Genomic DNA, 55,309 nt, shown 5'->3' on the forward strand with positions numbered 1-55,309 from the left:
ACCATCGGCGCCAACCGGGCCGGCCGCGCGGCCGTCCGGGACATCAGGCGCCTGCTGGCTCGGGAGCCGGCCGCGGCGTGACGACGGGGGTGGGGGGCCTCGGCCGGCGTCCGCGGGCCGTCCCTAGCCGGGCGCGCTCACGCGCGAAGCCGCGTACCGTCACAGCCCCGCGCCCCTACGTGGCGGCGCCCGCTTTCTTCCGCAGCGCGTTGAACTCCGCGACATTGCGCTGGTGTTCGGCCTGGTCCGCGGTGAAGCGGGTGTCGCCCGGCCGCACGGTGACGAAGTACAGCCAGTCGCCGGGGGGCGGGTTGATCGCGGCACGCACGGCCTCCTCGCCCGGGTTGGCGATGGGTGTCGGCGGCAGGCCCATACGCTGGTACGTGTTGTAGGGGCTGTCGATCCGGGTGTCGCTCTCCGTGGTGCGGCGGGTGGAGCGGCCGAGGGCGTAATTGACGGTGGAGTCCATCTGGAGCGGCATGCCGCGTTCGAGGCGGTTGAAGACGACCCGGGCGACCTTGCCCATGTCGGCCCTGGTGGCCGCCTCCGCCTGGACGATGCTCGCGATGGTGACGGCCTGGTAGACGTTCATGGCGTTGCGCTGGGCCCCCGCGGCGACGGGAGCGCCGTTGAACTTCTCGGTCGCGGTGTCGACCATCAGCGCCAGCAGCTTCTCCGGCGTGGTCTTCTCCGGAATCGGATAGGTCGCCGGGAAGAGGTAACCCTCCGGGTTGCCCTTGGCGTCGCCCGGCAGCTTCAGTGCCGCCTTCGCGAGCGACTTCTTCGTGCTGCCGGCGGGCAGCGCGAGGGCCTTGTCGACGGCGGCGTAGACCTGGCTCGCACGTCGGCCCTCCGGGATGACCAGGGTCGCGGGACGGCCGTCCCCCTTCTCGCGCCCCAGGATCAGCAGCGGCACCGCCACGGCGGTGCCGACGACGACGGCTGCGGTCACGACCAGGGCGATACGGCCCCGACGAGTCAGTCGGATCGTGCTCCGTGGCGGAGTGTTCTTCTGCATGCGGGCACGGTAGCGCCCATATCGTCATAAACCTGGCATATTTTCATCTTGTCGGTTCCAGTTGGGCGTCCCGGCGTACGAGTGCCGCGTACCGGCCGTCCCGCTCCAGCAGTTCCTCGTGCGTACCGAGTTCGACCGCGCGCCCGGAGTCGAGGACCACGATCTGATCGGCGCCCCGGACGGTGGAGAGCCGGTGGGCGATGGTGAGGGTGGTGCGGTCGGCCGACAGGGCGTCGATCGCCTCCTGGACGGCGGCCTCGGTCCGGGTGTCCAGGGCGCTGGTGGCCTCGTCGAGGATGAGGACCGGCGGGTCGCGCAGAATGGTGCGGGCGATGGCCAGGCGCTGCTTCTCACCGCCGGAGAAGCGGTGGCCCCGCTCACCGACGACGGTGTCGTAGCCGTCCGGCAGGGACACGATGTGGTCGTGGATCTGCGCCGCCCTGGCCGCCTGGTACAGCTCCTCGTCCGTGGCGTCGGGCTTGGCGAAGCGCAGGTTGTCGGCGACCGAGGCGTGGAAGAGGTACGTCTCCTGCGAGACGACGCCGACCGCTCGCGCCAGGGTGCCGAAGTCGAGGTCGCGGACGTCCACCCCGTCGAGCGTGACACGGCCGCCGGTCACGTCGTAGAGGCGGGGCACCAGGTAGCCGAGCGTGGACTTGCCGGCGCCGGTGGGTCCGACGACGGCGAGGCTGCCGCCGGCCGGGACGGTGAGGTCGATGCCGTCCAGGACGGGACCGCCCTGGTCGTCGTAGCCGAAGGAGACCTGCTCGAAGCGGACCTCGCCCCGGACGCGGTCGAGGCGGACCGGGTCCGGGGGTTCGGTGATGTCGACGGGCAGGTCGAGGTATTCGAAGATGCGCTGGAAGAGGGCGAGCGAGGTCTGGATCTGCACACCGGTCGACAGCAGACTCACGGCCGGGCGGAACAGGCCCTGCTGGAGCGAGACGAAGGCGACGATCGTGCCGATGGAGACCTCGGGGCCGCCCAGCTGGAGGGCCATGCCGGCGGTCCAGTAGATGACGGCGGGCAGGGCGGCCATCACGATGGTGATGACGGCCATGCGCCACCGGCCGGCCATGTTCGAGCGCACCTCGAGCCCGACGAGTTCCTCGGACTCCTCGGCGAAGGACTTCGTCAGCGAGTCGGAGCGGCCCATGGTGCGGCCGAGCAGGATGCCGCTGACGGAGAGGGACTCGGTGACCGTGGCGGCCATGGCGGCCATCTGCTTCTGGCGCTGGGTGGTGATCTTCCGGCGTTCATTGCCGACGCGGCGGCTGATCCACACGAACACCGGCAGCAACAGCAGCGAGACGACCGTCAGGCGCCAGTCGAGGGCGATCATCGCGACGATCGTGGCGACCACGCTGGTGAGGTTGGAGACCAGGGAGGTCGCGGTGGAGGTGACGGTGGCCTGCATACCGCCGATGTCGTTGGCGATGCGGGACTGCACCTCGCCCGTGCGAGTGCGCGTGAAGAACGCGAGGGACATCCGCTGGAGCCGGCCGTAGACGGCGGTGCGCAGGTCGTGCATGACGCGCTGGCCGACGGTCGTGGAGATCAGGGTCTGCAGCACACCGAAGACGCTGGTGAGGACGGCGCTGAGGATCATGCCGAGGGCGAGCAGACTGAGCAGGCCGGTACGCCCCTGGGGAATCGCGACGTCGAGGATCTCCTTCAGCAGGAAGGGCGTGGCGACGGAGACCAGCGACGAGGCGCCGACGAGCAGGCCGACGATCGCGAGGCGGCCCCGGTAGGGGCGGAAGAGCCGGAGGATGCGGCGGACCTGCCGTGGCTGTTCCTTGGTGTCGGCGGGTGCCGTCCAGGCGGCTTCGTGATCGGGATGCATGGGCTCCTTCGAGAGCGGGTACGGCGCCGCGGGTGCCGGCGCGGATCGGATCGTAGCTCATTGTTACCTATATTCACAATGAACAACATCCTGATATTGTTCCCGCATGACCACCCCCGACCCCGACGGCCTGCTCGCCGAGCAGTTGCTGCGGCTCACCCGCCGGGTGCACCGCATCCAGAAGCGCCACCTGGAGCATCGCGACCTCGGCATCACGCCGGCCCAGTCCCGGCTGCTGCGCACCCTCGCGCACTGGGGCTCACCGCCGCGCATGGCCGATCTGGCCGAGCGCCTGGAGGTGGTGCCGCGGGCCGTCACGACGCTGGTCGACGGGCTGGAGGCGAGCGGCAAGGTGCGGCGGGTCCCGGACCCGGCGAACCGGCGGGTGATCCGCATCGAGCTCACGGACGACGGCCGGGGCGCGCTGCGGGAGCTGCGTGCGGCGCGCAGGTCGGCCGCGGAGGAGATCCTGGCGCCGCTGACGGAGGATCAGCGTGCGGCGCTCGGGGGGCTGCTCGACACTCTGATCGACGGGGCACCGGTGCGGGGCTGCTGAGGGCCGGACGGCCGCCGACGACCCCGGCGCACGAAACGGGCCGCGCCACCGCTGGTCCTGCTGAAGCGGTGGCGCGGCCCGTCCGGCCTTCGGTCAACCCACCTCGGGGGCGGGCTCCTTGGCCTTCTGCGCGGGGATGCCCGGTGCCGGGCTCGCGGTCGCGGTCGGCGCGACCGCGCGGGTGTCGGCGTCACCACCGTCCTCGCCGTCGTCCGGCGGAGCCGTGTCCTGCCCGTCGAGCGTCTTCTTCGCCCGCTCCGTGTCCAGGGCGCCCTCCCAGCGCGACACCGCGAAGACCGCGACGCAGTTGCCGAGGAGGTTCGTGACGACACGCATCGAGTCCATGATGCGGTCCACGCCGAGCAGCAGGGCGACGGCTCCCGCCGGAATGGCGCCCAGGGACGAGGCGGTCGCGGCCAGGGCGAGGAACGCCGAACCGGGGATGCCCGCCATGCCCTTGCTGGTCAGCATCAGGACCAGGACCACGGTGACCTGCTGCCCCAGGCTCAGGTCCACGCCGACGGCCTGGGCGATGAACAGCGTGCCGATGGACAGGTAGAGCGAGGCACCATCGAGGTTGAAGGAGTAGCCGGTGGGCAGCACCAGGCCCACGGCGTCGTCGCGGGCACCGGCCCGGCGCAGCTTCTGCATCACACGCGGCATGACGGACTCGGTGGACGCGGTGCCGAGCGCGAGCAGCATCTCCTCGCGGATGTAGCGCAGGAACTTCCACAGGCTGAGCCCGGTGACCAACCGCAGGGCGACGGCGAGCAGCACGATGAACAACGCGGCGGCCACGTAGCAGAGCACGATGAGTTTGGCGTACGTCTTCATCACGCCGAGGCCGTAGTTGCCCACCAGGTGGGCCATCGCGCCGAACACGGCGAGCGGAGCCAGCCGCATGATGAACCCGACGACCGCGAAGATCACTTCCTGGGCCTGGTCGATGGCGGGCAGGATCTTCGGCACCCTGGTGTGTCCGAGGTGCAGCAGGGCGGCGCCCACCAGGCAGGCCAGGACGAGAACCTGGAGCAGCTCGTTCTCCGCGAAGGCGCCGACGAAACTCTCGGGCAGCGCGTTGAGGACGAACTCCGTCGTGGAGGGCAGTGTGCCGCCGCCCGTCGTCTGGTCCACCGCGGCGGCGTCCAGCGACGAGGGGTCGACGTTCATGCCCCGGCCGGGCCCGACGACGTTGGCGGCGACGAGACCGATGACCAGGGCGGCGGTCGAGGCGACCTCGAACCAGATGAGGGCCTTCACCCCGATCCGGCCGAAGGCCTTCAGATCACCGGCCTTGGCGATGCCGACGACGACCACGCAGAACACCAGGGGCGAGATCACCGTCTTGATGAGCCGGGTGAAACCGTCGCCGAGCGGCTGGAGAGCCGTGGCCGTGTCCGGCCACAGCTTCCCGACGACGATGCCGAGGACCAGCGCGCAGAGGACCTGCGCGAAGAGAGAGGTACGCAGGGTGCGTGCGACGCGCCGCGGCGGGGACGGTACGGACGGTGGCACGGGGCCTCCTAGGGGGACGGAGCGCACAGAAGCCGGAGGGGACTTCTGCGATACGGAAAGAAGCTTCCGTAGCCGTACACCATGGAGGCTGTCCTGATCGCGCACAACACCGCGACGTTTCGGCCAGGTAAAAGCGGCCTAAGTGACGCATGTCACACCAACCACACTGCTCACCTCAGCAACGGTCGCGAACCCGAGTGAGCACGCCCTGCTCGGTCGTCACCGTGCGGTCATGACAGCCCTGGGTGCCGTACACCCGGTAGCGCTCACTCGCAATGCCGACCGCGTGCCGCTGGTCCCGGGGGACGTTCGCCGTGTACGTCGCGTCGCCCGTGTAGGTGTCGTCGAGCCGGGACCACGCGAGGCGCCGCGCGCCACGCCGTTCGACGGTCGTGGCGCGGTCGCCGAGAGTCAGTACGGTACGCAGCCGGTCGCCCGCCCCGAGGGTGGTCGTGCCGTCCATCGTGTAGGTCCGCCGCGTGCGGGTGGTGAGGCCGTCGACGGTCACCGACTCGTCGTCGCTCCAGGCCGCTTCCAGCTCGTCGCTCGTCTCACCGTCGGTCCAGCGGTGCGCCGAGGCGTGGGTGAGCGAGCGGCTGACGGTGGTCGTGACCCGGCCGTGCGAGGTGTCCACATATCCGGCGACCGTGAGCCGGTTGGCGCCCTCGGTGTCCACTCGATGGCTCGAACCAGGCGTATACGACGAGGAGTTGACCAGGTCGCCCGCTCTGTGCGCCGTGAGCTTCCCGGTGACCCGCTCACGCCGCTCGTCCTGCCAGACAAGGACGTTCACGGGCGTGCTCCAGCCGGTCTGCCCTTCGGGGACGCCGACGACCGAGACCTCGACGCGGTGCGGCCGGCCGTCGTTGAGGACCCCCGCGAAGGGCGTGAGGTCGTAGGTGATCGGCTTGATGTCGAAGGCGCGCGGGCCCGGTATCACGTACCAGAGGAACGGGTTGGACCAGCCGCCCGTCCACACGGTCGGGAACGGCGTGGCGATGCCCGCGAGGCGGCCGTCCACGCTGATCCGCACCTCACGGTAGGGCCCCTGGCCCGCCTTGCAGGAGTACGGCACCGGATCGGGCACCGTCAGGTACCAGTACTCCTCGCAGCCGCCGCCGGAGCCCGTGGCGTACACCTCGGCCAGGACGCGCTCGCTGTTGCGCGGGGTGGTGAGGTTCGAGCCGCCGTCGAGGGTGAGGACCCGGTCGGGGGCCTCGCCGTCGGGCCGTCCCCGGTAGAACGTCAACGTCACTGTGACGTCGAGGACGCCCGTGTAGGTGTCGTCGACGACGTTCCCGATGAGCATCTCGACGTCCTGGCGGCCGCGGAAGGTGTCGCTGTAGCGCGTGACGTCCTTCTCCACGGACCACTCGATGCCGTCGGGCGAGGGCTGCGGCGTCGAGGTGCGGAAGACCTCGACGCCGCCGACGTGGAGGTAGCCGAGCCGGTCGTACTGCCGGCCCTTGACTGTGCCGTCGAGCCGCAGCACGACCTTGCTCCAGCGCTCGCCGCAGCCCTCGGGCGGGGCGTACGTACCGCGGTACGGGGTGAAGTCGCGGAACCGGGCCCGGGCGACGGTGACTTCGCAGGACTTTCCGGACGGCCTCTCGACGGGCGGGGCGGCCGTGACCGGGTCGTGCCAGTCGGTGCCGAACTCGGCGGGGACGTCGGCCGCACGGGCCGGACCGGTTCCGAGGAGGGAGCTCGCCAGGAGCGTCGCTCCGACAAGCATGGACATGACGATCCGTCTGTTCATGGGCGGTGTTCTACGGGGTCCCGGCCACCTCCGCAATGAGCACCAGCCCGTCGAGGCAGCCCTGTTCCCGCCCCCGTCGGCCGGTTCCGGTCGGTGAACGGAAAACCGGTTGCCTCAGACCACGCGCCGACGCGAACCTTTCACGGTTTGCTGCTACGGCCGCACCTCCGTCTGCCATCGGCCGAACCTCCATCCCCCTGACACGAGCCACTTGGGACGTCATGCAGATTCAAGACCTTCCCTACCCCGACCCGGGCGTGCCGGACGCGCGTTCGGGGCCCCGACTCCTGTGGTGGCTCTTCCGGAACCAGTTGAGCGGGCAGCTCAAGTCGCTGGCCTGGGGGCTGCTGCACTTCGCCTCCGTCGCCGCGCTGCCGTTCTGCGTCGGTGTCGCCGTACAGGCCGTCGTCGACCGGTCCGGCTCCCGGCTCGCCCTGGCGGGCGGACTGCTGGCGCTGGCCTGCGCCGGCAACGCGGTCGGCGACACCTTCCTGCACCGCACCGCCATCACCAACTGGATCACGGCGGCCGCCCGGGTCCAGCAGCTCCTCGCCCGTAAGGCCGCCCAGTTGGGCTCGGCGCTGACCCGGCGCGTCGCGGCCGGGGAGGTCGTCTCCGTCTCCACGGGCGACGTCGAGAAGATCGGCTGGTTCGTGGAGGCCTTCTCGCGGTTCACCGCGGCCCTGGTCACCCTCGTGCTGGTCTGTGTCGGCCTGCTCGTCTACCAGCCGGCGCTCGGCGTGGTCGTCGCCGCGGGCCTGCCCGTGCTGGCGCTCGCCGTGCTGCCCCTGCTCCCCCGCGCTACCCGGCGCGCCGACATCCAGCGCGAGAAGGCCGGACGCGCCACCGAACTCGCCTCGGACACCGTCGCGGGGCTGCGCGTGCTGCGCGGCATCGGCGGTGAGGAACTGTTCCTGGAGCGCTACCGCCATGCCTCCCAGGAGGTCCGCCACGCCGCCGTGCGCAGCGCCCGGATGTGGTCCCTGATCTCCGCGATCCAGGTCCTGCTGCCGGGACTGCTCCTCATCGCCGTCGTCTGGTACGGCGTGCACCTGGCACGCCAGGGCCGGGTCACCGTCGGCGAACTGGTCACCGTCTACAGCTCGGTGATGGTCCTGACCTATCCGCTGCGGCACTTCGAGGAGATCGCGATGGCGTACTCCTTCTCCCGGCCCTCGGCGAAGCGCGCCGCGCGGGTGCTGTCGCTGGACCGGGCGACGGACACCGCCGGGTCCCGCCCGGCCCGCGTCCCCTCCGGAGACCTGTACGACCCGGACACCGGACTGCTCGCGAGCGCCGGCCGGCTGACCGCGGTGGTGTGCGGCGACCCGGACGCGGCCGGACGGCTGGCGGAGCGGCTGGGCGGCCACCCGCCGCAGCAGGGCACCTCGGTGCTGCTGGGCGGCGTGCCGCTCGACGAGCTCCCGCTGGACAGCGCCCGCACGGCCGTCCTGGTCCAGGACAAGGACCCGGTGCTGCTCTCCGGGACGCTGCGCGAGCTGCTGGACGTGCCCGCGTCGGGCGCTGTCGAGCCGCGGTCGGCGCTGGCCGCCGCACAGTGCGACGACGTGCTGGCGGCACTGGTGCAGGGCTCGCTGGACGCCGTCGACCCCATGGACGCCCGGATCACCGAACGCGGCCGGTCCCTGTCCGGCGGTCAGCGTCAGCGGCTGGCGCTGGCCCGGTCGCTGATCACGGACCCCGAGGTGCTCGTCCTGGACGAGCCGACCTCGGCCGTCGACTCGCACACCGAGGCACGGATCGCCCAGGGCGTGCGGGAACTGCGCGCGGGGCGCACGACCGTGGTGTTCACGTCCTCCCCACTGCTGCTGGACCGAGCCGACCGGGTCGTGTTCCTGCACGACGGCGAGGTCACGGCGGCCGGCACGCACCGCGAGCTGGTGCACACCGAACCGCGCTACCGGGCGGTGGTCACACGCGAGACGGACGACGAGGCCGCACTGAACGGCTCGGTCGCCCTGAACGACGTACTGCAGGAACTGGAAGAGATCGAGGAGAAGGCATGATCGGCGTCGCTCCCCCGGCCTACGACCCGGCGGCCCCGACGGCCGCGAACACCCTGCCGGTCGGCGCCCCTTCGACCGTCCGTGCCTACGTGGCCGAACTGCTGCGCCGGCACCGCCGGGCGTTCCTGCTGCTCGTCGGCGTCAACACGGTCGCGGTCGTCGCCTCGATGGCCGGTCCGTGGCTGCTGGGCGGACTCGTGGAGCGGGTGTCCGACGGGGCGCGGGACCTGCGTCTGGAACTCACCGCGGGGCTCTTCGTGGCGGCGCTGGCCGTCCAGGCGGTGTTCGTGCGTCAGGTGCGGCTGCGCGGCGCGATGCTGGGCGAGCGGATGCTGGCCGACCTGCGCGAGGACTTCCTCGTCCGGTCGGTCGGACTGCCTCCCGGCGTGCTGGAGCGGGCCGGGACCGGCGACCTGCTGTCGCGGATCACGACGGACGTCGACCGGCTGGCCAACGCCATGCGTGAGGCCGTGCCGCAGCTGTCGATCGGTGTGGTGTGGGTGGCACTTCTGATGGGCGGTCTCGTCGTCACGGCACCGCCACTGGCGCTCGCCGTCCTGGTCGCCCTGCCGCTGCTGATCGTCGGCTGCCGCTGGTACTTCCGGCGGGCGCCGGCCGCCTACCGCTCGGAGGCCGCCGGGTACGCCGCCGTGGCCGCGGCGCTCGCCGAGACGGTGGACGCCGGGCGCACCGTCGAGGCCCACCGTCTCGGCGACCGCCGGGTGGCACTGTCCGAACGCCGGATCAGGGAATGGACGGCCTGGGAGCGCTACACGCTGTGGCTGCGGTCGGTGCTGTTCCCGGTCATCAACGTGACCCACGTGACCGTGCTGGCCTCGGTCCTGCTGATCGGCGGGGTGTTCGCCCTCCGAGGGTGGATCGACGTCGGCCAGCTCACCACGGGCGCGCTGATCGCCCAGATGCTCGTCGACCCGGTGGGCATGATCCTGCGCTGGTACGACGAACTGCAGGTCGCCCAGGTGTCACTGGGCCGGCTGGTCGGTGTCCGGGACATCGAGCCTGACGCCGGTGACTCCTCGGTGGCCCCCGACGGGCGCCGTGTCCACGCCGACCGGGTGCGCTTCGGCTACCTGGAGGGGGTGGACGTCCTGCGCGAGGTGTCCCTGGAGGTCGCCCCCGGCACCCGGCTGGCCCTGGTCGGCCCCTCGGGTGCGGGCAAGTCGACGCTGGGCCGGCTGCTCGCCGGGATCTACGCGCCCCGGGAGGGCCGGATCACCCTGGGCAGCGCCGAGCTGTCCCGGATGCCGGCGGAGCGGGTCCGTGAGCACGTGGCCCTGGTCAACCAGGAACACCATGTCTTCGTCGGCTCTCTGCGCGACAACCTCCGGCTCGCCCGGACCAGCGCGGTCGACGCCGAGCTGTGGGCGGCGCTGGGCGCGGTCGACGCGGACGGCTGGGCCCGTGCCCTCGACGACGGCCTGGACACGGAGGTCGGCTCGGGCGGCCTGGCGCTCACGCCCGCGCAGGCCCAGCAGATCGCGCTCGCCCGCCTGGTGCTGGCCGACCCGCACACACTGGTCCTGGACGAGGCGACGTCCCTGCTCGACCCGCGCGCCGCCCGCCACCTGGAACGCTCCCTCGCCAAGGTCCTCGACGGCCGCACCGTCGTCGCCATCGCCCACCGGCTGCACACCGCCCACGACGCGGACGTCATCGCCGTCGTCGAGAGCGGCAGGATCAGTGAGCTGGGCAGCCACGAGGAGCTGGTCGCGGCGGACGGGGCGTACGCGGCGTTGTGGCGGTCCTGGCACGGGTGAGAGGTGCCGGGCCGGACCTGAGGGGTGTTGCGGAAGGCTTGGCGTTGCGCGGTGCCGAGGCTCGGTGGAAGTCTGGAATCAGGCACCGGCTCGGGGAACGCCGGGGAACCGCGGCGGCGGCGCCAGTGCTCCGCGCGGCGGCGGCCCGGCGGCGGGCCCGGTGAGAACGGGTCCGTCCCCACCCCCTGGAGGTACCCGTGAACAGCTCCGACGGCTGGGGAGACGAGGTCTACCAGCCGGACCAGGACGAGCAGCGAGAGGACACGGGGCTGCTCGACGCCGAGGACACCCTGGAGTACGACGGCGTCGACGATCCCCTGGACCGCGGCTGGTCCCCTCCGGAGCGGCCCTGGGCCGTCGAGCACCTCGGTGTGACGGCGGCCGAGCGGCAGCGGGGCGAGACGCTGGACCAGCGGCTCGCCGAGGAGCTGCCGGAGGCGCCCGCCCAGGACGGTGACGGCCTCGGGGACTGCGACGGCACCGACGGGGAACTGCTCGACAACGAGGTCGGCGCCGCCCGCTCCGGCCGGCTCGTGGCACCCGACGAGGGCGCGCACGAGGACGAGGAGAGCGCACTGGTCGCCACCGACGTGGGCATCGACGGCGCGGCCGCTTCCGCCGAGGAGGCGGCCGTGCACGTCGTCGACGAGGAGCCCCTGTCCGGTTGACCGCGGAACCGGCCCGAGCCGCCCGAGGAGCATCCATGCAGCAGGACCAGCACCCCGACTACCACCCCGTCGTTTTCCGTGACCGCGCCGCCGGGTACGCGTTCCTGACCCGGTCCACCGCGAACAGCGACCAGACCATCGAGTGGGACGACGGCGAGACCTACCCGGTCGTGGACGTGGAGATCTCCTCGGAGAGCCATCCCTTCTACACGGGCAAGGCCCGCACGGTGGACTCGGAGGGCCGGGTCGCCGCGTTCGAGCGCCGGTACGGCAGCGGCTGACCCGTGTTCGGGGCCGCGCTCAGATGACGTTGAGCGCCGCCGCGCAGCCCACCCCGCCGAGCAGCATGAACACCGGCATCAGCACCCTCACCTCGACCCAGCTGCCCGCCCGGAACCGCATCGGCTTCGGCGGACCGACCGGATACCAGCGCTTTCGGCCCACCGGGATGGGCCACAGGATCGGGCAGCCCGAGACGGTCAGCGCGTCCCCGATGTCGTGCACGATCGCGCCCAGCACGACCGGCAGCCCCAGCCACAGGTACTCCTGGCCCGGTGCCGTGAACAGCCAGTCGGCGCCGTTGCCCGGCTTGTCCAGGATCCCGGCGAGGATCCACGAGGTGGTCGCGGCCAGCAGCCACACCAGCACCTCGCTGCTGGAGCCGCGCGTCGCCCGCCACAGCAGGCCCTCGATGGCCAGCACCAGGTGGACGAAGAGGATCGCCAGCACGCCCCACCGGTCACCGCCGATCGCCACGGCGGAAGTGCCCGCACCGATCAGGACCGCCCACAGCCAGGTGTGCGTGAGGGTGCGGTGTCCGCCGGAGCGGCGCGGGTCGCCCTGCTTCTTGGTGGCCTTGTAGACGGCGTACGACAGCTTGTCGACGATCTCGCACAGCCAGCGCGACAGCGGTCCGAAGGACCGGGAGATGGTGGCGGCCTTGTGGTCGAGGTCCGGGGCGAGCGCGGCGCCGGCGCATATCAGGGCGCCGACGAGGAGGACCGGCCAGGGCATCGGGTGCCCGGCGGCGGCCGCGGCCGCACCGACGCCGAGCCAGGCGGCGGCGCCCGACAGTGAGTGTGCTGGTCCCATCATCGCGGTTGCCCGCCCCATTCCTCGTGTGCCGCTGTCCAGTTGACCGGGTGCGTTGACGCTCCGTCGGCGCCCCAGGGTAGCGTTCGTGATCTTCGGGTCCGCAGCCGATTCCCGCATCGGGTACCGGGCCAGGCAAGATGGGGGCGTGACCCTCATCGATCAGCTGCCACGGACCGCCGACCCCGACGCCCTGTACGAAGCCTTCGAGTCGTGGGCCGGTGAGCGGGGTCTCACGCTCTACCCCCATCAGGAGGAGGCGCTGATCGAGGTGGTCTCCGGCGCCAACGTGATCGTGTCGACGCCCACCGGGTCCGGCAAGAGCATGATCGCGGCGGGTGCGCACTTCGCGGCGCTGGCCCGGGACGAGGTCACCTTCTACACGGCGCCGATCAAGGCGCTGGTGTCGGAGAAGTTCTTCGAGCTGTGCAAGATCTTCGGCACCGAGAACGTCGGCATGCTCACCGGTGACGCCTCGGTCAACGCCGACGCCCCCGTGATCTGCTGCACCGCCGAGGTCCTCGCGTCGATCGCGCTGCGCGACGGCAAGGACGCGGACGTCGGCCAGGTCGTGATGGACGAGTTCCACTTCTACGCGGAGGGTGACCGCGGCTGGGCCTGGCAGATCCCGATCCTGGAGCTTCCGCAGGCGCAGTTCGTGCTGATGTCGGCGACGCTCGGCGACGTCTCCTTCTTCGAGAAGGACCTCACCCGCCGCACCGGCCGCCCGACGGCCGTGGTCCGCTCGGCTACCCGCCCGGTGCCGCTGTCCTACGAGTACCGCTACACACCGCTCACGGAGACGCTGACCGACCTGCTCCAGGCCCGGCAGGCGCCCGTCTACATCGTGCACTTCACTCAGGCGCAGGCCGTGGAGCGGGCGCAGGCGCTGATGAGCATCAACATGTGCTCGAAGGAGGAGAAGGAGCAGATCGCCGAGCTGATCGGCAACTTCCGCTTCACCACGAAGTTCGGCCGCAACCTCTCCCGCTACGTCCGGCACGGCATCGGCGTCCACCACGCGGGCATGCTGCCCAAGTACCGGCGCCTCGTGGAGAAGCTGGCGCAGGCCGGCCTGCTGAAGGTCATCTGCGGCACGGACACGCTCGGCGTGGGGGTCAACGTCCCCATCCGCACGGTGCTGTTCACGGCCCTCACCAAGTACGACGGCAATCGCGTCCGCACCCTGCGCGCCCGGGAGTTCCACCAGATCGCGGGCCGCGCCGGGCGGGCCGGGTTCGACACGGAGGGCTTCGTCGTCGCGCAGGCGCCCGAGCACGTCGTGGAGAACGAGAAGGCGCTCGCCAAGGCCGGCGACGACCCGAAGAAGCGCCGGAAGGTCGTCCGCAAGAAGGCGCCCGAGGGCTTCGTCGCATGGTCCGAGCAGACCTTCGAGAAGCTGATCGCATCCGAACCGGAGCCGCTGACCTCCCGGTTCCGGGTGACGCACACCATGCTGCTGTCGGTGATCGCCCGCCCCGGCAACGCCTTCGAGGCGATGCGGCGGCTGCTGGAGGACAACCACGAACCGCGCAAGCAGCAGTTGCGGCACATCCGCCGGGCCATCGCCATCTACCGTTCGCTGCTCGACGGCGGCATCGTCGAGAAGCTCGACGAGCCGGACGCCACCGGCCGTGTCGTCCGCCTCACGGTCGACCTCCAGCAGGACTTCGCGCTCAACCAGCCGCTGTCCACCTTCGCGCTGGCCGCGTTCGAGCTGCTGGACCCCGAGTCGCCGTCGTACGCCCTCGACATGGTGTCGGTCGTGGAGTCGACGCTGGACGACCCACGGCAGATCCTCGCCGCCCAGCAGAACAAGGCGCGCGGCGAGGCCGTCGCCGCGATGAAGGCCGACGGCGTCGAGTACGAGGAGCGCATGGAGCGGCTCCAGGACATCACGTACCCGAAGCCGCTGGAGGAGTTGCTCTTCCAGGCGTACAACACGTACCGCAAGAGTCACCCCTGGGTCGGCGACCATCCGCTGTCACCGAAGTCGGTCATCCGGGACATGTACGAACGGGCGCTGTCCTTCACGGAGTTGGTGTCCCACTACGAGCTGGCCCGCACCGAGGGCATCGTGCTGCGCTACCTCGCCAGTGCCTACAAGGCCCTCGACCACACCGTCCCGGACGACCTCAAGTCGGAGGATCTGGAGGATCTGATCGCCTGGCTGGGCGAGATGGTGCGCCAGGTCGACTCCAGCCTGCTGGACGAGTGGGAGCAGCTGGCCAACCCGGCGGAGATGACCGCGGAGGAGGCCCAGGAGAAGGCCGACGAGGTCAAGCCCGTCACCGCCAACGCGCGGGCCTTCCGCGTCCTGGTCCGCAACGCCATGTTCCGCCGGGTCGAGCTGGCCGCCCTCGATCAGGTCGAGGAACTGGGCGAGATGGACGCGGAGTCCGGCTGGGACGCGGACGCCTGGGGCGAGGCGATGGACAAGTACTGGGACGAGTACGAGGACCTCGGCACCGGTCCGGACGCCCGCGGCCCCAAGCTGCTGCTCATCGAGGAGGAGCCGGAGAACGCCCTGTGGCGGGTCCGGCAGATCTTCCACGACCCGAACGGCGACCACGACTGGGGTATCAGCGCGGAGGTCGACCTCACCGCCTCCGACGCGGAGGGCCGCGCGGTCGTCCGCGTCACCGACGTCGGCCAGCTCTGAGCACAGGAGAATCGCACGTATGACCACGAACCCGGCCGAAAGGCTCGTCGACCTGCTGGACCTGGAGCAGATCGAGGTCAACATCTTCCGCGGCCGCAGCCCGCAGGAGTCCCTCCAGCGGGTCTTCGGCGGGCAGGTGGCGGGCCAGGCCCTGGTCGCCGCCGGCCGCACCACGGAGGGCGACCGTCCCGTGCACTCGCTGCACGCGTACTTCCTGCGCCCGGGCATCCCCGGTGTGCCGATCGTCTACCAGGTGGAGCGGGTGCGCGACGGGCGGTCGTTCACCACCCGCCGGGTCACGGCCGTGCAGCAGGGTCGCACGATCTTCAATCTCACCGCCTCCTTCCACAAGCCGGAGGAGGGCGGCTTCGAGCACCAGCTGCCGCCGGCCCGCGAGGTTCCGGACCCGGAGTCGCTCCCGACGGTCACGGACGAGATCCGGGCCCATCTGGGCGCGCTGCCCGAGCAGTTGGAGCGGATGGCGCGCCGCCAGCCCTTCGACATCCGCTACGTGGACCGGCTGCGCTGGAATGCGAAGGAGGTCGAGAACGCCGAGCCGCGCAGCGCCGTGTGGATGCGCGCGGTCGGGCCGCTCGGCGACGACCCGCTCGTCCACACCTGCGCCCTTACGTACGCGAGCGACATGACCCTCCTGGACGCCGTCCGCATCCCGGTCGAGCCGCTGTGGGGCCCGCGGGGCTTCGACATGGCGTCACTGGACCACGCCATGTGGTTCCACCGGCCGTTCCGTGCGGACGACTGGCTGCTGTACGACCAGGAGTCGCCGATCGCGGTGGGCGGCAGGGGCCTGGCGCGTGGGCGGATCTACGACCGCGACGGGCAACTGGTGGTTTCCGTCGTTCAGGAGGGGCTCTTCCGCAGGCTGAGCTGACCTGATTTCGGCGATTCCGCACCCTGGCGCCCCGGAGGGGTTGGATTCGCCGGCCTGCGCGGCCCTGTCTCGGAGGCGGCGTGTGCTCGGCGGTGCCCCGAGCACCGTGGCCCGGTACTCCGGGAAGCGCTCCACTCACCCTTCAACCTCTGCGGACCGCGCCGAGCTGGGCTCGGTGCAGGCCGGGGGCGGCGAACCGCTGTGCCACCGTGCGCAGGACGCGAGCCATGGCCTGCGCGGGTGGGGTGGCGGGGCGGGCTTGGGCGCGGCTGAGGAGGATACGGCGGGTGGGGGCGGGCACGTCGGAGGCGAAAGGCAGCAGGCGGACGTCGCTGCGACGGCTGGTGAGGGCGAGGCGGGGCGCGAGGGCGATGCCGAGTCCGGCGGCGACCATGGCCTGTGCCTCCTGGTAGTCGTGCGAGGAGTAGGCGATGCGCGGCTCGAATCCCGCCTGGCGGCAGCTGCGGCGCAGGACGTCGGCGACGGGGTGGTTGTCGGCACGAATGATCCACTCCTGGTCGGCGAGGTCGCCGAGGCGCACGGAGGGGTGTGCGCGCAACGGTGAGTCGGCGGGGACGACCAGCACCGTGGGGTCGTCGAGGAGGTGGGTCAGGGTGAGCGCCGGATCGTCGAGGCGGTTCCATTCGTAGTCCCACAGCAGGGCCTGATCCACCTCGCCGGTGTGCAGCATCTCGCGGAGCTGCGCGAGGACCCCGGCGCGCACCTCGATACGGATCCCGGCGTGGCGGCGGCGGAAGCGGGTGAGCGCGAGCGGCAGCAGGGAGGCGCTCGCCGTGGGGAAGGAACCGAGCCGCAGCGTGCCCTGGTCGAGGGCGGTGAAGGAGTCCAGATCGGCCTGAGCCGCCCGCAGTTCGCGGCGGATCGCCTGCCCGCGCTCTGCCAGCGCGGCGCCTGCCGGCGTGGGGCGGATACCGCGCGGCAGCCGCTCGATCAGCGGCTGCCCGGCCTCCTGCTCCAGCAGGGACATCTGCTGGGAGGCGGCGGAGGTGGTCATGCCCAGTGCCTCCGCCGCGGCGGTGAGCGAGCCGCGTTCGGCGGCCTCGGTGAGCAGCAGCAGACGGCGCACGTTCAGCATGACGCCGACTTTAGCTCAGCTAAACCCTGGTGAAGCGAACTGCGATTGTTCGCAAGTCATGGCTCTGCGAAGGTCTTCGCCATCGCCGGAGCGGTTCACCGGACCGAAACCCGCCCGTGACCGCCTTCCGGCCCTCACCACCGTTGATCAAGGAAGAGCCTCAGACGTGCACACTCCCGCGACCCTGGTGCGTGGCGGCACCAGCAAGTGCTGGCTGTTCAACCAGGTCCATGTCCCCGCCGACCGCGACGAGTTGGAGCGAATGCTGGTCGCCGCGTATGGAGCCGGCGACCCCGTGGAGCTGGACGGGGTGGGCGGCGCCACCCCCACCACCTCCAAGGCGGCGATCGTCAGCGCCTCGCCCGAGCCCGGGGTGGACGTCGACTACCTCTTCGCCCAGGTCGGCATCGGCACGGGCTCGGTGGAGTGGACGAGCAACTGCGGCAACTGCGCCACCGGCGTCGCGCTGTACGCGGTGGCGAAGGGCATGGTGCCGATCACCGGCGACCGGACACGTGTGGTCATGCGCAACACCAACACCGGAGCCGTCCTCGAAGGGAACGTGGACACCATCGGAGGCGTGGTGCACCACTTCGGCCGGCAGACCGTACCCGGCACCCGGGCCGGCGGTGTCGCCGTCGGACTCACCTTCCGCGAACCGGCGGGCGGTACCACCGGTTTACTGCTTCCGACCGGTCAGGCCGCACAGGAACTGCGGGCCGGCACCGCCGGGCCGGTGCGGGTGACCATGGTGGACGCCGGGGCCCCGGTCGTCCTCGTCGACGCCGGGAGCGCCGATCGCACCGGTGCCGAGACGCTGGAGCGGATGCAGACGGAGGTCCCGTGGCTGCGCGCGGTGCGGCATGCCGCCGCGCCGCTGATGGGTCTGCTCGAACCGGGGCTCCGTCCGGGTGAGGAACCCGGCGACGCCGTACCCAAGGTGGGTCTGGTCGGTCCTCCGGTTCCGTACACCACCACCCTGGGCGAACGCGTCGCGGCCGACGACTACGACATCTCGGTGCGCATGCTCAGCATGAACGCCCCCCATCCGGCGGTCGGCCTGACCTCCGCCGTCGCCGTCGCGGCGGCGGGGTTGCTCGAGGGCTCGGTGGTCTCCCGCGCCGCGGGCGGCCCCACCGCCGAGTGGCTGCGCCTGGGCACCCCCGCCGGCGTGGTCGCGGTCCGCTGCACGGACGTGGTGGACGGCCTGCCGCGCCGCGTCACCGTGCAGCGGGCGGCGCGACTGCTCGCCGACGCCCGCATCTACGTACCGGAGACAGGCAGCCCGCAAGCCGCCTGAACCGGGACGAACATCACCTCGGGCAGCCGGTCCCCCAGCCGTCCGCACCGGGATACCCTCGCGCCCCCGGGGCGCGCCACCCCGTCCCCACCGCCCCAAGGACAATGATGTCTGCTGAAGTGATATCCATAGGCGCCCTGCTGGTGATGTTCGTGGTCGGCACCGTACTGCCGATCAACCTGGGCATCCTCGCCTTCGTCGCCACGTTCGCGGTCGGCACCGCTTCGCTCGGCCTCACCGAGGACGAGATCTTCGAGGGATTCCCGGCGAAGCTCTTCGTCACCATCGTCGGGGTCACCTACCTGTTCTCCGTCGCCCGCCGCAACGGCACCATCGACTGGCTCGTCGCGGCCGGGGTACGGCTGGTGCGCGGCAAGACCGCGCTGATCCCCTGGGTGCTGTTCCTGGTCGCCGCGCTCCTGACGGCGTTCGGAACCTTCACGCCGGCGGCGGTCGCGATCCTCGCCCCGATCGGCATGAACTTCGCCTACCGCTACAAGCTCAACCCGCTGGTGGTCGGCATGATGGTGATCAGCGGCGGACACGCGGGCGCGTTCTCCCCGCTCGCCGTCTCCGGTGCGCTGGTGCTGGGCCTGGTCGACAAGACCGAGCTGCACGTCTCCGCGGTGGCGCTGTTCAGCGCCAGCTTCCTGATCAACCTGGTGCTGTCGATCCTCACGTACGCGCTGCTCGCCAAGCGCCCCGTCCCAGTGGCCGAGGGAGTCGCGGAGACAGCCGACGACGATCTCACCGTCTCCGGCAGGCCGGACTGGCACCAGTGGCTCACCCTCGCCTGTCTGGTGGCCCTGGTGGTCGGCGCGCTCGGCTTCCACCTGGAGATCGGCTTCCTGGCCCTGGCAGCCGGCGCTCTGCTTGCCCTGGTGGACATGAAGCGGCAGGAGCGGGCCGTGGACGGCGTCAGCTGGTCCACCCTGCTGCTGGTCGCGGGCATGATGACGTACATCACGATGCTCGAGAAGGCCGGTGTCATCGAGGAGATCTCCGAACACGCCGCCGGCCTGGGCGCCCCACTCATCGTCGCCCTCCTGCTGTGCTTCACCGTGGCCATCACCTCCGCCTTCGCCTCCTCCACCGCGATCCTCACGGCGATCATCCCCATCGCCGTGCCGCTGCTGCTCTCCAGCCACCTCAGCGCCGCCGGACTGATCGCCGCTCTCGCCGTCTCCACGACGATCGTCGACACCTCCCCCTTCTCCACCAACGGCGCACTCGTCCTGAGCAATGCCCGCGGGGTCGACGCCCGCCGCTTCTACCGCCAGATCATCGGCTACACCGGCGGCATCGTCGCTCTCGGACCCGTCGTCGCCTGGGGTGCTCTGGTTCTGCCCTGGTCGTAGGGCACGGGGCGCGACGAGACGGTCGTCGCGATCGGAGCCGCTGTTCGGGGCCCCGATCGCGCTCGTGTCCGGTTCCGGTGACCATGGCAGGAGCAGGCACAGCCGATGTCACAGGCCGGCGGATCCGGGAGGTGGCCACGCTGCACACCGTGCTCCCCGTCGTCTTCGCGGTCTGCGCGGCCCTCAGCAACGCCGTCGCGACGGTGCTGCAGCGCAAGGCGGCGCTGACCGTGCCGCGCTCCCAGGGGTTCCGGGCCGGGCTGATGCTCGACCTGCTGCGCCGGCCCATCTGGCTGGCCGGCATCCTCGCGGTGATCGGCGCCGCCGTCTGTCAGGCGCTGGCACTGGCGACCGGGCCGCTGACGATCGTGCAGCCCCTGTTCGTGCTGGAACTGCCGCTCACCCTCATCGTCGCGTCGCTGCTGATGCACCGGCGTCTGCCGGGCACGGGCTGGCTGGCCGTGACCATGGTGGTGGCGGGGCTGGCGGTGGCGCTGGCCGCAGCGTCCCCCACCGGCAATCGCACGCATGTGGAGCTGGACCGCTGGATCCCCGCGCTCGCCGTGTGCGCGGGGGCGGTCGCCGGCCTCGCCGTCGCGGCCCTGCGACGTCCGGAGGGCCGCGCCCGGGCGGCCTGCCTGGGTGCCGCGACGGCGATCAGTTACGCGGTGACGGCGGCGCTGATGAAGGCGGCCATGCACATCCTCGACGAGCAGGGTCTCGTGGGGTTCTTCACCGCCTGGCAGACGTACGCGTTCGCCCTGACGGGCGTGTGCGCGCTGTTCCTGCTGGAGAACGCGATGCAGGCCGGTCCGCTGGTGGCCTCACAGCCCGCGCTCACGCTCGGCGACGCGCTGGTCAGCCTCGCCCTCGGCATCCTCCTGTACGAGGAGACGATCCGCTCCGGGTGGTGGCTGCTGCCCCAGCTGTTCGGTGTCGCGCTGATCGCCGCGGGAGTTTTCGCCCTGGCGCGCATTCCGCTCACCCGGTCGCTCGTGGCGCCGGACGAGGAACCACAGACGGCCCGAGCGCCCTGAGCGAAGGAGGCCGTGACCTCTCCGACTACCGCTCAAGGAAGTCGAGGGCTTCCGCCACGAACCGCTCGTGGAACTGGAAGATGCCTCCGTGACCGGCGTCGGGATAGACGACCAGGTCGGCGTTCGGCAGCCGCCGGGCCAGGTCGTACGAGTTCTTCGTCGGCACCATCCTGTCGCTCTCGCCGTTGGCGACGAGCACGGGCTGATGGATGACCGAGAGGTCCTGGGGCTGCGCGAGCCCCCAGCGGTGGATGGCCTTGAGCTGGGCGAAGTACGACGTGAGGGAGATCGCCTTGTCGCGGTCGTGGGTGCGCTCCTTGAGACGGGCCAGGAACTGCTTTCCGGCTCGGCGCCCGCCCGCGGTGCGGGTGAAGAAGAGGAACTGCTTCGGGTCCTGAAGGGTGAACAGGGCCCGGACGGTGTCCAGATGGGACACTCGGCTCACGTTCCTGATGCCCTCGCCACCCGCGGGGCCGGTGCCCGTGAGGATCAGCTTGCGGACGAGCCGCGGTTCCTCCTGCGCGATCACCTGGGCGATCATGCCGCCCATCGAGAAGCCGTGGATGTCGACCTGCTCGAGCCCGAGTGCCCGGATGAAGGTGACGGCATCCTTCGCCATCTCCTCGATGGTCTTCGGCGTCGAGCCGCTGGAAGCGCCGACACCCCTGTTGTCGAAGGTGATGACACGATGCCTGGCGGCGATGCCGTCGACGACCCGGGGGTCCCAGTTGTCGAGGACCGCGGCGAGGTGGGTGATGAAGACCACCGGGACGCCGCCGGTCTTCGGGCCGAGGTCACGGTAGGCGAAGGTCACTCCCCCCGCGGTGAGGGTGCGGGTGGGCGCCTTCTTGTACGACGTCACCGCGTCGCCTCGTACTCCTTGTGCGTCGTTCATGGCCGTGCCCTTCTGCATGGAGTTTCCGGACTGCGACTGGCAGTCGGTTCGGCCGACGACAGAAGGCTCGTAGGAGTCGGAACCCTGCTCGGTTTGAGCCCTTCAGCATCACGCCTACCTTTGAAGTATGACCATACTTCAAAGGCTTCCGCAAGGGATACGACGGTCGCTCCCCGTCGACACCATGAGCCCCGCACCCTCCCGGATCCACCTCGAAGACAGGACGTGACCACTTGCCATCGATTGACGCTCGGCATATGGTCGTACGAACGTAAGGCATACGATCGTAATTCTTTACACCACGGGAGTTCGTGATGGCGACAACTCGGCCGGTGGCGCTCGTGACAGGTGCCTCATCGGGAATCGGCAAGGAAACGGCCCGCGCCTTCGTCGCGGCGGGCTTCGAGGTGATCGGAACCGGCCGCAAGACCTCCGGACTCACCCCGCCCACCGGTGCGAGGTACCTCGATCTCGACGTGGCCAGTGACGACTCGGCCACCGCCGCGGTCACAGAGGTGATCAACCGGTTCGGACGCATCGACGTCCTGGTCAACAACGCGGGCATCGGCACGGCGGGCGCCGTCGAGGAGAACTCCGTCACCCAGGCTCAGAACGTCCTGAACGTCAACGTCCTCGGTGTCATCCGTATGACGAAGGCCGTCCTGCCGCACATGCGCGCCCAGGGTGGCGGACGCGTCATCAACATCTCGTCCGTCCTCGGGGTCGCCCCTCAGCCCTTCATGGCCCTCTACGTCGCGTCGAAGCACGCCATCGAGGGCTACTCCGAGTCGCTGGACCACGAGGTCCGCGAGCACGGCGTCCGGGTCCTCCTCGTCCAGCCCGCCTACACCAAGACCAGCTTCGACACCAACGCCGCGCGGCCCGACACCCCGCTGCCTCTGTACGCGGAGCGACGGCGCGTCTTCGACGAGGTGATCGCGGATGCGATGAAGGCCGGCGACGCCCCTGCCGTCGTCGCCAAGGTCATCGTCACCGCGGCCACCGACAAGAAGCCGAAGCTGCGCTACACCGCCGGCCCACTGGCCTCACGCGTCACCACGGCGCGCCGCCTCATCCCCGCCGGAGTGTTCGACAGGCAGATCCGAAAGAACAACCGCATGCCCAGCTGACAGCGCGGCCTGGCTTCAAGGGCGCTGCTTCCACCACAGATGCCGTATGTCTCGGTCGCCAGGATCCCTTCCTCCACCAGCATCCGGAGCCGCGTCGCCAGAAGGCGCAATGGCCGTGTCCCGGTCGAGTCAGGGGTCCATGCCGGTGTTCTGAGCGCCATCGATGCCAGGATCGGTCACTCGCCCCGGCCACGGGCGAGAAGGCCGGCCGCTGAGTAGCCGCGTCAGACGCGCTGCCCGGCCTCCAGCAGCGCGAGGGCGTTGGCCACCCCCTGTTCGAGGAGTTCGTCGGCGAGTTGACGGTCCGTCAACGCGCGGGAAAGCTGCAGTGTCCCGGCCAACAGGCCGAGGAGGCTGAGCGCCTTCACGCGCGCGGAGGACGGGGCCTCGGGCGCCATGCGGGAGGCGATGCCGTCGATGAGGACCAGCACGCCGTCGGTGTACGCCTGCCTGGTCGTGTCGGTGCAGCGCCCGATCTCGTCGAGGAGAGCGGCGTTGGGGCAGCCGTCGCCGAAACTGTCGCGGTGCTGGGGCGACAGGTACCCCCGCACGATCTGCTCGATTCCGGCACGGCCAGGCGCCGCCCGCGCGACGACGCTCTCGGCCTGCGCCGTCAACTGGTCGGCGATGGCCGTGGCGACGAGGGCATCCTTGGACTCGAAGTGAGCGTAGAAGGCCCCATTGGTCAGCCCCGCGTCCTTCATGAGCGTCGAGACCCCGGAGCCGTCGATACCGTCCTGCTTGAAACGGCGGCCCGCCGTCTCGATGATCCGACGCCTCGTCTCCGCCTTGTGCTCTTTTCCGTACCGCACCACAGCACACGCTCCTTCGCCGGCCGGAAGGACCGGTCGCCCTTCACCGACTTCACGAGTCTATGATATTGCGAACGTAATCCAAAAAGTAGGCGGCGGCGACAGTGAGCGTCGGACTTTCGTCGGCCGGCGCCGTGCCCGCGGGGTCACGCCCGGGGGGCCGGCACCGGGAAGAGCATGCAGCTGCTGGTGGCGTGGGCTAGGAGACGGTCCTCCCTGTCGACCAACTGAGCCTGGGCGAGGGCGGTTTGGCGGCCCTTGTTCACGACCGTACCGATGGCGCGTACCGGGCCCGTGTCCACGGTGATCGGCCGCAGGAACTTCACGGTCAGGTCGAGCGAGGTGTACGCCATGCCCTGCGGAAGCAGGGACTGGACGGCGCAGCCCGCCGCCGAGTCGAGCAGAGTGGCGAAGACGCCGCCGTGGACGCTGCCGATCGGGTTGTAGTGCTCCTCCCCCGGTGCCAGAGAGAAGACCGCCCGGCCGGGCTCCACCTCGTCGAGGGCGAAGTCCACGGTGCGGCCGATCGGCGCCGCCGGCAACCGCCCCGCCTGCACCTCGCGCAGGAAGTCGATGCCGGCCATGCGTCCGGCGGCCTCCGCCGAGATCGCGGGATCGTCCCAGTGATACGTACGCGTTCGCCCCACGCCCCAGCGCCCTTCCCTCTGACTTCCCGCTGACTTTTCCAAGTGAAGCTAGACTCTTGTTCACCTGACTGTCAATGGTGAAGCCAGCTCCCTTACGATGGCGGGATGGAGTGGCTTGAGGCGAGCACGGAGAACTGCCCCGTCCAGCGCACGCTCGATGTGATCGGGGAGAAGTGGACGCTGCTGATCCTGCGTGATGCCGTCAACGGCGTCCGCCGCTTCGACGATTTCCACCGCCACATCGGCCTGTCGGAGGCCGTCCTCAGCGACCGCCTCCGCAAGCTGACCTCGGCCGGCATTCTGAAAACCGTCCCCTATCGGGAGCCCGGCAGCCGCTCCCGCAACGAATACCGCCTGACCAGCAAGGGCTGGGACCTGTGGCCCGTTCTGATGGCGCTGAGCCAGTGGGGCGAGGCGTACACCCTCGGCTCCGATGGTCCTGTACTGGACGTACGCCACACCGAGTGCGACGCCCCGGTCCGCGTCGTCGTCGAGTGCTCTGCGGAACACTCGGCCCTCACTCCCCGTGACGTCACCGCCCGGCTGGGAACAGGCGCCCGCCTCCGGTCGTGAGCCGTCGGCCTCACGGTCAGGTGTTCGTCTTCTCCCGGAGCCACGCGCCGATCTGCGCGATGGCGGCGTCGACCTCCGGAACCCGGCCGGCACCGTAGACGTACGAATGCTGGCTCCCGGGGACCACGACGGCCGTCGTGTCGATTCCGCTTCTACAAGCAGTTCCCCTGGACGGCGAACGGGCTGCAGAAGTACCCGGGCCCACCGTGGGTGACCGCGATGTCCTGGTCAGAGTGGGCGCCGCGACGCTCGAGGCGATGGCGCACGTCGAGGAGGGCCGTACCAAGGCCGGCAAGATCGTGGTCTCGTCGATCCCGGACAACGACTGAGGCCCCTCAGGAGACCGAGTCGGCCGCGCTGATCCGGGCGGCTGACCCGCCGCTGCGCCCGGATCATCCCTCCGGCTGGCACCGCGGGCACCACACGGTGCCGCGGCCCGCCATCCGGGTCCGGCGCAGGCCGGTGCCGCACCGTGGGCACCTCGGCTCGGGGTCGTCGCGATGGCCGGTGAGCCAGGAGTCGCGCGGCGGCACGCAACCCGCGGGCACGGCGGATCTGAGCGTGCCGCGCATCCGGCTGTACAGGCGGCGGAGGTCTGCCTCGGTGAGGTCACGTGCCCGGCGGTCGGGGCGCAGCCGGGCACGCCAGAGGATCTCGTCCGCGAGCAGGTTGCCGAGACCGGCGAGCACCGACTGGTCGGTGAGCGCGGTCTTGAGGTGCCCGCGGCGCGCGGAGAGCAGGGCCGCGAACTCCGCGCGGTCCACCGTCAGCGCGTCGGGGCCCTGGCGCTCCAGCAGCCGGTCGATGTCGGAGTCGTCGTGGGCCAGCCAGAGTCCCTGGAGTTTGCGCTGGTCACGGAAGCGCAGCTGACGGCCGCCGCTCAGGGTGAACAGCACGCGGTCGTGCGCCTCGACGGCATCGTCGGGACGGCCGCAGACCAGCCGGCCGGTCATGCCGAAGTGCAGCACGAGGGTGGGCCCGCCGGTCCGGGCGAGCAGCCACTTGCCGTGCCGCTCCGGCGCACCGAACCGGCGCCCCTCCAGCGCGTCGCGCAGGCCCCGCACGCCGCCCCCGTGCAGGACACCCGCGTCCCGCACGTCGACCCGCCGGATCACCCGGCCTTCGGCGCAGGACGCGAGCACCTCCCGGAACCCCTCGACATCGGGCAGCTCGGGCATGACCGGTGCCTCAGATCTCCGTGGCCGGTTTCGGGTCGGGCCGGCGTGCGTCCACGTCCAGGTGCTCGCCGACCCGGTTGACCAGAAGTGTCATCTCGTACGCGATCTGGCCGATGTCCGCCTCCGCGCCGCTGAGGACGCACAGACAACTGCCCGTGCCGGCCGCGGTGACGAACAGCACCGCGTCGTCGAACTCGATCATCGTCTGGCGTACGCTGCCCGCGCCGAAGTGCCGTCCCGAGCCCTTGGCCAGGCTGTGCAGTCCGGACGACACGGCCGCGAGGTGCTCGGCGTCCTCGCGACGCAGTCCCGTGCTCGCCCCTGTCACCAGGCCGTCGTTGGACAGGACCAGTGCGTGCCGCACCTGATGGACGCGCTCGGTCAGGTCGTCCAGCAGCCAGTCCAGTCCCTGGTTCTGCGCCATGTTCCGATCTCCCCGTTTTCTCCCCGTGCGATTCTCCTCCTGGCCGGAGGATCTCCACGCCAGCCTTCCCCACGACCGCTGCCGGGGCAAGGAGGATGGAAGCCATGGCAGCGAAGATGACCGACGCGCAATGGCGGGAGTTCGTCTCGTACGGCACCCGCACCGGAAAGCTCTCGACGGTCCGGGCAGACGGGAGCCCGCATGTGGTCCCGATCTGGTTCCTGCTGGACGGCGACGAGGTGGTGTTCAATACCGGAAAGGACAGCGTGAAGGGGCGCAATCTCGCCCGTGACGGCCGGGTCGCCCTGTGCGTGGACGACGACCGGCCGCCGTACTCGTTCGTGGTGGTACGGGGACGCGCCCGCCTCGTGGAGGACCTCGCCGAGGTCCGGCACTGGGCCACCCGCATCGCCGCCCGGTACATGGGCGAGGAGCGCGCCGAGGAGTTCGGCGCCCGTAACGGTGTGCCGGGCGAACTCCTCGTCCGGGTCCCGGTCGACAGGGTTCTGGCGGAGCTGGGCGTCGCGGACTGACCACGCGGCAGGGCGGTCATCCGACCGAGTCGAGGAGCCGGGCGGTGTGCATCCGCCCGGCGTACTCGACCAGCCTGATGAGCACCTCCTTCCCGGAGTCGCGGTCACGGGCGTCGCACAGCACCACGGGCGTGCCCCGGTCGAGGTCGAGGGCGCGCGCGACATCGGGGGCGCCGTGGTGCCGGGCACCCGGGAAGCAGTTGACGGCCACCACGAACGGGATGCGCCGGTGCTCGAAGTAGTCGACCGCGGGGAAGCAGTCCTCCAGCCGGCGCGTGTCCGCGAGGACCACCGCACCGAGCGCCCCTTGGGCCAGCTCGTCCCAGAGGAACCAGAACCTGTCCTGGCCGGGCGTACCGAACAGGTACAGGGAGAGGCCGGACCGGATGTCGATGCGTCCGAAGTCCATGGCGACGGTCGTGGTGGTCTTCTGGTCCACGCCGTCGGTGTCGTCCACCCACTGGCCGGCTTCGCTGAGCAGTTCCTCGGTGCGGAGCGGCCGGATCTCGCTGACGGCGCCCACCAGGGTGGTCTTGCCCACGCCGAACCCGCCGGCGACCAGTATCTTCAACGCCAGTGCGGCGCTCTCGCCGTCGGCGGCGTCGGGGTGCTCGGAGACCATTGATCACTTCTCTCGGGAGTACCGGCTCCGGGTGGTGTGAGCAGGTGAGTGGGTGGGTGGGGTGTGTCGGCCTACGGCGTGCTCGGTTCTGCGGCTACAGCGCTCTCAGTCCGGCGATCACCTCGCGCAGAATGCGTTCGTCGGGCAGCTGCGCCGGCGGTACGGGGCGGCTGACGGTGACGAAGCCGAGTTCCAGGAGGTCGCCGAGGAGGACCCGGACCACGCCCACGGGCAGGTCCGCGCCGGCGGCGAGTTCGGCGACCGACTGCGTCTCCGTGCGGCACAGGTCGAGGAGGTTGCGGTGTTCCGGGCCCAGCGGGGCGTCGTCCACGCCGGGTGCGCCCGGGTCCAGTGTGACCAGGGCGATCAGGTCGAACCGCACGCCGGTGGGTCCGGGCCGGGTGCGTCCGCCCGTCATGGCGTAGGGGCGGACGAGGGGGCCGGCCTCGTTGTCGTACCACTGGCTGTCCCTCTCGTGCGGGACGCCCGTCATGTCCTCGGTCATCTGCGCCGACCGCCCTCCCGGTTCATCCGGCGGCCGGCGGCCGCGCGGCGACGCGCGGTGCGGTGCCGAGGTGCTCGCCGACGCGCTTGACCATGCGCGCCATCTCGTAGGCCACCAGGCCGATGTCGGCGGTCACGGCCGTCAGGAGGGCGATGCAGGAGCCGTCGCCCGCGGCGGCCACGAACAGGAAGCCCTCGTCCATCTCCACCATGGTCTGGCGGACACCGCCGGCCCCGAAGTGCCGTCCCGCTCCCTTGGCGAGGCTGTGGAAGCCCGAGGCGACGGCGGCGAGGTGTTCGGCGTCCTCGCGGCGCAGGTCGGACGAGGCCCCCACGGCCAGGCCGTCGTTGGACAGCACCACGGCGTGCCGTATCTCGCTCACGCGGAGCACCAGATCGTCCAGCAGCCAGTCGAGTTCGCCGGAGCGCCGGGCGGAGTGGGTGCGCGGGTCCTGGATCATGCGGGGTCTCCTTCGCTGCTGTCGCCGCCCGTCACGGGGCCGGTGCCACGGCCGGGCTGCCTGCCGCCGCCGCGTGCCCAGCCCGCGCGGTACGCCGCCATGCGGTCGCGGACGAGCTCGGGGGTGCGTTCGTCGTCCCGGGGCGAGGGTGACGGCTCCTCGGGGCGGGCGTCGCGCAACTGGGGGGCGATACTGGCCTGCCGTACGCGACGTGGGAGGTCGTCGGAGCCTTCGGGCCGCTCCTGGGGCCGGTGCAGTCGCAAGGTGGCGACTCCTGGGGGTGGGGTGTGGCTCGTGGTTTCCGCGACGGCCGGTACGGGAGCCACGAGGGCCCGCCGGCCGGACGTCACGGAAACGGCGTCGGCGGCGGATTCCTGGCGCAAAGCGGCGTCGGGCACGCGGGTGTGGACCTGGTCCTCGGGCTGCCGGGGCCGTGCCGCCGTACCAGGGGGGCCTTCCGCCGTCCCGGTGTCCAGCAGGGCGGTGGGCAGCAGGACGACCGCGGTGGTGCCGCCGTACGGCGAGGTCCTCAGGTGGACCTTGACGTCATGCCGGGCGGCGAGCCTGCTCACCACGAACAGGCCGAGCCGGTCGCTGTCGAACAGGTCGAGCGCCTCGGACTGCGCGATGCGGCGGTTGGCCTCGTCGAGGGTTTCCTTGCCCATGCCGAGGCCGCGGTCCTCGACCTCGACGGCGTAGCCGTTGCCGACGGGTTCGCCGGTGACGCGCACGCGCGTGTGGGGCGGCGAGAACTGGGCGGCGTTCTCGATGATCTCGGCCAGGAGGTGCGTCAGGTCGGCGACGGCCGCGCCGGCGACGGCCGCCTCGGGGAGTTGCCGCACCTCCACGCGCGCGTAGTCCTCGACTTCGGATACGGCCGCGCGGACCACGTCGGTCAGGGAGACCGGCATGCGCCAGGCCCGGCCCGGGGCGGCTCCGGAGAGGATGATCAGGCTCTCCGCGTGGCGCCGCATGCGGGTGGTGAGGTGGTCGAGGCGGAAGAGGTCGCTGAGCTCGTTCGGGTCGTCGGAGCGGCGTTCCATGCTGTCCAGGAGGCTGAGCTGCCGGTGGACGAGGATCTGGCTGCGGCGGGCGAGGTTGACGAAGACGCCGGAGATGCCGCTGGCGAGCTCGGCGCGTTCCACGGCGGCCCGCAGCGCGGCGCGGTGGACGATGCCGAGGGCCTCGGCGACCTGCCCGGTCTCGTCCTCCACGCGCGGCCCCGGCGGGGCCTCGGCCCGGATGTCGATCTCCTCGCCCGCGCGCAGTTTCCGCATGGCCTCGGGGAGTTTGCGCCGGGCGATCTCCAGGGCACTGTTGCGCAGGCTCACCAGCTCCACCACGAGACCGCGTCCGATGCGTACGGAGATGACGAGCGAGGCGGCGACGGCGGCGAGGCCCAGCAGGACGGCCGCGCCGGCCGGGGTGAGCAGCCCTCGCGTGAAGGGGTCGGCCCGCTCCGCGACACCGTGTGCCGCGTCGCCCTCGATGGTGCGCATGCCGTCCAGCACCCGCGCGTGGGCCGTGTCCCAGGTGTCCTCGGGAACCGCGTCCACCGCGCGGGCACCCGGGCCGGCGGTGAGCACCTTGTCCTCGACGGCGCCCAGGGTGTCGTGGGCACCGCTGTCGGTGAGACTGTCCCAGGCCGCGCGTTCGGTTCCCCGCAGGTCCGCCACGGAGGACTCGGTGAGCGTGCGGCGCAGGTCGACCGCGCCGGTGAACAGCCGGAGCCGCTCACCGGTGAGAGCTCCGGTCAGGCGGGCGCTCGCCAGGACCGCGTCCTCCTGGGCCAGCGCCTCTCCCGCGCGGGAGAACTCGAGCAGCACCCGCGCATCGGAGCCGAGGGCGGCGTCCTGGATGCCGGTGAGGGAGCCGACCGCGTGGAAGGCCGTCGCGATGGTGCTCGTGTACCGCTCGTACGTCTCGTCCCAGCCCACACGACGGTCGAGCACCGCCGAACGCAGCGGACGCAGTCGCTCGGCACCGGCGACGAACGCCTCCAGCCTGCGGGCGACCCCGTGGGGCAACTCCTCGCCGTCGGCGACGGTGTTGTCCTGGCCGAGCCGCAGTCTCGCGACGGCCCGGTCGGTGCGCCGCGCGAGGTCGTCCAGTTCACCGGCCCGTACGGCGGAGGGGTCGGTGGCGTGGCGTACGGCGGCGGCGCGTTCGGCCTGGAGGGCCGCGACCGCGGCGGAGACGGGGGCGCGGACCGTCGCGTCCACGCGCTGGACCTGCCGCAGCCTTGAGACGTCCTGCGCGGTGGTGACGGTGGCGTACGCCCACAGGGCCAGGAGGGAGACGACCGGCACCATCAGCAGGCAGACGATCTTGGCGCGCACGGTGCGGGGGCGTATGTGCCAGCGCTCGGTGCGTGCGGCCGCTTCCTCGGGTACGGCACCGGGGGCCGCTTCGGGACCCTCGTCGGCCGGTGGTCCGGCATGCGCGCGGCGACCGCGCACGGGCGGGGGCGGCACCTCGGCGTCCGCTGTGGGGGTCCTACGGGGTGTACGCATGGACTCCTCGCTCGGGAGAGGTTCGGGGGCGGGTCACTCCGGCTTCTAGGGGGCGACACTCTCGACCGGGCGCTGCGCCGAGGCCGACGCCTCGCGCTCCCCCGCCGTCGGGGACAGCGCGACGAAGGCCGAGGTCAGGAAGAGGTAGGACCCGAGGCCGACGGCGAGGGGGAAGATGAACTGCATCGCCGTGGCCCCGGGCAGCGCCTCCCCGGAAGGCGTCACGCGCACGCTCACCGCGAACATCCCGGTGTAGTGCATGCTGCTGACGGCCGCGCCCATGATCAGGGAGGCGATCGTGACCGCGACGGGCGACCTGATGTTGAGCGCCGCCCACAGGGCCGCTGTCGCGGCGACGACGGCGATCAGGACGGAGAGCCCCACCAGCACCGGGTCGAAGGTCACGTCGCCGTGCAGGCGGACGGCCGCCATGCCCAGGTAGTGCATGCTCGCGACGCCGAGGCCGGTGGTGAGTCCGCCGAGGAACAGGGCCCGGCCGCGGTCACGGCCGTAGCCGACGGCGAAGACTCCCGCACAGACGACGACCATGGCGACGAGCAGGCTCAGGAGCGTGAGCGGCACGTCGTAGCGGATGTCGGTGCCGGCGACGCTGAAACCGAGCATGGCCACGAAGTGCATGGTCCAGATGCCGGTGCCGATCGCCGAGGCGGCGGTGATCAGCCAGTTGCGGCGCGAGCGCCCGGTGGCGGCGAGCGCCCGGACGGTGCAGCGCAGTCCGAGGGCGGCGCCTATGCAGGCCATCACGTAGGAGAGCGCGGGGGTCAGCCACCCCAGGGCGGCGTGGTCCAGGTGTCCCATGGCCCCGGGACGCTAGACCCGGCAGGGGAGGGCGAAGAGGGCGTGTTTCGAAAGGTGTTGGAATATGACGCGAGAATGCACCGGAACGATCGGGTCACGCTCGAACGTGTGCGCTGCGGCGTCCCCCGTGCCGGTGAGGCGTCATCCGTGCGGGTGAGGAATCATGCCGTACATGAGCGACGACCCGACGCGCGTCCAGGAGTTCTTCACAGCCCGCGCCGCCGACTGGGACAGCCGGTTCCCTGACGACGGTCCGGCGTACGCGGCCGCGGTCGCGGACCTCGGACTGCGCGCGGGCGACCGGGTGCTCGACGCGGGATGCGGCACCGGACGCGCCTTGCCACCGCTGCGAGCCGCCGTGGGGCCCTCGGGAGTGGTCATCGGGGCCGACCTGACCCCGGCCATGCTGCGGCAGGCCGTGCGGGCCGGGCGGGACCGTGACGGGGCCCTGCTGCTCACGGACGTCGCCGCGCTGCCCCTGCGCCCGGGCTCGCTGGACGCCGTGTTCGGGGCGGGCCTCATCTCGCACCTGCCGAGTCCGGCCGAGAACCTGCGGGAGCTGGCGCGGGTGGTGCGTCCCGGTGGTCTGCTGGCACTGTTCCACCCGATCGGCAGGGCTGCCCTGGCCGCGCGCCACGGCCGTCCGCTCACCCCGGAGGACCTGCGGGCCGAGCCCAACCTCCGCCCGCTGCTGGCCGGTTCCGGGTGGCGCATGACGTCGTACGCCGACGAGGACACCCGCTTCCTGGCGCTGGCCGTCCGCGAGGGCAGGCCCTAGATGTGCCGCACCGGGCAGCCCCGGACGCCCGGGACCGGGCGCGTGCCCAGGTCGGCGATCCGGTAGCCGTACGGGTAGCCCTTGATCTCCCGGTTCTGGCGCGCGAAGTGCGGGTTCCGCCGGGGTGGCAGCAGACGGACCGCGCGTCCCCGGAGCCGGACCGCACGACGCACCCAGGCGCGTGTGGCCGCGCTCGGCGGGGTGTAACGGAAGGCCCGCAGCAACGAGTCGTCGAGCAACGCGAGGATCGAGGTGCGCAGGACGGGCGCGAGCGGGCGCGGGTACCAGGAGGTCATCAGGTCGAGCGTGGCGTCCGAGACCCGCCGGGCGTCCTCGTCCCAGGCGAAGTGGGCCGCCTCGTAGGCGTCGAGGCAGGTCTCGAACTCCTCGTAGGTCTCGGGGATGTCCTTGATGCCCATGTGCCTGCCGAGCGTGCGGTAGTGGACGACGCTCGCGACGATCTCGTGGCGCGACATCCTGCGCCACCCGTAGGCGTCGATCCATCGCTTGGGCGTCACGACGAACGTGCACAGCACGTAGCGCATGTCCTCGTCGCTGATGTCGTAGGCGCGGTGCATCTGGTTGATGCGGCGGATCGCGGTCTTCGCCTCGTCGCTGCCGAAGCCGTGCTCGACGACGGCGTCGAGGAGCAGCGCGGTGTCGTCATAGCGCTTCTGCGTGCGTTCCGTGAGCTCCGCCGTCTCGGCGAGCAGCCGGCCGATGGAGGGGACGGCGTAGGTGCGGTACAGGGCGAGCTCCAGGGCCCGGGTGTAGTCCCAGGGGAACTCGTACGCCGCGCTCAGACGGTAGATCTCGGTGGCGTCCCGGTGCGGGTCCATCCGCCGTAGCAGTTCCAGCCGCGCGAAGCGCTTCACAGTGCCCCTCCCCCTTCTTTCACCGGAACATCAACTCTACGTTGGTGACGGGAAGGTGACCGGTAGGCGGGACATCCGTACAGGGGGAAGGTGGTCAACATGTGGGGCAGGGTCCGGAAGGCCGGGGTCAGGGTCGCTCATGCCATGCGCACGGAGACGAGGACCGACGGGGACAAGCGTCCGCACAATCTCTTCGAGGCTGCCGCGACCTATGTCGCGGCGGGTGCCGAGAACGACCAGGAGCGGGCCGACGAGGCGGCCGCGTGGGTGTCGCCGGAGGCACTGTCGTTCGGGGTGAACGAGCTGGCCTGCCGGGCTGTCATCGCGCTCGCGCGGGAGCGTGGTGAGTCGCCGCGGGCCGTGGCCCGGGAGCTGCTGGGGCTGCCGGCGGCGTGAGGTGCTGCGGCGCGGACGGCCGATTCGCCCCGTCCGCCGGAAAACTGCAGCTCCGAGTGCGCTTGCGGGGCAGTGACAAGCGGCTTCCGCGCGCACTAGGGTGCACGCGCCGTCGGATGAAAATGGGGAGGCTGCAATGGCCGGGACGGACGAGGACGCCGTCGCCGCCGCGGACGACGCGCTCTATGTGCTCACGGCGGCGCTGCTGACGCCGGCGAAGTTTCCGAGCGTGCTCGGGGACGACTACCCGGAGGCGTGCGCCGCGCTCGGTCTGGCGCCGCTCGCCGACGGGTACGGGCTGGTGCTCGGCCAGGACGGCGAGGGCGCCCGGTGGACCGTGGTCATCGACGACGTCTCCCTGGTGGCCGTCGCGATCGCGTCCTGGGACTGCGGCATGGAGTACGAGCTGTCGCCCGACGAGCGCACGGTGGTGGCGGCCCTGCCCGGCTGGCCCCTCGCGGTGGCCGTCGCGGCACCCGGGGTGCCCGCCCCGCACGATCCCCACCCGGACGCTGACGACCGGCCCCCGCTGACTCCGCCCGACACCTCCGTCTGGGGGCCGGCTCAGCGGCGCCTGGGTGCGGACGAGATCGCCCTGCAGTGGGGGATGTGGCGGGAACAGGTCGACGACTCGGCGTTCGTGGCACCGGCAGCACCGGAGACCGGGTCGCCGGAAACCCGCGGGGACGGATCCTCTGCGCCTTCCGGCGAGGGATCGTCGGAGATCCCCGGTGACGGGGGCGAGGCGGTCGGCGGGCCGGGCGGACGCGGAGGGGCGGGACAGCCGAGGCACAGCGGTATCCGGCGGGTCCTCGCGGAGGCCCGCACCTACATCGACTCGCCGCCACCGCTGGGGCGGGTGCGGTCGTCGTTCGCGCCGGGTGACGCGCGGACCCTGCGGGCCGACGGCCCCGGCTGGTCGCTCGTGGCCAGGACCGACGACATCGCTTTCGTGCTGCTCGACGACGAACCCGGCGAGGTACTGCCGGTGGGCCGGGGGCCGGAGCTGCCGGGTCTTCTCGCGGCCCTCGACAAGATGGCCGTGCGGCCGAACTGACCGCTACGGCCGGTCAGCGTCGGAGCTGCTTGCGGGAGGTACGGTGCAGCCTGCGCCGCTGCGAGGGATCCAGCATGAGGTACGCGGCGGCCGGGACTCCCAGGATGATCAGGAGTGATGCCCACCAGGGCAGCCAGATCAGCAGGATGAGCCCAACCGCCACACCCCCTGCGGCGATCTTGGCGTTCTTGGACATGTCTGTCGCCTCCTTCGCGGCCAGTGCCGCTCTCTGTCTCGAGAACGGGTCCGCGCCTACGGTGGTTCCGGACCGCGACCCTGAGACATCCCTGAGGCGCGCCCCTAGGCACCCCTGAGACTCCATAGTGACTCAGCTCACAGTCAACTCATACCCGCTTCACCCCGGAGGTGTTGTACCCTCGGCGACTCCGACTCCACTAGTCAAATTTGAGGAATCAGTCATAGCCGAGCATCCGACTCCCCCGGCATCCTCTCGCTCCGAGCTCTCCGCACTCTCCGCGCTCTCCGCATCCTCAGAACTGGCCCACTGCTGCGCCGTGTTCCTGCCCGGCGACCCGGCCCGCACCGGCAGCGTCGCCTTCTGGCGACCCGACGGCGCACCCCTGCCCGCCGTGCCCTCGGCGACCATCGCGGACCTGACCGTCGTGGTCCCCGGCGATGACGGGGTCGAGCCGCGGAGCGTGCCGGCCGTCCTGCTTCCGGTGCGGGCGGCCCTGCCGGTCCTCACACACGCGCGCACCGGCGGGCAGGGGCATCGGAGCACCCGGTTCTGGGGAGCGGCCGCCGTGCACGCCCTGCGCCTCGTGGCGCGCGGCCTGCTGCTGCCCGGCCTCTCCCCGGGCGACCACGACGCGTGGCGCACCGGCCCGCTGCGCGCCGAGGACATCGAGGACGTACGCCGCCTCGCCGCCGCGATGCCGCCCGAGGCGCACGCCGTCCCGCTGCCGGGCACGGGGCCGCTGCGGCTGCCCGGCCCGGAGCAGCTCCTGCGGGCCTTCCTCGACGCGGTCGCCGACATCCTGCCCCGCTCCCCCGCCGCCGCGCTGGTGACGGGCGGTGCCGCCTACGCCTCGCCCGAACCGGTGCACCTGCCGGAGCAGCGCGCGTGGGTCGCCGACGTCGCCGCGGGCCACGACGCGGGCGTGCGCCTGTCGCTGCGGATCGAGGCGGACGGTCTGACGGACGCGGCGCACGGCCCCATGGACGCGGCGGCCGGCGACGCGGGTGTGACGTTCCGGGCCGTGCTCCAGGTGCACAGCGTCAGCGACGCCGCGCTCGTCGCGGACGCGGCGGACGTCTGGGCCGGCGCCGGCGGTGAGGCGTTCGGCTCGCGCGCGACGATGGACGTCCTGCTCGCGCTGCGGCGCGCGGCCCGGGCATGGGCCCCGCTCACGCCCCTGCTGTCGGCGACCGTGCCGGACGCTGTCGGACTGGCCGACGAGGAGGTCACCGACTTGCTCGGCCCGGGCATGCGGGCGCTGGCGGCGGCCGGAGTCGACGTGCACTGGCCGAAAGGACTGATCCGCGGGCTGACCACACGTGCGGAGGTGGGGCCGCCCGACGCGGAGCCGGAGCCCGGCAAGGGCTCCGCCGCAGTGCCGTCGTTCCTGTCCGCCGACGCGCTGCTGGCCTTCAACTGGTCGTTCGCGCTGGGCGACCGGCGGCTCAGCCGCGAGGAGCTGGACCGGCTCGCCGAGGCGAACCGGCCGGTGGTGCGGCTGCGCGACCAGTGGGTCCTGATCGACCCTGACGAAGTGTGTCTGGCCCGCTCCCGGCAGGACAGCAAGGTCACGCCGGTGGACGCGCTGGGCGCGGCCCTGACCGGCTGGGCCGAGGTGGACGGCCGCCGGGTCGAGGTGCGGCCCACCGGGTGGCTGGCGGCCCTGCGGGAGCGGCTCGCGGACCCCGAGACGCAGCGGCCGGTCGAGCAGCCGTCCGCCCTCGCCGCCACGCTCCGGGACTACCAGCGGCGGGGCTTGAACTGGCTGGCGGGCATGAGCTCACTGGGTCTCGGCTGCTGCCTCGCCGACGACATGGGACTCGGCAAGACGATCACGCTGATCGCCCTGCACCTGCACCGGCAGGCCGACGCGGAGTCGGCCGGACCCACCCTGGTGGTCTGCCCGACGTCCCTGATGGGCAACTGGCAGCGGGAGATCGAGCGGTTCGCGCCCGGCACCCCCGTGCGGCGCTTCCACGGCGCACGGCGCAGCCTCGAGGGCCTGACCGACGGGGAGTTCGTGCTCACCACGTACGGCACGATGCGCCTGGACGCGCCCCGGCTCGCCGAGGTGCCGTGGGGCTTGCTCGTGGCGGACGAGGCCCAGCACGTGAAGAACCCGCACTCCTCGACCGCGCGGGAGCTGCGGTCCATCGGCGCCCGTGCGCGGGTGGCGCTCACCGGCACACCGGTGGAGAACAACCTGTCGGAGCTGTGGGCGATTCTCGACTGGGCCACGCCGGGCCTGCTGGGCGGGCTCGGCACCTTCCGGAGGCGGTACGCGGACGCCGTCGAGGACGGTCAGGACCCGGGCGCCGCGGACCGGCTGGCCCGGCTCGTACGGCCGTTCCTGCTGCGCCGCCGCAAGTCGGACCCGGGGATCGCGCCCGAGCTGCCGCCGAAGACGGAGACCGATCACACCGTCTCCCTCACGCCGGAACAGGCGGGCCTGTACGAGGCCGTGGTGCGGGAGGCGCTGGCGGAGATCTCCGGCGCCGGCAGCATGGCGCGGCGCGGGCTGATCGTGAAACTGCTGACCGGCCTCAAGCAGATCTGCAACCATCCGGCCCAGTACCTCAAGGAGGAGCGGCCGGTGATCGCCGGACGGTCCGGGAAACTGGAGCTGCTGGACGAACTGCTGGACACCATGCTCGCCGAGCGGGCGGGCGTACTGGTCTTCACGCAGTACGTGCGGATGGCCCGCCTCCTCGAACGGCACCTGGCCGCCCGCGGCACGCCCTCGCAGTTCCTGCACGGCGGGACGCCCGTCGCCGAGCGCGAGGCCATGGTGCGGCGCTTCCAGGACGGTGAAGTGCCCGTGTTCCTGCTGTCGCTGAAGGCGGCGGGCACCGGCCTGAACCTCACCCGGGCCGAGCACGTCGTGCACTACGACCGCTGGTGGAACCCGGCCGTCGAGGCCCAGGCGACGGACCGCGCGTACCGCATCGGCCAGACCCGTCCGGTGCAGGTGCACCGGATCGTCGCCGAGGGGACCATCGAGGACCGCATCGCCGAGCTGCTCACTCGCAAGCGGGCACTGGCGGACGCGGTCCTGGGCTCCGGTGAGGCCGCCCTCACGGAGCTGACCGACGCTGAACTGGCGGATCTGGTCGAACTGCGAGGGGGCCTGTGATGACTCGGTACGACGGTGACACGGAGCGCACGTTCGCCGCACTGCCGCCCGCGCACGGGCGGGGCTTCGCGCAGACCTGGTGGGGCTTGGCCTGGTTGCGGGCGCTGGAGGACACGGCGCTGGACTCGGCGCAGCTCAAGGCGGGCCGCCGGCTCGCACGCGCCGGAGCGGTCGGCGCGGTGTCGGTGCGCCCGGGCCGGCTCACGGCCGTCGTCCAGGACCGTGACGGCACGGCGCACCGGGCCGACGTCCTGCTGGAGACACTCTCGCCCGGACAGTGGGACCGTCTCCTGGACATGACGGTGGAGCGGGCCGGCCATGTGGCGGCGCTGCTGGACCGGGAGATGCCACCGCACCTGGTGGAGGACGCGGCGGCCGCGGGCGTCGAACTGCTGCCGGGCCTGGGTGATCTGGAACCGGAGTGCGACTGCGGAACCTGGGACCACTGCGGGCACACGGCGGCGCTCTGCTATCAGGTGGCCCGGCTGCTGGACCAGGACCCGTTCGTCCTGCTGCTGATGCGCGGACGCGACGAGGCCGCCGTGCTGGAAGGTCTCCAGACGCGCGGCGGGGCATCCGCCGCGGAGCGCTCCGGGCCGGAGGGAGTGGACGCCGTCGAGGCGTACACGGCCGGTGACATCCTGCCCCCGCTGCCGGGCCTGCCCGGACTCCCCGACGAGCCCGGGGCACCACCGTCCCTGGACACCGGGACGCCGCCCGCCCCCGGCATCGACCCGGCCGCGCTGGAGTTCCTGGCCGCCCGGACCGCCGTACAGGCCCATCGCCTGCTCGCGGAGGCACTCGGCGAGCAACGACCCGACTCAGCACCGGAGTTGACGGTCGCACAGGACGTGGTGCGGCTGGCCGCCGGCGAACCCGCGCGAGAGGTCGCGGACCGCCTCGCCGACGGGTCGGGGCGCGGCCGGGAAGGGCTGGCGGCGGCGGTACTCGCGTGGCGCCACGGCGGCAGGGCCGGGCTGTCCGTCCTCGACGAGGAGTGGCGGGTGGCAGGCGAAGCTCTCGCACGCGCGCGTGCCGCCCTTGACTCGGCCTGGGACCCGGACGAGCGACCCGAACTGCGGGCCCGGAGCAACCGGTGGACGGTCGTCGGGGCACCGATCCAGCTGCGCCTGGGCCGGGACGGCCGCTGGTGGCCGTACCGCAAGGAACGCGGCCGCTGGCTGCCCGCGGGACGCGCCGCACAGGATCCGGCGACGGCCCTGACGTCGGCGCGGCTCGCCGCCGGTGACGGAGCCGTTCCGGGCTCAGGGCACTAGTGCCGGATCAGGCAACGTTCGCCATGGAGTTCCCTGTCCCTGGCCCGGTTCTGCGAGCCGGTAGGCTCGCCGCCGTTTCCCGGAGCTGGCGGACCCATTTCCGGTGGGATCCAGCTTCCGCTCGCTGAGCGACCTCTGGCTTGGCTTGGGTGACTCGTGTGCAGCCAACGCCCGCATGGGAAAGGGTGGGAGTATTCGACGTGAGCTCTCTACATTTGGTAGAACTCGGAGTGCTGCTCCGGCGGACGGAGTATGTGGAACATTGAATCGCTCGCGATTATCTCCGGCGACCGATCGGTCAAAACAATCCTATTGACTTCATACCCTTTGGACTCCAGGAAGCGCTGCACAGTCTTCTCGGGGTCGACCTCGAGCTGCTGACGCGTTTCGTCGTCGAGTTCGATGTTCAACTTGACGATTTCGAAGTCCCCTTCGCCGGCCTTTTTGACAGTGCCATGCAATCGCGCATCGGACATGAGAACCTCCGGTTGACCAGCCTCCCCTTTTTCCAGCTTCACCAGTGGCCGTCAAGAGTGCAAGCTGGAACGGTGGGCTCGCACGTTGAGGTGTCGCGTAGTCAGGGCGTGATACTCGGTCTCTTTGAGGAGGTGGCTGGTGGTCTCGTGTGATACCCGAGAGCGACCCCGACGACGGGGCGACAGCTCCAGGAACTGCTGTCCGAGCACGAGTGTTGCTTGATGCCGGTTCGGGACTGTATCCAGGCCATGCCCGAAGCCGTCGCCGCCCACAGCGGACACGCCCCCAGCAGCCGCGCCTTCGACACCTACCGCAAGAAGAGAATCCCACGGGACCAGGGTTGTCGCCGACCAACTGGTGATCACGGACTCACCATTCGTGAGGGAAGTCATCAAGCGTGCGAAGCGTTCCTTTCAGTACGGTTTGAGTGCCCCATTGAAAGGGTCCCACGTACGTAATGTCCCGGGCGACGATGGCGTTGCCGCTTTTCGCCACCACTCGCTCTCGCTGCGGTAGCAGCAGGTTGAGCGCGCCCATCGAGAGAAACTCCATGGCGCCGATGCTCCACAGGACGAGGATCCCGTCCCAGCCGGAAGGCGTCGTGACAGCAAGTCCGATCTGGGTGGCCAGTAGACCAGCGATGCAGAGCGACAGCAGGGGTATCAGGGTGGTCAACCCGATAATGATGGTCCAGCATGCGACGAAAAGGGCCAGGATGCGTACGAGCCTCCCTGCCCACCCGCACCAACCGCCCTGAAACCACCAGCGCACCATTTGCTTGGGGTTCCCCCAGATCGCCTTGGTCACCGCCACAGACAGAGTCATGAGTGGAGCCGCTAGCGCCTTGGTTCCAAAGGTGACCACAGCGGCGCACACCAATAGCGCCAATCCTCGCTGACCACCTGATCGCGGCAGCACGAAGCTGTCCGACCACAGGGACGCAGTCCACAGCCCGAACGCCGTCACTGCTGTGACGGCCAACCACCTAAGCAGATGGGCCTGACCACGCATGATGCGCGCGTGCAGCGACTTGTGGCGTTCGAGTTCCCGCTCCAGTTCGCGTGCCCGAAGTGCCGCCTGGGCGAACTGAGCTTCTTCCTCCGGAGACGGCCCTTGGCTTGTCCCTCGGTTCAACGCCAGCTCGTCAGCGCGGGGGTTCTTGGCCACCAGGATTTGACCCACGGCTGTGGTCACGCTGAGGGTAGGGGTCTGGTCCGGGACCTCTTCGGGTATGCGACGGGTGATATATGCGAACAGGTCGTCCACGGTGACGTACCCGTCCCTGTCCAGGTCCGCCTCGCCACTCCGCAGTCCCGCCACGATCGCCGACGTAAACACCGATGGCTGGTTCCTGAGCCGGCTCGACCTCTCCGTCTCGTAGCTGTATTGCAAGGCGGTCGAGGAGGTGATCACAATCCGGCCCTTGCCCTGGAACTCCGCGCTCAGGTCTACCTGGGCCTCGCCGCGCGCCCGCATGTCGCGGGCGAAGGCGCCGCTGTAGCAGCAGTCGAGCAGCAGGACGATGCGCTGGCTCCTACTACCCTCCATGCAGTCGGCGAGGAAGTCGGCGCTGACTGAGGTGGCCTCCAGGGCGTCGAACTCCGTATCCCGGGCGATGAAGTGCAGACGGTTGCCGGTGTCCTTTCGCCCGTGACAGGACAGGTGAACCAGCAGCACGTCGGCCATGTCCGCATCCCGGAAGAACCGCTGGAGCTCCTTGCGCCAGGTGCGGGCTGTCTCGTCGACCACCACGGTCACTTCGAACCCGCCGATGGCCGGGTCCTTCAAGGTGTCTGTGAGATGTCGCGCGTCAGCGGCGGCACCGGGGAGCTTGCTGAAGCGCTCATCGGCGTGCTTCTGGTTCGCCAGGACCAGTGCCCGCCTAGCCATCGGCGGAGTCTCGCATAGCGTGCGAGATAAAGGCTTCGATGGCCGCCTTCTGATCCGCGCGGCCGGTATGCGTCAAGCGGAGCACGTGTTCACCGTGCTTGATCTCGATGGTTCCGCTGTTCCTGCGCGCCAACCAGTCCTGAGACAGTGCGATCAGCGCTCGGAGCACGGGCGCACCAGCCAGACCCAGCAGCAACGAGGTGTACAAGACGGGCTCACCGGCCCGCGTGCCCTGCGGTGCCTGCCCGGCAGGCGGATGCTCCAGGGACAGGACGTCGAGATCCCGGATCTCCTCGATCAGATACGTCATGTCCCGGTCGGCAACCTCGGGACCCTCAAGATCGTTCAACGCCAACCGCACGTTCATGGGCGAATGGTTCATACTCTCCCCCGGAAGACACCACAAAAGGCTGAGCATGCCACAAATGCCGTCACGAGGAATGTAGTTGGGAAAACTGACGATGTGGAGCCCAGCGCCGTCTCGAGGGCCGCGGCGATGGTGGGGGCCAGATGCCGTCGCAGGGTGCATGATGCGGAGGGAAGTCGACTTTCCGTCGTCCAAGCCCAGGGCCTTGCGGTAGGCGATGAAGCAGGAGTTGAGCCGCCCGGGCGGACCCCGGTGAACCACTCGTCCAGGACGTCCGGAGTCCAGTGCCACATGGTCAGCACCCCGCGGCGCTTGGGCGGCGAGCCTTTCTTGGCCTTGCCGAAGCGGAACCATGCAGCGGCCGTTCTCTCCGAACTCGGCGCCGTACGGATCGCGGCCGAAGTTGTCGGCGTCCAGCATCCATGTCTCGTCGCGCCGCAGCCCGTAGGTGTAGGCGGTATTGAACAGGGTCGCGTCGCGGAACGCGGGCAGCCGTCCCTTGCGGCTGAGGCGCAGATGCGGACGACCTCGTCGTCGCAGTGCGCGAGAAAGCCGTGCAGCTCGACCATGGTGAACGCCCACGGGTCCGCCGGGCGTGGTCGACCATGGCTGGGGGAGGTCCAGCCCGAAGGCATCAGCCCCAGGTCGTGCAGCGTGGCTGTCAGATGCCCGGGCGCCCTGGGCCACGGCGGCCTCCGCCATAGCGCTCATCATGGCGCGGCCCAGGCCGCGTCGCCGGTGCACCGAGTCCGTCGTGATGCGATCCGCGATCGCATCTGCGCCGACCACGGCGATGGTGCCATGCGCCGCCACGTCTCCGGAGGGGTCACGGAGGGAGACGACCGTGACTGGTCCCTCCGTGCGGACCTCGCGTTCGTACGGCGCGTGCCTGCCGCGGCACTGGCTCGCCGGCGTCCAGGGACGGGAGCAGCGATTCGAGGTCGCTCGGCAGACCACTCGGCAACCGGCTCGGAAAGCCCGACGGCAACCAGGTCGGCAGCTCGCTGGGAAGCCGGGTGGGCAGCTTCGTGGGGATGCCGTAGGACGGAGCGGAGGTGCCGCTCGTGCTCTCGGCGGGCGGCTTCCGGTCCAGCGGGGCATCGCTTCCCCGGGCCATCAGCACCACGGCGGACACGGCCGCGGCGGCCACGAGCACGGTGAGCAGGACGAGCAACGGATTCCGCCGGTGAGGCGGTGCGGGCGGCTTGGCCATACCGACGAGGGTCACCGTGCACCGCTCAGGAGGCGAGCGGTGCACGGGAGTTGATACGGACTCATGGCGTGGATCGCATGATTCCGGAGCATTCCGTCCGGTATGGCCGACGCACGCGTGCGGGGCGTCAGCCGCGCGCCCCCAGCAGGTGGTCCATCGCCAGCTGGTCCAGGCGCTCGAACGCCATGCCGCGGGCGGCGGCCGCCTCGACGTCGAACGCCTCGAAGGCCGACCGGTCGGCGAGCAGGGCCTGGAGGCCGTCCTCGGCGGTCGGCAGGGCCAGCTCGTCCAGGCGGGCCGCGCGCAGGGCCTCCTGGACGTCCGGGTCGGCGCGGAAGGCGGCGGCGCGCTCCTTGAGGATGAGGTAGTTGCGCATGCAGCCGGCCGCCGAGGCCCACACCCCGTCGAGGTCCTCGGTCCGCGGCGGCTTGAAGTCGAAGTGCCGGGGGCCGCTGTAGCCGGCCGACTCCAGCAGGTCGACCAGCCAGAACGCGGCACGCAGGTCACCGGCGCCGAAGCGCAGGTCCTGGTCGTACTTGATGCCGGACTGGCCGTTGAGGTCGATGTGGAACAGCTTGCCCGCCCACAGCGCCTGCGCGATGCCGTGCGGGAAGTTCAGCCCGGCCATCTGCTCGTGGCCGACCTCCGGGTTCACGCCGTACAGCTCCGGGCGCTCCAGACGCTCGATGAACGCCAGGGCGTGGCCGACGGTCGGCAGCAGGATGTCGCCGCGCGGCTCGTTGGGCTTGGGCTCGATCGCGAACCTCAGGTCGTAGCCCTGGGAGGTGACGTACTCGCCGAGCAGGTCGAAGGCCTCCTTCATGCGGTCCAGGGCGGCGCGGACGTCCTTGGCGGCGCCGGACTCGGCACCCTCGCGGCCACCCCAGGCCACGTACACCTGGGCGCCGAGTTCGACGGCGAGGTCGATGTTGCGGATGGTCTTGCGCAGCGCGTAACGGCGTACGTCACGGTCGTTGGCGGTGAACGCGCCGTCCTTGAAGACCGGGTGCGTGAAGAGGTTGGTGGTGGCCATCGGGACCTTCATGCCCGTGGCGTCCAGGGCCTGCCGGAAGCGCTTGATGTGGGCCTCGCGCTCGGTGTCGCTCGAGCCGAACGGGATCAGGTCGTCGTCGTGGAAGGTGACGCCGTGGGCGCCGAGCTCGGCCAGGCGCTGGACCGTCTCGACCGGGTCGAGGGCGCGGCGCGTGGCGTCGCCGAAGGGATCCCGTCCCTGCCAGCCGACGGTCCACAGGCCGAACGTGAACCTGTCCTCGGGGGTGGGCTGGAAGCTCATGCGGCGGCTCCTTGCTCGCTGAGGCCATTTCGTCATGCCGGTTTACAAATTAGTATGCGGGCACCTCTCTGGGAAGGGACACGATGTCCCGGGACGAGAGAAGCGGGGCGCGAGAAGCGATCTGAAGAGGGAGAAAGCCCGATGTCAGCAGCCGAGGGTCCGCTCGTCGTCGGCGTGGACTCGTCCACCCAGTCCACCAAGGCACTGGTCGTCGACGCGGCCACCGGCCGGGTCGTCGCCAGCGGCCAGGCCCCGCACACCGTCTCCTCGGGGGCGGGGCGGGAGAGCGATCCGCGCCAGTGGTGGGACGCGCTGTGCGAGGCGCTGAGCCAGTGCGGTGACGCGGCGCACGAGGCCGCCGCGGTGTCGGTCGGCGGGCAGCAGCACGGCCTGGTCACCCTGGACGAGCGGGGCGAGCCGGTGCGCCCGGCCCTGCTGTGGAACGACGTGCGCTCGGCGCCGCAGGCCCGCCGTCTCACGGAGGAGCTGGGTGGCGCGAAGTTCTGGGCCGAGCGCACCGGGTCGGTCCCCGCCGCCTCCTTCACCGTCACCAAGTGGGCCTGGCTGGCCGAGCACGAGCCGGAGGCGGCCCGTGCCACCCAGGCCGTGCGCCTCCCCCACGACTACCTCACCGAGCGGCTCACCGGGCAGGGCACGACCGACCGCGGCGACGCCTCCGGGACGGGCTGGTGGGCGTCCGGGGCGGAGTCGTACGACGAGGAGATCCTGGCGCACGTGGGGCTCGACCCCGCCCTGCTGCCCCGGGTGGTCCGTCCCGGCGAAGTGGCGGGCACGGTCCGCGACAGCCACGACCTGCCGTTCTCCAGGGGCACGCTGGTCGCGCCCGGCACCGGCGACAACGCCGCCGCGGCGCTCGGCCTGGGGCTGCGCCCGGGCGTGCCGGTGATGAGCCTCGGCACCTCGGGCACGGTGTACGCGGTGTCGCGGCACAGGCCCGCCGACCCGAGCGGCACGGTCGCGGGGTTCGCCGACGCCCGCGGCGACTGGCTGCCGCTGGCCTGCACCCTGAACTGCACGCTCGCCGTGGACCGGGTCGCGACCCTGCTGGGCCTGGACCGGGAGGCCGTCGAGCCCGGCACGGCCGTGACGCTGCTGCCCTACCTGGACGGCGAGCGCACCCCGAACCTGCCGAACGCCTCCGGCGTGCTGCACGGCCTGCGCCACGACACGACCGCCGGCCAGCTGCTCCAGGCCGCCTACGACGGCGCCGTGCACTCCCTGCTGGGCGCGCTCGACCTGGTCCTGGACCAGGACGCCGACCCTGCCGCGCCCCTGCTGCTGATCGGCGGCGGCGCCCGGGGCGCGGCCTGGCAGCAGACCGTGCGGCGACTGTCGGGACGTCCCGTGCAGGTGCCCGAGGCCAAGGAGCTGGTGGCGCTGGGCGCCGCCGCGCAGGCGGCCGGGCTGCTGACCGGGGAGGACCCGGCGGCGGTCGCACGACGCTGGAACACGGCGGCCGGCCCGGTCCTCGACGCCGTCGAGCGGGACGAGGAGACGCTCACCAGGATCGCCGGGGTACTCTCCGACGCGGCCGGGCTGCTGCAGCGGCCCACGGACACCCACTGAGGACTGGCGTCAGGCATGACCGCACCACCGCACGAGGCGCACCCGGCCGGGCCGGGACGCGCGCTGCCGGACACCCAGCAGGGGATGCGCCGCCGCAACCTCGCCCGGGTGATGCACGCCGTCAGCGCCGAGGGGCCGCTGTCCCGGGCCGCCGTCGCCTCGCGGATCGGTCTGACCCGGGCGGCGGTGTCGACGCTCGTCGACGAACTCATCCGCTCGGGGCTGCTGGAGGAACTGGGTCCACAGCGGCCCGGGCGGGTCGGCCGCCCCGGGTCGGCGCTCGCCGTCAGCGGGCGCGGACCAGCCGGGATCGGCGCGGAGATCGGCGTCGACCACCTCGCGGTCTGCGCGGTCGACCTGCGCGGACGGACGCGGTCGCGGGCCGTGCGGCACAGTCTGAACCGGGGCCGCTCCCCCAGGACGGTCATCGAGGAACTCAACGAGCTCATACGCCTGGTCGTCGCCGAGGCGGAGGGCGAGGGGCTGTGGCCGGCGGGGCTCGCCGTGGCCGTACCGGGTCTGGTGGCGCGCGATGCCCGGACCGTCGTGCGCGCCCCGAACCTCGACTGGCGGGACACCGACCTCGGCGGCCTGCTGCCGTCCGGCTTCCCGCTGACCGTGGACAACGAGGCCAACTTCGGCGCGCTCGCCGAACTCTGGCTCGGCGAGGGCACACCGCGCGACTTCCTGCACGTGTCGGCGGAGATCGGCATCGGCGCGGCGGTCGTCGTGGACGGCGGACTGCTGCGCGGAACCCGCGGTTTCGCGGGCGAGCTGGGGCACGTGCCGGTCCGGCCGGACGGTCCGGAGTGCGCGTGCGGCGGACGTGGGTGCCTGGAGCAGTACGCCGGCGAGGAGGCGGTCCTGCGTGCGGCCGGGCTGGTGCCGGACGAGGACCGGGTCGGGCTGCTCGCGGGGCACGCCGCGGAGGGCGACGAGGACGTACGCCGCGCGCTGCGCGACGCCGGCACCGCGCTCGGAGTCGCCCTGACCGGGGCGGTCAACCTGCTCGACCCGGAAAGCGTCGTGCTGGGCGGGGAACTGTCCGCACTGGCGCCCTGGCTGCTGCCCTCGCTGCGGGACGAGCTGGCGCGGCGTACGGCGGGTCCGCCCTGTCCCGTGTCGGTGTCCCGGCTGGGTCCGCAGGGGCCGCTGCTCGGGGCCGCGCACTCGGTGGTGCGGGCGGTGCTGGACGATCCCGCCGCCGTCGCGGAGCGGGCTTGAGTCCGGTCGGCAACTACGCCTGGAAGCGCCCGGATCGGGGCTCCGCCCCTCACAGCCCGGTTACAAATCGCTCAACCCCTGGTTGCGGAACGGTAATCACGCGACGATAGGCCCATGAGTCTGGCCCAGCGCGCCCTGGAGCGCCTGCAGGCCTGGCCCGACCTGATGGCGGGCCCGGCGAGTTGCGGTACCGGACGGGCGCTCCGTTCCGTCCGTGACGAGATCGTTCACTTCCACTCCGCGCGGGACGTGGACCTGCATCTCACCAGCCGGGCCATCCAGCGCTTCCACTACGACCTCGCCGGTTCGAGCGCGATCCACCTGGTCCCCGGCTCCTGCTGGGTGACGGTCCACCTCGACTGCGAGGCGGATGTCGAACTGCTGCTGAGCCTGGTCAGCATCGCCCTCAAGGCCCAGCAGTCCCGTCCCCCGGGCGGCGAGCCGCAGGCCGCCGGCTGCAACTTCCGCCGGGTCAGGGTGCTTCCGCGCGACGCGGCGGCGGGCGGCTGAGTCTTGGCGGCGCTACCGGAGGAGGTCAACGCCGAGGCCTGGCGCAGCTACGGGGACCATCACCTGCGGCGCGGCACGGTGCTGCCCGAAGTGGGTCGGATCGACTGGGGCTTCGAGGGCTCGGGGCCGGGGACCGAGGTGCTCGGGGAGCTGACGGGCCGGCGCGTGCTGGACCTCGGGTGCGGTCCGGCCCGGCACGCCGCCCATCTGGTCCGTGCCCACGGCGCGCTGGTGGACGCGGTCGACGCCTCGGCGGGACAGTACGAACGCGCGCGTGCCCGTTACGGCTCGCTGCGCGGGCTGCGGCTGGTCCTGGTTGACGCGGTGGAACATCTGCGCACGGCGGAGCCGTACGACCTCGTCTACTCGGTCAACGCCGTCCCCTACATCGACCCGCACCGGCTGCTGCCCGCCCTCGCCGCGGCGATCAAGCCGGGCGGCAGGCTCTTCTTCACGGTGCTGCACACCAATTCGCGGGGTGACGGGCCGTCGGAGGAGGTCGTCGCCCGGCCGGAGATCCTGCGGCTGGCCGAGGCCGGGGACGTGACCGTCCGCATGTGGGTGCTCAGCCCGGAGCTCTGGAGGGCCCTCCTCGCCGAGCACGGGCTGCGGGTGGACCGCGTCGATGTCCTGGACACGCCGCAACCCGGCAACCACGCGTCGTACCGCCTCTTCCACGTGACACGGCCGGTCCGCGTCTCCTCCCGCCCGCGCACCGGGAAACCGCCGGTGGCCCATGCCGCGCTCGGGGTCGGCGCCATCCTGCACGGGTCCCGCGGCCTGCTCCTCGGCCGGCACCGGCACGGCACCTGGGAGCTGCCCGGCGGGACGGTGGAGCCCGGCGAGTCGCTGCGGGAGGCGGTGGTGCGCGAGCTCGGCGAGGAGACGGGGCTCCAGGCCCGGCCGGAGGACGTCCGGCTGCTGGGGACGCTCCTCGACGACGCGGGCGGTGTGGCGCGGGTGACCGTGGCGGCCCGGGTCACCGCGTGGCGTGGCGAGCCGTCGGACCGGCCCGGGGAGAGCGTGGGCCGCTGGCGCTGGTTCGGGCTGGACCGGCTGCCGGAGCAGCTGTTCGTGTGCAGCGCGCAGGCGCTCACCGCCTGGCGGCCCGGTCTGCCGATCGACCACGCGCCCGCTCATTTCACGCCGTACGCCACCGGAACGGACGAGAGCTGAGGCACCCGGAGGGGTACGTTTTCCCCTCCGTTCCCGTGGAGTCGGCGCCGGGTCACTCCACCGGCGCCCGCGGTCTGCTGCACTTCCTCTGACAGTAGGAACATCTGATCATGTATCAGGGGGTACAGTGACAGGTCGTCGGAAACGGCGCGGAGCAGGCAGAGCGGTACTGGCGTTCCTCACGGCGTTCGGCGCGCTGGCCGGTGCGGCCCTGGCGGGGGCGGCACCGGCCGGCGCCGTCCAGAAGGCCGTCAGGGTCGCCCCGGGCGTGACGTACGAGCACTTCGACATCCGGGCGGCGAACGGGACGGCGCACGCGCATGTGCTGCGCGTCGACCTGGGCGACCCGCGCGTCCGCGTCGATCTGCTGTACCCCGGGGCGGTGGCCTCGCGCGCGGCGGTCTCGCGGATGGCCGACGGCCAGGGGGCCGTCGCCGGTGTCAACGGGGACTTCTTCAACATCTCCGAGGTCCAGCACCCGGGCGTCGAGGCGACCGGCGCGAGTGTGGGACCGGCGGTCGCGGCCGGGCGCACGCTCAAGGCGGCCGTACCGAACGGTCAGCGTTTCGGGCCGGCGCTGCCACCCGGTACGACCACCGAGGACGTGTTCGGCGTCGGCACCGACAGGCGGGCGCGACTGGACCGGCTGACCCTCGACGGCTCGATCCGCACCGCGGAGGCGCTGTTGCCGCTCGGCGGGCTCAACCAGTACGCCCTGCCGGTGGGTTCGGTCGGCGCCTTCACCGCCGAGTGGGGCAGCGTCTCCCGGGTGCGTGCCACCTGCGGCACGGACACCGACCGGGCCGCTCCGTGCAGCACGGACACGTACGAGGTGACGGTCCGGGACGGTCGGGTCGTCTCGGCCGCCGACACGCCCGGGAGCGGTCCGATCGCCGAGGGGACGACCGTGCTGGTCGGCCGGGAGGCGGGCGCCCAGCAGCTGCGGAAGCTCTCCGCCGGCGAACCGGTCGAGGTCGAGCACCGTCTCGTCGCGGCCGGGAACGGCGTCCCGTACCGGCTCGCGCTCGGAGGCTACCCGGTCCTCGAGGGCGGCCGGCCGCTGCCGGGCCTGGACGACACGACCTCCGCCGTCCGTACGGCCGTGGGAATCGCCGACGACGGGCAGCGCATGCTGCTGCTGGCGCTGGACGGCGCGCCCCCCTACCGCAGTGGGCTGACGATCGCCGAAGTCGCCGCCGCCATGCGCCGGCTGGGCTCGGAAGCCGCCTTCAGCCTGGACGGCGGCGGCTCGTCGACGCTGGTGGCGCGGAAGCCGGGTGCGAGCACCGTCTCCGTGCGCAACCATCCCAGCGGGGGCGCCGAACGGGCCGTTCCGAACGGCATCGGCGTGTTCTCGGGAGCGTGACTCAGGGCCGCAGGCTGCTGACGATGTCCGCCGTCGCCGTGAGACCGCTCTCGATGGAGGGAGCGATGCTCGAGCCGGCCAGGTAGAAGCCGAGCATCAGGCAGACCAGGGCATGGGAGACCTTCAACCCGCCGCTGCGCAGGAAGATCACCGTCAGGATCAAGAGCAGCAGCACCACAGAGATGGAAATGGCCATCGTCGACTCCTCCGCCACGCCGCCACGTCCGGTACACGGCGTTCGGCCGCAAGTGTGGCGTAGCGGAGGGTTCGTCCGGGCGGCTGACCTGTCCGCCGAACGTGTGATGTCTAGCTGCCCCGCACCGCCCGCCGGGCGTCAAGGAACGCCTCCAGTCCGGCGAGATCGTCGGTGTTGAGGAAGTCGACGTCCGCGGCGAGCAGTTCGGCCCAGAGCGCGTCCCGGGCGGGTCCGGGCAGGTCCGGGGTCGCCCAGAACCGCACCTTCTGTCCCCGCCGGTGCGCGGTACGGACGAGGCCCCGCAGCTTCTCCCGTTCGGCGTCCGGGAACGCGCCCACGCCCCGCCAGGTGAAGTTGAGCGTCCAGTTGTCGCTGATCAGCGGGATGAAGGAGGCCGGCGCCTGGCTGCCGAGGTCGGCGAGCCGGCCGTCGTAGAAGGCGCGGCGGACGGTCTGGGCCTCCATCGGCACGCGGGCGGCGCGGTCGCCGGAGACGACCGCTGTGACCGGGCCGCGCCGGACCCGGCCGTGGGAGTACGTCGTGAACAGGTGGGGGTAGCGCCTGAGGTGACGGTCGAGTTCGAGGTAGGTCGACGCGCCCTCGGTCTTGATGTCGACGAGCAGCTGCAGCGACCCGCGATATCCCCGGTACACGGAGCCGTGGTTGGCTCGCACGCGCGCGGCGAGCGGGTCGAGGTACAGGGACTCGAGCGTGCGAGCCGGGTCGAGGTCCTCCGGGTCGTGGGCGACGAGGAGCCGGTCACCAACGAGGTATATGTCGGCTTCGACGCTGCCGAACCGGTGGTCCAGGGCGTCCAGCAGCGGGCGCGGGTGCTCGTAGTCGTTGTGGGCGTGGGCGCGCCACAACGGGCTTGGCCCGCACCCGCGTTCGCCGGCCAGTGCGTCGGCGGCGGGCAGGGCGACCGAGCCCGCGAGGGCGGCGCCGAGGGTGGTGAGGGCTCTGCGACGGGTGGTGAGGGCCATGCTCTGCCTCCCTGGAAGTGCCGTACGGGAACCCTGCGAGTATGGGGTCCCGGCAGCTCCAAGGGGCAGGCCCGCGCGCGGAGTTGGCCGGACTGCCGCTTCGCGTTCACTGTCGCCGGGGGACGCGCACGAAAGAGCCCGCCCCTGGTGGGGCGGGCTTCTCCCGGGCTTCTCCCGGCCGTCGGTCAGATGTGCGTCAGGGGGCTTGGAGGTCGACCAGCGCGGCCAGCGTCTCCCGGTGGGCACCCGCCGTGCCGTACGCGATCGAGTCGGCCTTGGCCCGCTTCAGGTACAGGTGCGCCGGGTGCTCCCAGGTCATCCCGATGCCGCCGTGCAGCTGCACCGCCTCCTCGGCGGCGTGGACCGCCACCGGCGCCGCGAAGGCCTGGGCGACGGTGACGGCCAGATCGGCGTCGTCGCCCGTGGACAGTGCGTCGGCGGCGTTGCGGGCGGCCGCGCGCAGGTTGACGACCTCCAGCCACAGCTGGGCCAGCCGGTGCTTGAGCGCCTGGAAGCCGCCGACGGGCCGGTTGAACTGCTTGCGTTCCTTGAGGTAGCGGACGGTCTCGGTCAGCGCCCACTCGGCGAGACCGAGCTGTTCGGAGGCGAGCAGCCCGGCTCCGGCGCGCAGGGCGCGGCGTACCGCGGGTTCGGCGTCGCCCAGCAGGCGGCCGGGGGCGCCGTCGAGGGTGATGACGGCGAGCGGCCTGGTCAGGTCCAGGGAGACCTGTGGCGTGACGGTCGCGGCGGTGGTGTCGACCGCGTACAGCCCGCCGTCGTCCGCGGGCACGAGGAGTACGTCGGCCGCGGCGGCGTCCGCGATGCCGGTCAACTCACCGTGCAGCGCCCCGCCCTCGTGCCGTACGACCTTGTACGCGCCGCCCGGCGCGACGTTCAGCGCCACCGCGAGGGCGCCGACCTTGCGTCCCGAGGCCAGTTCGGCGAGGAGGTCGTCGGCCCCGCAGGCCAGCAGGGCCTCGGTCGCGACGACGGCGCTCGTCAGGTAGGGCACGGGCGCGACGGCCCGTCCCAGCTCCTCCAGGACCACGGCGGCTTCGCGGTGGGTGGCGCCCTGGCCGCCCAGGGCCTCGGGGACGAGGAGGCCGGCGAGTCCCATGCCGTCGGCCAGCGCCTTCCACGCCTCGCGGTCGTGTGAGGCGTCGGACTCCGTGCGGGCGATCACGCCGGGCACGTCGCAGTGGTCGGCGAGCAGGTCGCGGACGGCGGCGCGGAGCGCCTCTTCCTCCTCCGAGTACAGCAGGTCGGGCTGTGCGCTCATCGGGCCAGGTCCTTCCATGCGACGTCCTTGTCGGTGCGCGGCTCGGCGGGCAGGCCGAGGACCCGCTCGGCGACGATGTTCAGCAGGACCTCGGTGGTCCCGCCCTCGATGCTGTTGCCCTTGGAGCGCAGGTAGCGGTAGCCGGCCTCACGGCCGGTGAAGTCGACCAGCTCGGGGCGGCGCATGGTCCAGTCGTCGTACAACAGGCCTTCCTCACCGAGGAGTTCGACCTCCAGGCCGCTGATCTCCTGGTTGAGGCGGGCGAAGGCGAGCTTCATGCCGGCGCCCTCGGGGCCGGGCTGGCCGGCGACGAGCTGCTGGCGCAGCCGCTCGGCGGTGAGGCGGGAGACCTCGGCCTCCACCCACAGCTTCAGCAGCCGCTGGTGCAGGTCGTGGGTGCGCAGCTCGGGCCGCTCGCGCCAGGTCTTCGAGACCGGGCCGATCATGCCGCCCTCCCGGGGCAGCCGCATGCCGCCGATGGCGACGCGCTCGTTGTTCAGCGTGGTCTGCGCGACCTTCCAGCCGTCCCCCACCTCGCCCAGGCGGCGCGCGTCGGGGATGCGGACGTCGGTGAGGAACACCTCGTTGAACTCGGCCTCGCCGGTGATCTGCCGCAGCGGCCGGACCTCGACGCCCGGGTCGGTCATGTCGCAGACGAAGTAGGTGATACCCCGGTGCTTGGGCACGTCCGGGTCGGTGCGGGCGATGAGGATCGCCCAGCGGGCCACATGGGCGCTGGACGTCCAGACCTTCTGCCCGTTGACCACCCAGTGGTCGCCCTCACGCACCGCCCTGGTGCCGAGCGCGGCCAGGTCGGACCCGGCGCCCGGCTCGCTGAACAGCTGGCACCAGACCTCCTCGCCCACCCAGAGGGGCCGGAGGAACCGCCGCTTCTGCTCCTCGGTGCCGTACTTGAGGATCGTCGGCGCCGCCATGCCGAGGCCGATGCCGATGCGCCGCGGGTCGTTGTCGGGGGCGCCCGCGGCCTCCAGCTCGGCGTCCACGACGGCCTGGAGGGAGCGCGGCGCACCGAGTCCGCCGAGGCCCTCCGGGTAGTGCACCCACGCCAGCCCGGCGTCGAAGCGGGCCCGGAGGAACTCCAGGCGGTCCGTCGAGGCCGGCGGATGCGCGGCCAGCAGGTCCCGCGTCCGACGGCGCAGTTCATCGGCGCTGATCATGCTGCTGCCTCCTCCATGACGACGGCGATCCGGCCGGTGGTGAGGCCGTCCGCGACCTTCTGCACGGCGGCGGCCGCCCCGGCGAGTGGGACGCGCTCGCTCACCAGCGGCTTGATCGCGCCCCGGGCGGCCAGCTCGGTGAGCCGCTCGTGGCAGTGCTGGACCAGCTTCGGGTTCTTGGTGTTGTACAGGCCCCAGTGCAGGCCGAGGATCGAGTAGTTCTTCACCAGGGCGTGGTTCAGGCCCGGGCTGGGGATGGTGCCGCTGGCGAAGCCGACGACCACGATGCGCCCCTCGAAGGCGACGGCCTTGGCGGACTGGGTGTAGGCCTCGCCGCCGACCGGGTCGTAGATGACGTCGGCGCCCCGGCCGCCGGTGGCCTCCTTCACGGCCGACACGACGTCCTGGGAGCGCCGGTCGATCACGACGTCGCAGCCCAGCTCGCGGGCGACGGCCGCCTTCTCCGGGCCGCCGACGACACCGATGACGGTGGCGCCGGCGGCCTTCCCGAGCTGCACGGCCGCGCTGCCGACCCCTCCTGCGGCAGCGTGGACGAGCAGTGTCTCCCCGGCTTCCAGACCGGCGCGGCGGTGCAGACCGAACCAGCCCGTCTGGTAGCCGATGTGCAGGGCGGCGGCCTCCGCGTCGTCCAGGGCGTCCGGCGCGGGCAGCAGGGCGGCGGAGTCCGCGACGGCGTACTCCGCGAAGCCGCCGTACGGCAGCGCCGGGTTGGCGATCACCCGGCGGCCGTCCTCGGTCTCGCCGCAGATCTCCACGCCCGGGGTGAACGGCAGCGGCGGCCTGATCTGGTACTGGCCCCGGCAGAGCAGGGCGTCCGGGAAGTTGACGTTCGCGGCGCGCACCCTCAGCAGGACCTGGCCGTCACCGGGCGTCGGCGGCTCGGCGTCCTCGAGCCGCATCACCTCGCTCGGCTCGCCGTTCTCGTGCACGTGCCATGCCTGCATGCGGGGCCTCCACGGGACTGCGTCGACTGCGTCGTCTGACCGGGGTCGGTTCGCATACTAAGCGGTCGCTTGCCGTTCTGGGAACAGCGGTCGCTTGATGTTCGGGAAGAGTCGAACGCGTCACGCCCGCCTGGGCCGCGCTCGCACATGCATCCGCTCCCCCTGCGGCCCGAA

At 71.7% G+C, this 55,309-nt stretch carries 54 protein-coding genes (2 of these 54 only partly in view); 25 read left to right on the forward strand and 29 right to left on the reverse strand.

Translation table 11 applies throughout. From position 1 onward, the window contains the following. On the forward strand, positions 1–81 hold the end of the coding sequence (locus IE97_RS0101465; protein WP_030147321.1) for an NAD(P)-binding domain-containing protein. Its footprint begins 996 nt before the window's first position; the window shows 81 of its 1,077 coding nt (coding positions 997–1,077); its start codon lies beyond the left edge, outside the window; its stop codon occupies positions 79–81. Between the two features lie 94 nt (positions 82–175). Here IE97_RS0101465 and mltG read toward each other — a convergent pair whose 3' ends face one another. Together mltG and IE97_RS0101475 are read right to left on the reverse strand one after the other, a co-directional pair. Beyond that, a complete protein-coding gene (gene mltG / locus IE97_RS0101470; protein ID WP_030147322.1) occupies positions 176–1,018 on the reverse strand; it encodes an endolytic transglycosylase MltG in 843 nt (280 codons plus the stop codon). 43 nt (positions 1,019–1,061) lie between these two features. Further along, entirely contained in the window at positions 1,062–2,864 is a 1,803-nt protein-coding gene (locus tag IE97_RS0101475; RefSeq protein WP_030147323.1) for an ABC transporter ATP-binding protein, read from the reverse strand. A 106-nt stretch (positions 2,865–2,970) separates the two neighbouring features. On the opposite strand from IE97_RS0101475, the gene IE97_RS0101480 reads away from it, so the two are divergent. Then, complete coding sequence (locus tag IE97_RS0101480) at positions 2,971–3,420, forward strand: MarR family winged helix-turn-helix transcriptional regulator (RefSeq protein WP_030147324.1); 450 nt, start codon at positions 2,971–2,973, stop codon at positions 3,418–3,420. Between the two features lie 93 nt (positions 3,421–3,513). Here IE97_RS0101480 and IE97_RS0101485 read toward each other — a convergent pair whose 3' ends face one another. Together IE97_RS0101485 and IE97_RS0101490 are read right to left on the reverse strand one after the other, a co-directional pair. Beyond that, on the reverse strand, positions 3,514–4,935 hold the full coding sequence (locus IE97_RS0101485) for a cation:dicarboxylate symporter family transporter (protein WP_030147325.1): 1,422 nt from the start codon (positions 4,933–4,935) through the stop codon (positions 3,514–3,516). A 175-nt stretch (positions 4,936–5,110) separates the two neighbouring features. Beyond that, positions 5,111–6,694: a peptide-N4-asparagine amidase gene (locus IE97_RS0101490; RefSeq protein ID WP_030147326.1), complete on the reverse strand. Its 1,584-nt coding sequence runs from the start codon at positions 6,692–6,694 to the stop codon at positions 5,111–5,113. Positions 6,695–6,915: 221 nt separating this feature from the next. Between IE97_RS0101490 and IE97_RS0101495 the strand changes: the two genes are divergently transcribed. The 4 genes from IE97_RS0101495 to IE97_RS0101510 all read left to right on the forward strand — a co-directional run bounded on the left by IE97_RS0101495 (position 6,916) and on the right by IE97_RS0101510 (position 11,448). Then, positions 6,916–8,721: an ABC transporter transmembrane domain-containing protein gene (locus IE97_RS0101495; protein ID WP_030147327.1), complete on the forward strand. Its 1,806-nt coding sequence runs from the start codon at positions 6,916–6,918 to the stop codon at positions 8,719–8,721. Further along, positions 8,718–10,499 (forward strand): ABC transporter ATP-binding protein, encoded by a 1,782-nt coding sequence (locus tag IE97_RS0101500; protein ID WP_030147328.1) that lies wholly within the window; start codon positions 8,718–8,720, stop codon positions 10,497–10,499. The genes IE97_RS0101495 and IE97_RS0101500 overlap by 4 nt, the downstream gene beginning before the upstream one ends. A gap of 197 nt (positions 10,500–10,696) precedes the next feature. Then, positions 10,697–11,167 carry a DUF5709 domain-containing protein gene (locus IE97_RS0101505; protein ID WP_030147329.1) on the forward strand — a complete coding sequence of 157 codons (471 nt, stop codon included), beginning with the start codon at positions 10,697–10,699 and terminating at the stop codon, positions 11,165–11,167. 35 nt (positions 11,168–11,202) lie between these two features. After that, positions 11,203–11,448, forward strand: a complete 246-nt coding sequence (locus tag IE97_RS0101510) for a type B 50S ribosomal protein L31 (RefSeq protein WP_030147330.1) — start codon at positions 11,203–11,205, stop codon at positions 11,446–11,448. A gap of 19 nt (positions 11,449–11,467) precedes the next feature. Here IE97_RS0101510 and IE97_RS0101515 read toward each other — a convergent pair whose 3' ends face one another. Beyond that, on the reverse strand, positions 11,468–12,262 hold the full coding sequence (locus IE97_RS0101515; RefSeq protein ID WP_030147331.1) for a metal-dependent hydrolase: 795 nt from the start codon (positions 12,260–12,262) through the stop codon (positions 11,468–11,470). A gap of 145 nt (positions 12,263–12,407) precedes the next feature. Between IE97_RS0101515 and IE97_RS0101520 the strand changes: the two genes are divergently transcribed. Next, positions 12,408–14,921 (forward strand): DEAD/DEAH box helicase, encoded by a 2,514-nt coding sequence (locus IE97_RS0101520; protein WP_030147332.1) that lies wholly within the window; start codon positions 12,408–12,410, stop codon positions 14,919–14,921. A 19-nt stretch (positions 14,922–14,940) separates the two neighbouring features. Next, complete coding sequence (locus IE97_RS0101525; RefSeq protein ID WP_030147333.1) at positions 14,941–15,813, forward strand: acyl-CoA thioesterase; 873 nt, start codon at positions 14,941–14,943, stop codon at positions 15,811–15,813. A gap of 142 nt (positions 15,814–15,955) precedes the next feature. On the opposite strand, the gene IE97_RS0101530 is transcribed toward IE97_RS0101525, so the two are convergent. Then, positions 15,956–16,909, reverse strand: coding sequence for a LysR family transcriptional regulator (locus IE97_RS0101530; RefSeq protein ID WP_030147334.1), 954 nt, complete (start codon positions 16,907–16,909; stop codon positions 15,956–15,958). 166 nt (positions 16,910–17,075) lie between these two features. Here IE97_RS0101530 and IE97_RS0101535 point away from each other — a divergent pair, with 166 nt between their 5' ends. The 3 genes from IE97_RS0101535 (at position 17,076) to IE97_RS0101545 (ending at position 20,604) form a co-directional block, all read left to right on the forward strand. Continuing rightward, the gene (locus IE97_RS0101535) at positions 17,076–18,209 is read left to right on the forward strand and encodes a PrpF domain-containing protein (RefSeq protein ID WP_030147335.1); all 1,134 of its coding nucleotides are present in this window, start codon (positions 17,076–17,078) and stop codon (positions 18,207–18,209) included. 107 nt (positions 18,210–18,316) lie between these two features. Next, positions 18,317–19,567, forward strand: a complete 1,251-nt coding sequence (locus IE97_RS0101540; protein ID WP_234310401.1) for an SLC13 family permease — start codon at positions 18,317–18,319, stop codon at positions 19,565–19,567. 140 nt (positions 19,568–19,707) lie between these two features. Next, positions 19,708–20,604 (forward strand): DMT family transporter, encoded by an 897-nt coding sequence (locus IE97_RS0101545; protein ID WP_030147337.1) that lies wholly within the window; start codon positions 19,708–19,710, stop codon positions 20,602–20,604. Between the two features lie 25 nt (positions 20,605–20,629). Here the strand turns inward: IE97_RS0101545 and IE97_RS0101550 are convergent, their stop codons facing one another. Further along, complete coding sequence (locus tag IE97_RS0101550; RefSeq protein WP_030147338.1) at positions 20,630–21,499, reverse strand: alpha/beta fold hydrolase; 870 nt, start codon at positions 21,497–21,499, stop codon at positions 20,630–20,632. Between the two features lie 314 nt (positions 21,500–21,813). Here IE97_RS0101550 and IE97_RS0101555 point away from each other — a divergent pair, with 314 nt between their 5' ends. Further along, on the forward strand, positions 21,814–22,629 hold the full coding sequence (locus tag IE97_RS0101555; RefSeq protein WP_030147339.1) for an oxidoreductase: 816 nt from the start codon (positions 21,814–21,816) through the stop codon (positions 22,627–22,629). Positions 22,630–22,853: 224 nt separating this feature from the next. On the opposite strand, the gene IE97_RS0101560 is transcribed toward IE97_RS0101555, so the two are convergent. Continuing rightward, positions 22,854–23,444 carry a TetR/AcrR family transcriptional regulator gene (locus tag IE97_RS0101560; RefSeq protein ID WP_030147340.1) on the reverse strand — a complete coding sequence of 197 codons (591 nt, stop codon included), beginning with the start codon at positions 23,442–23,444 and terminating at the stop codon, positions 22,854–22,856. A 143-nt stretch (positions 23,445–23,587) separates the two neighbouring features. Next, complete coding sequence (locus IE97_RS0101565; RefSeq protein WP_030147341.1) at positions 23,588–24,088, reverse strand: PaaI family thioesterase; 501 nt, start codon at positions 24,086–24,088, stop codon at positions 23,588–23,590. Positions 24,089–24,193: 105 nt separating this feature from the next. Between IE97_RS0101565 and IE97_RS0101570 the strand changes: the two genes are divergently transcribed. After that, a complete protein-coding gene (locus IE97_RS0101570) occupies positions 24,194–24,661 on the forward strand; it encodes a winged helix-turn-helix transcriptional regulator (protein ID WP_030147342.1) in 468 nt (155 codons plus the stop codon). A gap of 206 nt (positions 24,662–24,867) precedes the next feature. Beyond that, positions 24,868–24,990, forward strand: a complete 123-nt coding sequence (locus tag IE97_RS43395) for a hypothetical protein (RefSeq protein WP_267881683.1) — start codon at positions 24,868–24,870, stop codon at positions 24,988–24,990. A 63-nt stretch (positions 24,991–25,053) separates the two neighbouring features. Here the strand turns inward: IE97_RS43395 and IE97_RS0101585 are convergent, their stop codons facing one another. After that, positions 25,054–25,839 carry an Fpg/Nei family DNA glycosylase gene (locus tag IE97_RS0101585; protein ID WP_030147343.1) on the reverse strand — a complete coding sequence of 262 codons (786 nt, stop codon included), beginning with the start codon at positions 25,837–25,839 and terminating at the stop codon, positions 25,054–25,056. Positions 25,840–25,849: 10 nt separating this feature from the next. Beyond that, entirely contained in the window at positions 25,850–26,263 is a 414-nt protein-coding gene (locus tag IE97_RS0101590; protein WP_030147344.1) for a roadblock/LC7 domain-containing protein, read from the reverse strand. Between the two features lie 104 nt (positions 26,264–26,367). Here IE97_RS0101590 and IE97_RS0101595 point away from each other — a divergent pair, with 104 nt between their 5' ends. Further along, positions 26,368–26,796 (forward strand): PPOX class F420-dependent oxidoreductase, encoded by a 429-nt coding sequence (locus IE97_RS0101595; protein ID WP_030147345.1) that lies wholly within the window; start codon positions 26,368–26,370, stop codon positions 26,794–26,796. A 16-nt stretch (positions 26,797–26,812) separates the two neighbouring features. On the opposite strand, the gene IE97_RS0101600 is transcribed toward IE97_RS0101595, so the two are convergent. From IE97_RS0101600 to IE97_RS0101620, 5 genes are all read right to left on the reverse strand, one after another. Further along, positions 26,813–27,418, reverse strand: coding sequence for a GTP-binding protein (locus IE97_RS0101600; protein ID WP_030147346.1), 606 nt, complete (start codon positions 27,416–27,418; stop codon positions 26,813–26,815). A gap of 94 nt (positions 27,419–27,512) precedes the next feature. Beyond that, a complete protein-coding gene (locus IE97_RS0101605) occupies positions 27,513–27,923 on the reverse strand; it encodes a DUF742 domain-containing protein (protein ID WP_030147347.1) in 411 nt (136 codons plus the stop codon). A 22-nt stretch (positions 27,924–27,945) separates the two neighbouring features. After that, the gene (locus tag IE97_RS0101610; protein ID WP_030147348.1) at positions 27,946–28,383 is read right to left on the reverse strand and encodes a roadblock/LC7 domain-containing protein; all 438 of its coding nucleotides are present in this window, start codon (positions 28,381–28,383) and stop codon (positions 27,946–27,948) included. Next, positions 28,380–30,896, reverse strand: coding sequence for a nitrate- and nitrite sensing domain-containing protein (locus tag IE97_RS0101615; RefSeq protein WP_030147349.1), 2,517 nt, complete (start codon positions 30,894–30,896; stop codon positions 28,380–28,382). Before IE97_RS0101615 ends, IE97_RS0101610 begins: the two co-directional genes overlap by 4 nt. A gap of 45 nt (positions 30,897–30,941) precedes the next feature. Beyond that, complete coding sequence (locus IE97_RS0101620) at positions 30,942–31,715, reverse strand: MHYT domain-containing protein (protein WP_030147350.1); 774 nt, start codon at positions 31,713–31,715, stop codon at positions 30,942–30,944. 172 nt (positions 31,716–31,887) lie between these two features. Between IE97_RS0101620 and IE97_RS0101625 the strand changes: the two genes are divergently transcribed. After that, positions 31,888–32,493, forward strand: a complete 606-nt coding sequence (locus IE97_RS0101625; RefSeq protein ID WP_030147351.1) for a class I SAM-dependent methyltransferase — start codon at positions 31,888–31,890, stop codon at positions 32,491–32,493. Here the strand turns inward: IE97_RS0101625 and IE97_RS0101630 are convergent. Beyond that, positions 32,490–33,368 carry an oxygenase MpaB family protein gene (locus IE97_RS0101630; RefSeq protein WP_030147352.1) on the reverse strand — a complete coding sequence of 293 codons (879 nt, stop codon included), beginning with the start codon at positions 33,366–33,368 and terminating at the stop codon, positions 32,490–32,492. The genes IE97_RS0101625 and IE97_RS0101630 overlap by 4 nt on opposite strands. 99 nt (positions 33,369–33,467) lie before the next feature. On the opposite strand from IE97_RS0101630, the gene IE97_RS0101635 reads away from it, so the two are divergent. Beyond that, a complete protein-coding gene (locus IE97_RS0101635; protein ID WP_030147353.1) occupies positions 33,468–33,764 on the forward strand; it encodes a hypothetical protein in 297 nt (98 codons plus the stop codon). 136 nt (positions 33,765–33,900) lie between these two features. After that, positions 33,901–34,821, forward strand: coding sequence for a hypothetical protein (locus IE97_RS0101640; RefSeq protein WP_030147354.1), 921 nt, complete (start codon positions 33,901–33,903; stop codon positions 34,819–34,821). Between the two features lie 13 nt (positions 34,822–34,834). Here IE97_RS0101640 and IE97_RS0101645 read toward each other — a convergent pair whose 3' ends face one another. Then, positions 34,835–35,017, reverse strand: a complete 183-nt coding sequence (locus tag IE97_RS0101645) for a hypothetical protein (protein ID WP_030147355.1) — start codon at positions 35,015–35,017, stop codon at positions 34,835–34,837. Between the two features lie 319 nt (positions 35,018–35,336). Here IE97_RS0101645 and IE97_RS0101650 point away from each other — a divergent pair, with 319 nt between their 5' ends. Continuing rightward, on the forward strand, positions 35,337–38,153 hold the full coding sequence (locus tag IE97_RS0101650) for a DEAD/DEAH box helicase (protein WP_234331771.1): 2,817 nt from the start codon (positions 35,337–35,339) through the stop codon (positions 38,151–38,153). Then, the gene (locus tag IE97_RS0101655; RefSeq protein ID WP_030147357.1) at positions 38,153–39,430 is read left to right on the forward strand and encodes an SWF or SNF family helicase; all 1,278 of its coding nucleotides are present in this window, start codon (positions 38,153–38,155) and stop codon (positions 39,428–39,430) included. The genes IE97_RS0101650 and IE97_RS0101655 overlap by 1 nt, the downstream gene beginning before the upstream one ends. Positions 39,431–39,639: 209 nt before the next feature. Here the strand turns inward: IE97_RS0101655 and IE97_RS0101660 are convergent, their stop codons facing one another. The 5 genes from IE97_RS0101660 to xylA all read right to left on the reverse strand — a co-directional run bounded on the left by IE97_RS0101660 (position 39,640) and on the right by xylA (position 44,671). Beyond that, positions 39,640–39,906: a hypothetical protein gene (locus IE97_RS0101660; protein WP_030147358.1), complete on the reverse strand. Its 267-nt coding sequence runs from the start codon at positions 39,904–39,906 to the stop codon at positions 39,640–39,642. Between the two features lie 370 nt (positions 39,907–40,276). Then, the gene (locus IE97_RS39145; RefSeq protein ID WP_051704799.1) at positions 40,277–41,797 is read right to left on the reverse strand and encodes a caspase family protein; all 1,521 of its coding nucleotides are present in this window, start codon (positions 41,795–41,797) and stop codon (positions 40,277–40,279) included. Beyond that, positions 41,790–42,977, reverse strand: a complete 1,188-nt coding sequence (locus IE97_RS42690; RefSeq protein ID WP_234310406.1) for a hypothetical protein — start codon at positions 42,975–42,977, stop codon at positions 41,790–41,792. Before IE97_RS42690 ends, IE97_RS39145 begins: the two co-directional genes overlap by 8 nt. Positions 42,978–42,990: 13 nt before the next feature. Beyond that, positions 42,991–43,377 (reverse strand): hypothetical protein, encoded by a 387-nt coding sequence (locus IE97_RS38090; RefSeq protein WP_234310408.1) that lies wholly within the window; start codon positions 43,375–43,377, stop codon positions 42,991–42,993. A gap of 127 nt (positions 43,378–43,504) precedes the next feature. Continuing rightward, positions 43,505–44,671 (reverse strand): xylose isomerase, encoded by a 1,167-nt coding sequence (xylA, locus tag IE97_RS0101680; protein ID WP_030147362.1) that lies wholly within the window; start codon positions 44,669–44,671, stop codon positions 43,505–43,507. A gap of 141 nt (positions 44,672–44,812) precedes the next feature. On the opposite strand from xylA, the gene xylB reads away from it, so the two are divergent. The 5 genes from xylB (at position 44,813) to IE97_RS0101705 (ending at position 50,534) form a co-directional block, all read left to right on the forward strand. Beyond that, positions 44,813–46,258 (forward strand): xylulokinase, encoded by a 1,446-nt coding sequence (xylB, locus tag IE97_RS0101685; RefSeq protein ID WP_030147363.1) that lies wholly within the window; start codon positions 44,813–44,815, stop codon positions 46,256–46,258. A gap of 15 nt (positions 46,259–46,273) precedes the next feature. Further along, entirely contained in the window at positions 46,274–47,482 is a 1,209-nt protein-coding gene (locus IE97_RS0101690) for an ROK family transcriptional regulator (protein WP_030147364.1), read from the forward strand. 114 nt (positions 47,483–47,596) lie between these two features. Then, a complete protein-coding gene (locus IE97_RS0101695) occupies positions 47,597–47,992 on the forward strand; it encodes a luciferase family protein (RefSeq protein ID WP_030147365.1) in 396 nt (131 codons plus the stop codon). A 3-nt stretch (positions 47,993–47,995) separates the two neighbouring features. After that, entirely contained in the window at positions 47,996–49,168 is a 1,173-nt protein-coding gene (locus IE97_RS0101700) for a bifunctional class I SAM-dependent methyltransferase/NUDIX hydrolase (RefSeq protein ID WP_030147366.1), read from the forward strand. A gap of 127 nt (positions 49,169–49,295) precedes the next feature. Beyond that, complete coding sequence (locus tag IE97_RS0101705; protein WP_030147367.1) at positions 49,296–50,534, forward strand: phosphodiester glycosidase family protein; 1,239 nt, start codon at positions 49,296–49,298, stop codon at positions 50,532–50,534. Between the two features lies 1 nt (position 50,535). On the opposite strand, the gene IE97_RS0101710 is transcribed toward IE97_RS0101705, so the two are convergent. The 6 genes from IE97_RS0101710 to IE97_RS0101735 all read right to left on the reverse strand — a co-directional run. Beyond that, on the reverse strand, positions 50,536–50,730 hold the full coding sequence (locus IE97_RS0101710; protein ID WP_030147368.1) for a hypothetical protein: 195 nt from the start codon (positions 50,728–50,730) through the stop codon (positions 50,536–50,538). A 110-nt stretch (positions 50,731–50,840) separates the two neighbouring features. Beyond that, entirely contained in the window at positions 50,841–51,713 is an 873-nt protein-coding gene (locus IE97_RS0101715; protein WP_030147369.1) for a phosphatidylinositol-specific phospholipase C/glycerophosphodiester phosphodiesterase family protein, read from the reverse strand. 196 nt (positions 51,714–51,909) lie between these two features. After that, positions 51,910–52,992 carry an acyl-CoA dehydrogenase family protein gene (locus tag IE97_RS0101720; protein WP_030147370.1) on the reverse strand — a complete coding sequence of 361 codons (1,083 nt, stop codon included), beginning with the start codon at positions 52,990–52,992 and terminating at the stop codon, positions 51,910–51,912. Further along, a complete protein-coding gene (locus tag IE97_RS0101725) occupies positions 52,989–54,170 on the reverse strand; it encodes an acyl-CoA dehydrogenase family protein (RefSeq protein ID WP_030147371.1) in 1,182 nt (393 codons plus the stop codon). The genes IE97_RS0101720 and IE97_RS0101725 overlap by 4 nt, the downstream gene beginning before the upstream one ends. Beyond that, a complete protein-coding gene (locus tag IE97_RS0101730) occupies positions 54,167–55,135 on the reverse strand; it encodes an NADPH:quinone oxidoreductase family protein (protein WP_030147372.1) in 969 nt (322 codons plus the stop codon). The genes IE97_RS0101725 and IE97_RS0101730 overlap by 4 nt, the downstream gene beginning before the upstream one ends. 120 nt (positions 55,136–55,255) lie before the next feature. Then, positions 55,256–55,309, reverse strand: partial view of a helix-turn-helix domain-containing protein gene (locus IE97_RS0101735; RefSeq protein WP_030147373.1) — the 3' portion only. Its footprint extends 519 nt past the window's final position; 54 of the gene's 573 nt are visible here — the last part of the coding sequence; its start codon lies off the right edge, out of view; its stop codon occupies positions 55,256–55,258.

The organism is Streptomyces sp. NRRL S-455 (genome assembly GCF_000717875.1).
Lineage (GTDB): Bacteria > Actinomycetota > Actinomycetes > Streptomycetales > Streptomycetaceae > Streptomyces.

Excerpts from the sequence above, each read along its gene's own strand:
- IE97_RS0101475 (WP_030147323.1), bottom strand. The coding sequence starts at position 2,864 with ATGCATCCCGATCACGAAGCCGCCTGGACGGCACCCGCCGACACCAAG.
- IE97_RS0101655 (WP_030147357.1), top strand. The coding sequence starts at position 38,153 with ATGACTCGGTACGACGGTGACACGGAGCGCACGTTCGCCGCACTGCCG.
- IE97_RS0101555 (WP_030147339.1), top strand. The coding sequence starts at position 21,814 with ATGGCGACAACTCGGCCGGTGGCGCTCGTGACAGGTGCCTCATCGGGA.
- IE97_RS0101605 (WP_030147347.1), bottom strand. The coding sequence starts at position 27,923 with ATGACCGAGGACATGACGGGCGTCCCGCACGAGAGGGACAGCCAGTGG.
- IE97_RS0101610 (WP_030147348.1), bottom strand. The coding sequence starts at position 28,383 with ATGATCCAGGACCCGCGCACCCACTCCGCCCGGCGCTCCGGCGAACTC.
- IE97_RS0101540 (WP_234310401.1), top strand. The coding sequence starts at position 18,317 with ATGTCTGCTGAAGTGATATCCATAGGCGCCCTGCTGGTGATGTTCGTG.
- IE97_RS0101725 (WP_030147371.1), bottom strand. The coding sequence starts at position 54,170 with ATGATCAGCGCCGATGAACTGCGCCGTCGGACGCGGGACCTGCTGGCC.
- IE97_RS0101480 (WP_030147324.1), top strand. The coding sequence starts at position 2,971 with ATGACCACCCCCGACCCCGACGGCCTGCTCGCCGAGCAGTTGCTGCGG.
- IE97_RS0101720 (WP_030147370.1), bottom strand. The coding sequence starts at position 52,992 with ATGAGCGCACAGCCCGACCTGCTGTACTCGGAGGAGGAAGAGGCGCTC.
- IE97_RS0101495 (WP_030147327.1), top strand. The coding sequence starts at position 6,916 with ATGCAGATTCAAGACCTTCCCTACCCCGACCCGGGCGTGCCGGACGCG.
- IE97_RS0101595 (WP_030147345.1), top strand. The coding sequence starts at position 26,368 with ATGGCAGCGAAGATGACCGACGCGCAATGGCGGGAGTTCGTCTCGTAC.
- IE97_RS38090 (WP_234310408.1), bottom strand. The coding sequence starts at position 43,377 with ATGGCCAAGCCGCCCGCACCGCCTCACCGGCGGAATCCGTTGCTCGTC.
- IE97_RS0101730 (WP_030147372.1), bottom strand. The coding sequence starts at position 55,135 with ATGCAGGCATGGCACGTGCACGAGAACGGCGAGCCGAGCGAGGTGATG.
- IE97_RS0101500 (WP_030147328.1), top strand. The coding sequence starts at position 8,718 with ATGATCGGCGTCGCTCCCCCGGCCTACGACCCGGCGGCCCCGACGGCC.
- IE97_RS0101710 (WP_030147368.1), bottom strand. The coding sequence starts at position 50,730 with ATGGCCATTTCCATCTCTGTGGTGCTGCTGCTCTTGATCCTGACGGTG.
- IE97_RS0101600 (WP_030147346.1), bottom strand. The coding sequence starts at position 27,418 with ATGGTCTCCGAGCACCCCGACGCCGCCGACGGCGAGAGCGCCGCACTG.
- IE97_RS0101570 (WP_030147342.1), top strand. The coding sequence starts at position 24,194 with ATGGAGTGGCTTGAGGCGAGCACGGAGAACTGCCCCGTCCAGCGCACG.
- IE97_RS0101625 (WP_030147351.1), top strand. The coding sequence starts at position 31,888 with ATGAGCGACGACCCGACGCGCGTCCAGGAGTTCTTCACAGCCCGCGCC.
- IE97_RS0101550 (WP_030147338.1), bottom strand. The coding sequence starts at position 21,499 with ATGAACGACGCACAAGGAGTACGAGGCGACGCGGTGACGTCGTACAAG.
- xylB (WP_030147363.1), top strand. The coding sequence starts at position 44,813 with ATGTCAGCAGCCGAGGGTCCGCTCGTCGTCGGCGTGGACTCGTCCACC.
- IE97_RS0101590 (WP_030147344.1), bottom strand. The coding sequence starts at position 26,263 with ATGGCGCAGAACCAGGGACTGGACTGGCTGCTGGACGACCTGACCGAG.
- IE97_RS0101585 (WP_030147343.1), bottom strand. The coding sequence starts at position 25,839 with ATGCCCGAGCTGCCCGATGTCGAGGGGTTCCGGGAGGTGCTCGCGTCC.
- IE97_RS0101640 (WP_030147354.1), top strand. The coding sequence starts at position 33,901 with ATGGCCGGGACGGACGAGGACGCCGTCGCCGCCGCGGACGACGCGCTC.
- IE97_RS0101690 (WP_030147364.1), top strand. The coding sequence starts at position 46,274 with ATGACCGCACCACCGCACGAGGCGCACCCGGCCGGGCCGGGACGCGCG.
- IE97_RS0101615 (WP_030147349.1), bottom strand. The coding sequence starts at position 30,896 with ATGCGTACACCCCGTAGGACCCCCACAGCGGACGCCGAGGTGCCGCCC.
- IE97_RS0101530 (WP_030147334.1), bottom strand. The coding sequence starts at position 16,909 with ATGCTGAACGTGCGCCGTCTGCTGCTGCTCACCGAGGCCGCCGAACGC.
- IE97_RS0101525 (WP_030147333.1), top strand. The coding sequence starts at position 14,941 with ATGACCACGAACCCGGCCGAAAGGCTCGTCGACCTGCTGGACCTGGAG.
- IE97_RS0101660 (WP_030147358.1), bottom strand. The coding sequence starts at position 39,906 with ATGTCCGATGCGCGATTGCATGGCACTGTCAAAAAGGCCGGCGAAGGG.
- IE97_RS0101620 (WP_030147350.1), bottom strand. The coding sequence starts at position 31,715 with ATGGGACACCTGGACCACGCCGCCCTGGGGTGGCTGACCCCCGCGCTC.
- IE97_RS0101645 (WP_030147355.1), bottom strand. The coding sequence starts at position 35,017 with ATGTCCAAGAACGCCAAGATCGCCGCAGGGGGTGTGGCGGTTGGGCTC.
- IE97_RS0101490 (WP_030147326.1), bottom strand. The coding sequence starts at position 6,694 with ATGAACAGACGGATCGTCATGTCCATGCTTGTCGGAGCGACGCTCCTG.
- IE97_RS0101515 (WP_030147331.1), bottom strand. The coding sequence starts at position 12,262 with ATGATGGGACCAGCACACTCACTGTCGGGCGCCGCCGCCTGGCTCGGC.
- IE97_RS0101715 (WP_030147369.1), bottom strand. The coding sequence starts at position 51,713 with ATGGCCCTCACCACCCGTCGCAGAGCCCTCACCACCCTCGGCGCCGCC.
- IE97_RS0101695 (WP_030147365.1), top strand. The coding sequence starts at position 47,597 with ATGAGTCTGGCCCAGCGCGCCCTGGAGCGCCTGCAGGCCTGGCCCGAC.
- IE97_RS0101510 (WP_030147330.1), top strand. The coding sequence starts at position 11,203 with ATGCAGCAGGACCAGCACCCCGACTACCACCCCGTCGTTTTCCGTGAC.
- IE97_RS39145 (WP_051704799.1), bottom strand. The coding sequence starts at position 41,797 with ATGGCTAGGCGGGCACTGGTCCTGGCGAACCAGAAGCACGCCGATGAG.
- mltG (WP_030147322.1), bottom strand. The coding sequence starts at position 1,018 with ATGCAGAAGAACACTCCGCCACGGAGCACGATCCGACTGACTCGTCGG.
- IE97_RS0101635 (WP_030147353.1), top strand. The coding sequence starts at position 33,468 with ATGTGGGGCAGGGTCCGGAAGGCCGGGGTCAGGGTCGCTCATGCCATG.
- xylA (WP_030147362.1), bottom strand. The coding sequence starts at position 44,671 with ATGAGCTTCCAGCCCACCCCCGAGGACAGGTTCACGTTCGGCCTGTGG.